The following is a 57,671-nucleotide window of genomic DNA, read 5'->3' as shown; positions in this document are numbered from 1 at the left end:
AGCTGGAGAGCTTATGGGCGTCAGAGACTTGGCTCCCGATGTAGCAGACCGCGTCCTTCCTCGGTTCATCGTCCCGCCACAAGCCGAACGGGAAAACGAGCTGCAGCCCCGTTTTCTTGCGGGGGAACGTTTCCCAGACATCAGCGCCGCCCTGGCAGCGCACTGGATTCAACGCGACGCGCTAATCGAATCCACCTATCTGATCGACGAGTTCGGCCGGGATCGTATGGGCCTTTGGCTGCCCCGGATGTTTGAAAGCGCCCGCAAAGCCCGCGCCTGCCCGGTTCCGCTGGTCACTGTTGATGAGCTTCTGAGCAGCGCCGGGACCGCTTACAAATCCTGTATCGATACCAGGGCGTCTCTAAAGTTTGGCATCGTCTTCTCATCCGGAGATTTCGCTGACAGCGAGCTATTGAAAAAGGCAGTGGGCGCGCTTGAGAAGTTGAACCTCACGCCTCAAGACTGTTTGGTGATCGCGGACTTCCATGACGCCGACTTCGCCAACGCGGATGTGGTGGCACCCGTTATTGCTGGTGTTCTCGAGATGGTGCAAACATCCGCGCTGTGGCGGCAGATTGTGTTCCAAGGCACCAATTTTCCGGAGACGAATCCCGCCGATCCTGGCAGTCACGCGATTGTTCCACGAAATGAGTGGATTGCTTGGCGGAAGGCGGTCCGCTTCGAGCCATCGACTGCTGACCACATGATCTTTGGTGATTACGCTGCCGACTGCGCCAAGATTATTTTCAAGAACGGCGGCGGTGCAGCCGCTATCAGGCACTATCGCTATGCGACACCGGATGCGTGGCTTGTTCAGCGTGGGGCCGACACCGGTACTCACGCCGAAATCATGCGGAAGGTTTGCCAAGAAATCGTGGCGAGTGGGTGCTTTGCAGGCCGCACCTTCTCATCGGCGGATGAATACATTTTCCGTACGGCCCATAACGCGGGACGGCCGGGCAGCGCAAAGGAATGGCGCGCCGTCAACACCACACACCACATCACTCGGGTGATCGCGGATGTTGGCAGCGTGAGGGGCTTTGAGCCTAAGCGTGCCATAGAGCCTGCAGACGATCAGATGGCTTTATTCATCGGTCAATAGAACAGACCGTCGCTCGTGCATTCTAGTCGACAGTGGTCAGATTCGCAAATGGCGGTTTCCAATGTTCATCACGGCCGAGGCGAGCTCACTTTGCTCACACTCCGCCCTACGCGATGGCCAGCCCCTGCCGGTCCGTCGCGGCTGGGTCAAGGCCGTAGCCGCATCAAGGCTAGCGCTTCGCGCCACCGCTCACGCGGCTACGGCGGACCGGCCTACTGGTTCTTCGCGGAAGTTCTTTTCTTGTGAATGGCTTTGGTCGACGAGCCGAGATGTCATCGATTGGCGATAGGGTGCGGTCCTCCCGTTGACGTCGCTCGCATATCCGCATGATCGCCCATGTCACCCGCCGCGAGATGTACGATCTCGTATGGACAGAGCCGCTTGAGACCGTCGCCGGCAAGCTCGGGCTTTCGCATTGGCGGCTGCGTGATTTATGCGTCCAGCATCGCGTGCCGCTGCCGACAGCGGCCTATTGGCGTGACAGAGCGGCCGGCAAGAACCCGAGGCAGACGATCTTTGCCTCCTCCGCTGATCCCGCCGTCGAGCTCATCAGCCTCGATCCGACGAGCCCGTCAGATCCCGTCATTGAGGAGCGCCTCGAAAGGGCGCGCAAGGCAGCGATCGCTCCGCGCCGACTGATGAAGCCGCGAGAGCCGAACACACGGACGATCGAGTGGGGCCGGGTGGACAAACCCCACACTGCCGTATCGCTGACCGCCTATACGCTGCGCCGCGCCAAGCCGGATCACGACGGCATCATCGCGATTAGCGGGGAAGGCCTGCTCTCTATGCGACTGGAAGCCGGTTCGGTCGAGAGGGCGATCTTCATTCTCGACAGCATCGCGCGCGGGATAGAGGCGCGGGAGATTTCCTGCACCCTCGCGGGCAAGCACGTCGAAGTCCGCCGGGGCGTCGACAAGGTTCCCTTCATCCTGGCGGAGACGATAAAGCGCCGAAAGCACGATCCGACGGTCGATGAGTTAAAGGCGGAGGAACGCTATCGGCGCTCGGCTCGCTACCGTGATTGGGATTTCACCTACGAACGCCAATATCCCGAGTTCGATTATATCCCGACCGGTGAGCTGACGATCTCCATTGAAGCCTGGAGCATGGACCAGCGCCGTCGCAACTGGCGGGACAACACCCGTGCGACCCTGGAGGCCCAACTCGACTCCATCATTGAGGAGCTCCACGGCTGGATCGACTATCGGCGCGATCAACGCCTCAAAGACGAGCGCAACGCACGTCTCCGCCGCCGCGCGGAAGAAAACCGGAAGCGGACGGAGGCGCGCACCAAGCGCGAGGAGGAACGCGACGAACTGCTCGACGAGATCGTCGAGATGGGTCGCAAGGCCGAACAGCTGCGCTCCTGGATCGCCTGGGCGGAGGGTATCGAGGATGCCGAGACGCAGCGCATGCTGAGCTGGGGGCGCCTGCGTCTTTGCGAACTGGAGCGTGCGCTCGATCCCGCCTCGTTTGGCGATTGGCTGCGCGAGCGCACGCTGTTCCCGGAAGTCGATCCCTTCGAGCCGCTGCCGCGCGATCCCGATCTTGAGACACCGCCACTGCCGGACAGCTCGACCTAAAGCCCCAGCCCCCGGCTTCGGCCGAGGCTCCACTCGACGCCGCCATCGCGAGATACACCTGAGATATGCCGGCCGATCTGTTTCTCCAGCACCGGCTGCCACGGTACGAGCTGGAAGCCGAGACCATCGTCGATCATGGCGAAGCGTCCGCTGACGAGATTGACCGAGCCAGCGAGCCGGCCGGAGACATACTCGCCGGGCTGGCTGGGGTTGTAGGCAAGGCCGCGCTCCGCCGCCATGACACGCCCGACGCGCTCCACCTCGACGGCCTCAAGCCGGGCGAGGATGTCGCGTGGCGCCCGGACATTGCCGTTCTCCAGTCGAACGGCATGGCCCTGATCGACAAGGCTCTGGCGGCGGCGCTCCAGCGCTGCTCTGACTTCACCGCCAAAGCCCGCGTCGGAAAGCTCGGTGCGCTGGCGCGAGGCCAGTTCCCGGTCGAGCCAGGTCGCGCCGTCGCTGGCGACCTGCTGGTCGAGATCGAAGGCGGAGAGCGTGCGGACCGCGAAGTCGTTCCTTTGGGTGCGTGCGTCATGGGCCATGCCTCGCTCGGGCAGGTCGTCCGGAATCTTCCAATGGTTGGCGTCGATGCGCTCGACATGGCCGGCCCGGCGCAGGGCTTCGAGGCGCCGCACATGGGCACGGATGAAGGCATCCGGATCGCCGCGCTGCTGCTCGATCGCCGGGCGCGCTACTTCCAGATGCTCGCTCGGCCGGTAGATGCCTCCGCTTCGCTCAGCCATGGTGGCGATGTTGAGATCCGCCGGGCGGGGATCGGATCTTGTCGGCAGCGGGTCCAGCGCGACGATGTGGCCGCGCTTGATGTCCTCCAGCCGGGAGGCATCGCTGGTCTCGACATGATGGGTGCGTCCGTCCACGCCATCGATGACCAGATAGAAGCGCTCGCCCATCTCATCGCCAGCCAATCCCTTGTCGAGCACACGTCCGACGAGGGCGTGAGAGATGCGGTTGCCATGGGTGACGTACTGCGCGGCGCCGCGCTCCTCCGCCAGCCCGTGATCGGCCAGAGCGCGGTGCATGGTGCGCAGGATGTCTTCGCGCTCGCCCATCGCCCGGAGCGTGCTCTCCGCTCGCTCGGCAAGTCTCCAACGTCCTGGCTCGATCTCCTCGGCGATGCCGAAGTTCTCCAGCCGCTTCACCCGGTCGATGAGAACATGCCGGTTGGTCCGCACGAGGTAGCTCTCGCCAGCGTCTGGCCGCAGATCGAGGATGCCGTGCTCACGCTGCTCGGCGATCATCATCCGGTCGAGCCGAGTGAGGCGATCGCCGTCCACCTCATGGCGCAGCTTGTTCTGCAACTCGACCTCGGTCTGCGGGCCAAGTTCCAGCGTCATCAGCTCACTCGCCCGATGGCGGATGCCATGGGCGATGTAATCACCGGCGATGTTGAGGATACGGCCATCATCCAGCACGCCTCGAACGAGGATATGGCTGTGCGGGTGGCCGGTGTTGTGATGATCGACGGCGATCCAGTCGAGCTTGGTCCCGAGGTCACTCTCCATCTGCCGCATCAGGTCACGGGTGAATCGCTTCAGGTCGCCGAGCTCAGTGGCATCCTCCGGCGCGACGATGAAGCGGAACTGGTGGCGATCCTCACCGCTCCGCTCCACAAAGGTCTTGGCGTCGACCTCGTCACCAAGCGCCGAGTAAGCCCGCCCTTTCTCGCCGTCGCGGGTGACCCCGTCACGTTCGAGGTAGCGCAGATGAGCCCCTACCGCGCCGACCGAGACGGCGCCGCGCATCTTCGGGCCGCGCGCGCTCTTCCCCTTCCCGGCGAGCCTCACCACCCGCGCCTTGACCACGACCCGGCGAGAACGGAACCGGCCCGACGGACCGCTCTGCCAGCCGCCGCTGTCGCGCGGCAGCGACGCCATCACCTTGGCGCCACGACCTCGCGCATTGAACCGGCCGCTGCTGTCGCCCGCTCCAGCGAGCTCGCCACCTATCCCGGCGCCACCGCCGGCATTGCGAGCGGCGATCAGGGCCTGTCTAACGAAGGGCAGTTCGTGCGTCTTCAGCCGCGTGCCCCGGCTTCGCGGACGGCCTGGCTTGATGCGGAAATCGTTCTCTTCGCGACGTGTCATGACCGCAGGTTTGGCCGTGCCAATGGCTCCCACAAGTCGAAAATCACACGATCAAAGTATAGCGTGGAAACGTCGGCTTTGGCGCACAGCCGGCGGAACGCACGTTGCGCATGCACACGAAAACCAGAGACCTATCAATGGCTTGAATGATGGTCGCGCAGATGCTCACCTTCCGCGAGGTCGCTTAGAGCCGTTTTTCGGAACGGAAAACAACGTGCAGACAACACCTTAAGGGCACCGCCCTCGCGGATTGACAATCCGCTTTATCTTGCCGTCAATCCATTCTTATTTTCCTCGTTCGCACCTAAGCTAAACAAGCATGCCAAATATCCTACGAAGGAGCAACCGAGCAACCTTAGCGGCGGCCCGTGTCAACGTATGACGCGCTAGCGCCGCCGCAGCCACTACACCCGACCTAGGAGGAGTAATCGTTGATGCCGTGAGTTCGCAGTCACAAGCGTACGCCTCCGCCGAAGGCCGCCTTGCGGGCTGCTGCGCTGGGATGAAGGTATGACCTTAAGTTCAGACTTAAGGTGATCAGGTCGATGAAGATCGAGGTGCTCGGGACCGAACGGCGACGGCGTTGGCGGGACGAAGAGAAGGCGCGTATTGTTGCGGAGACGCTGGACAACACCGCGACGGTCAGTGAGGTCGCGCAGCGAAACGATGTCTGCCCGAGCCTCGTTTTCACATGGCGCCGCCAAGCGCGCCAAGGGCGGCTCGTGGGCATCGCTGAGGTCTCGCCGCTACTGCCGGTGATGATCCAGGCCGAGACGCCACCCGCGGTGAGTGAGACGGAGAGCGGGCCGACGCGATCTCGGCGCGCGACCGGGTTAATCGAGATCGATCTCGGCCGTGGCCGTCGGGTTCGGGTCGATCGTGACGTTGATGCCGCTGCCCTGCGTCTCGTCCTTGACCTGCTGAGCGCTCGATGATCCCGGTTCCGAGTGGCGTGAAGGTCTGGCTCGCAACGGGCCACACGGACATGCGCAAGGGCTTCAACGGCTTGGCCCTGATTGCCCAGGAGACGTTGAAGCGCGATCCGCATTCGGGTCATCTGATCGTGTTCCGGGGCCGCCGTGGCGACCTGGTCAAGATTCTCTGACACGACGGACAGGGCATGTGCCTGTTCGCCAAGCGGCTGGAGCGGGGGCGGTTCCTGTGGCCATCGACGGTCGACGGCACGGTGACGATCACGGCCGCGCAGCTCGGTTATCTGCTCGAAGGGATCGACTGGCGGATACCGCAGAAGACGTGGCGCCCGACCGCGGCGGGATGACATAAACCATTGCTTCGGCACTGCTTTGTGGCAGAATCATCGGCGTGATCGAAGCTCCCGATTTGCCCCAGGATTTGGCCGCAGCCCACGCGATGATCCTCGCGGAGCGGGAGGCGCGGCTGGCCGTGGAGCGGGTGCAGGCGGGCGAGCGCCTGCTCATCGAGAAGCTCCGCCTGGAGATCGCTCGGCTCCGTCGACAGGCCTTCGGCACCTCCTCCGAACGGGGTCGCAAGCTCGAGTAACTGGAGCTGATGCTTGAGGACGCCGAGGAGACCCTGACGGCGGCGGAGATCGCAGCACAGGTGGCGGTGGCCGCCGTAGAACCCTCCGGAAAGGAGGCCCGCGAGCGCCGCCGGCCGATACGCGGTCCGCTGCCGGAGCATCTGCCGCGCGAGCGTGTGGTCGTCCCAGGACCGGCTGTCTGCCCGTGCTGCGGCGGGGATCGGCTGTCAAAGCTCGGAGAGGACGTCACCGAAACGCTCGAGCGGATCCCAGCGCGTTGGTTCGTTGTCCAGCACGTACGCGAGAGGGTCTCCTGCCGCGCCTGCGAGGCGATTGCCCAGGCGCCGGCCCCGTTCCATCCGATCGCCCGTGGTCGCGCCGGGCCGAACCTGCTGGCTGAGATCATCACAGCGAAGTACGCCATGCACCTGCCGCTCCACCGGCAGGGCGAACGGTACGCCCGCGAGGGTGTAGCTCTGACCGACAGCACGCTGGCCGACTGGGTCGGCGCCGTCACCGTCTCGCTCGCTCCCTTGGTGGAGCGGATCGAGGCGCATGTGCGTGCTGCCGAACGTATCCACGTCGACGACACGCCGGTCCCGGTCCTGGCGAAGGGCAAGACCCGCACCGGACATCTGTGGGCCGTGGTGCGCGACGACCGCCCCTTCGCCGGTGCCGCGGCTCCCGCCGCCGCATACTTCTACTCGGCCACGCGCGCGGGCGAGCACGTCGAGGCCTGGCTCAACCGCTATGCCGGCCCGATGCAGTGCGATGCCTTCGCCGGCTACAACCGGCTCTACGCCCCCAGCCGCAAGCCCGGCCCGATCCTCGAAGTGGGGTGTTGGGCTCATGCGAGGCGCAAGTTCTTCGAACTCGCCGATCTCAAGCGAGCCCCCATGGCGGCGGCGATCGTGAAGGCGATCGACGCCATCTTCGAGATCGAGCGCGAGATCAACGGTTGGCCTCCCGACGAGCGGCTCCGCGTCCGGCAGGATCGCAGTCGCCCTCTGGTCGCCGACCTGGAGGCCCGGCTTCGCGCCGACCGCGCCAGGCTGTCCTCCAAAAACGATACCGCCAGGGCGATCGACTACATGCTGAAGCGCTGGCAGGCCTTCGCCCGGTTCCTGGACGACGGACGCCTCTGCCTCTCGAACAATGCGGCCGAGCGCGCCGTGCGCGGCATCGCCCTCGGTCGCAAAAACTGGACCTTCGCCGGATCCGACGCCGGCGGGCGCCGTGCTGCTGCCATGTACACCTTGATCGAGACCGCGAAGCTCAACGACGTCGACCCGAGGGCCTGGCTCGCCGATGTCCTCGCCCGCCTTCCCGGCCATCCCGCCCGGGCCATCGACCAACTGCTCCCCTGGAACTGGAAAGCCGCAGATCACCTGCAGAATGCCGCCTGAGCCACGCCCGCGCCAGACCTCATCCCGCGGCCCTCGCCGGATGCATACTCACAAGCCACTCGCGGCGCAGTCGCGCTGCAGTCGAACATCAATCAAAGATGCGAACGAGTGTCCGCTCCCGTGCTGAAACATTGCAACAAAACTGCCGTCGAGCCGCGCCAAGCGCGCAGCTTCTTCACGCGTCAGCTGCATCCTTATTCGGACGCTGATGGTTTTCCCGCTACACTGAGGCCAGTCTTACCAAGCTCGGCTTCGACGCCGCCGCCGAGAAGAACATCGCATGGTAAGGTTCGAGGGCCTTGAGGCGGTCCGTCGTTCGCTGCTGGTCTGCTGTCGGACCCGTGTTGCGCGCGAGCGTTCGGGCGTCGACTTCCGTGACGCGTAGGACCAGATAGTTCGCGATGGCCTCGAACAGGCCGCCGTCAAAGTCGCGCACGCCTTGCGACGCCAACGCCAGTGCTAGACCGTACTTGCGACACTCCTTGGCGAAGCGCGGGATCAGCTTCAGTTTCGCCGCCCTATGGGCCTCATCGAAGATGATCGCATGGGTAATGCCCTGCTGCACGCCGCGCCGGAACATGTCCTTGTAGAGGCTGTACAAAACGAAGGCGGCGAACGCTCTCTGAATCAGATCGTTGGTGCTGAGATGCACCCGTATCAGCGTCGGCTCCCGATTCGAAAGGACGCCCGAAGCGCCGTCGCCTCCATCGAAGAAGCCGTAGTCATCGAGCTCTTGAAGGCGGGCCAGGAGGTTCTGGTTAGGTTTGGGCCGAGACTTCAGAACGTCCAAGAACGTGCGGAACTTCGGCGGCTCCGGTTTCGGCTCGCGGCGCTCACTCCAGCCTAGGTCATCATAGCTTTGCTTTATCGCTCCGCGCAGCTCCTCGAGCTGGATCTCGCCCAAATCAGGGAAAATCGAGGCGAAGATGTCCCGCAGCGTCCCAGCGACATCAATGTAAGCCATAGGTCCGGGGGCGTCGACCCGGAGCGGGTTGAAACCTAGGCCGTCGAAATCAATCGTCCGCATCGGGCCGATGGCCTCGGCGAGTTTATCGTCGATGTCGTCGTGATACGAAAAGATGACAGGCGCGATCCCAGCGGCGGTCAGCTGTTTAGCGATATTGATCAACGCCGTGGTCTTCCCCATTCCGGGCAGTCCCACCATCATCAGATGCGGATTGCTCCTGATCGACACCGACCAGTCGACGGGCATGTGCGTTAGCGATTCACCCAGACGGACATCGACCGGGCCGGCGACGTCAGTTGACCCCATTGGCGGCACCGCAACGGTCGTGACGGGCTCGGGCCTTGGGGCCAGGTCGTGCGGGGTTGAAGTGCCGCCCGTATCTTCGCGCTCGCCCTTGTCATTCCCACCGGGAGACGTGTCCGTGTCGTTCCCGGACGAAAGCTCAAGGGTCGCTTCTCTGACCCTGGGATCGGGCTCCGTCGGCACGGCAGCGGAGCCCGCGGTCACCGGGGCACCCAACGGCGCCTCGGTCGGGGGTTCAGCGGTGCCCTCCCACGGAACGGACGGCATCATGATGGCGACGTCGGCACCGCCGGTTTCATCGGGAAGCATGGTCGGCCCAAACAGCCACAACCGAGTTTCGCTGCGGTCCGAATGAACCAGCTCGACCTGACCGGAGCGATGCTCCGGGCAGAAGATATAGCCGATATCCGGATCGACGACCGTACCGGGCTGATAGGCCTCTTTGAGCACCACCTGGTCGATTTCAGCGTTCAGTCTGGCGCAGGCCTGGGGCGTCAGTCGATGACGCCCCGCGCGGTCGACATAAAAGCGCATGAGCTTAGCTAGCTGCGCGCGGCGAACCACCCGGTCAAGCGGTTCGAGACCGTCCTCGAAGAACCAGTTCATCCATCGTTCGCGGAGCTCGCCAGTCTGCGCGACCATATGGGCCAGCATGTCTGGCTGGCGAGCGGTCCGCAGGTGCTGTCGATGTTTGACTTCAACAAAACGGAACTCAAGAGGACCGCGGGCGGGCGCGCTCACGTGGATGAAGTCGGCGCGGCGTGCGGTCTCACCGTCCGCAGCCGGGGTGTTCACGATCGGCGCATGATCGGCGATTTCATCGACAGGAATGAGGACACCCTGGGCGACGTTCAACCAGGGGCCCTTCTGCTCCCCCCCAGCAACGCAATGGGCGTACATCAGGGCCAAAGCGACCAACTCGCCCGTGCGCGTTCCTCCATCCGCCAGCCGGATCGCTAGCCGACCGCTGAGGGCCTTCAGCTGACTGACGAGGAACCGGCTGTTCCGCTCGCTGCTGCTCAAGCCCATATCGCCGAGGGCTTCGTCGACGAGATCACGCACCGCATCGAGGTTCGTCGTCGAGGTGACCAGCTGGATGGCCGTCAGATCCGAGCGTTCAGGGACGGTGTCGATGACGAACCGCTCGTAGGCGTCCGGCGATTGCTGAGGCGAGTCGAAATAATCAAGAGCCGCGTTGCGATCGAGGGTGACGACCCAGTCGCTCTGTTCGTGCATCTTCTCAACCCGCCGCCGGTCTTCGACCGAAAGCCTCGTCTTCAACACCGGCCAGTCGTCGTTCGACCCGCCCAGAGCGCGGGCGGTCGCACGAGCCGTAGCGCGATCGATACGACGCAACCGATCACTTGCGGTTCGGTTGTCCGGGCTGGCCTCGCCGCCCAACTCGGGCGCGGCGTAAGTCATCCATTCCATTTCTGCTTCAGGGACTGAGCGCCGTTCAAGCGTACGCAGCAGGCCCCAGGCGTGCAAGGGCCGTTGATCCGCCACCGTCGATATCGGGACCGTCGCCAGATGGGTTTCGAAGAGATCGAACGCCAGACTGACGTGAGCGGAACCCACGCCGCTCCAGGCGGCGTCGTCGTCGATTTGAGGTTCTTCATGTTTCGCCCACCGCAGTCGAGGCAGAAGGACATCTCCGGGTCGGGCGGCCGTGTCGGCTAACCAGCGATCTCGTGGGTCGAGCACCTGTCCTCCGGCTCGGCGACGCTGGCCCACGCTCGACAAAAACTGGCCCGCGCCCTTGGCGTTAGGACCATGAAAAAGATCCAGGGTGAAGCAGAGCGGCGAGGAGGCCTCTTCGTCCTCGTTCAAACCGCGAGCCACAAGCGTCTGGCCCAGGGCGCGGGCAACGGTGAGCCCATCGCCCGCACGCCAGGCCTGGATCGCCAGCAGGTCGGGGCGTTCCCCGCTCGCGCCGCCGTAACAGTCCAGATAATGGCCCAGTTCACGCGCGATGGCCGTAGCGCTCGCCTGGCCGATCGAAGGAACCGCCGTGATCCCCGCGCTGAGGCAGGCCGCGAGAAGTGCCGTCGCCGCCTTTGGCTCGCGTTCTCCATCGACGATCATGGCGAGGGCGTGAAAGCCAATGACATCAGCAAAGACGAAACAGCTCGCTCCACCGCTTCCTGGGAGCGCGAAGGGGAAGAACGCCGAGTCGATCGGCTGTACCGTCTTTTGGATCTGGCTCGGAGAAAGAGCCTGTTCGTAGCGAGCGTGGACAACCACCTGATCGTAGTGGGCGTGCCAAGCGAACCGGAGGGGATGTAATGGAGTGACCAGCAGTCCGATCACAGCCCCCGACTGGGCGCGCACTTCGACTGTCCCATGCAGAGCGAGCGCGGGGGCGCCGGCGTCGAGCGCCTTTTCCCACGCGTTGATGTAGTTGTCCGCCGCCGACCAGCCGTGGGCGATCACACGGCCGAGCAGACCCGCGCTCCCCAGTTCGGCGGCCAGTTTGCGGCTGGCGTCCCGTGCGCGCTCGGTCGCGGCGCTCTGGTCGGCGGGCTCAAGCTCGACGAACTGGGGCGGACCGACGGGCGAGCCATCGGCCCTCACGACCTGGATCCAGTAGCCGATCGCGCCGCCACGTTGGATCCAGTCTCTCTCCATGTCGCGCAGCAAGGCCGGGCGGAACACGCGCGCGCCTCTCGTAGCGGCATCGCCCCTCCAAGTCAGGAAGCCCTTCTTGTCTTCGACCGCCCGATCCCGAGCCTCAACGCCTCCGATCAGTCGATCGAAGTCCGCGCGATCGGCTACGCCGATCGCTCCCTCCACCAACGTCCGAACTTCCTGGCCCGAGGCGCTGGTCAATTGCGTGGCGGCGACACCGAACTCGAGCGTGAAGGCTTCGCTTTGTACCGGCCCGACCGTTCCCTGACCGACGGCCTCGACCACCACCACGGCGTCGAATTTTTCATTCCCTTCGAGATCCTCGAAATCATCGACCGTGATGACAACCTGTTGCGTGCGGTGGTCGCGATGTTGAATTCCATTGAGATCTGACCCGTCTGCCGGGGATTTTTCCATCGAGAAGTGACCCATGTTTTCACCACGTCTCACGCGGGCTACGCGGGGGACAGCGGAGTGATCGACATGGAGTTATTGAGCGTCATCAGACGCTGGCATCATCGGGATCGTCGCTCGATCCGAGAGATATCCCGCAGCACCGGCCTCTCGAGGAACACCGTGCGCAAGTATCTGCGGGCGGACAGCGTCGAGCCGCAGTTTCAGGCTCCTGACCGGCCGAGCAAACTCGATCCCTATGCCGACAAGCTTGCGGCGATGCTGCAGGTCGAGGCTGGCGAGTCGCGTAAGCACAAGCGCACGGTGAAGCAGCTGCACGCCGATCTTGTGACGCTGGGCTATGAGGGATCGTACAATCGGGTGGCGGCCTTCGCCCGGGACTGGAAGGCAGCCCGGCTGCGCGAGCAGCAGACCAGCGGCCGCGGCACCTTCGTGCCGCTGGCTTTTGTGCCCGGAGAGGCCTTCCAGTTCGACTGGTCTGAGGACTGGGCGATCATCGCCGGCGAGCGCACCAAGCTGCAGGTCGCTCATGTGAAGCTGTCCTACAGCCGCGCCTTCATGCTGCGCGCCTACCCACTCCAGACCCATGAGATGCTGTTCGATGCCCATAACCACGCCTTCCGGGTTTTCGGCGGCGTGCCGCGGCGGGGCATTTACGACAACATGAAAACGGCCGTCGACAAGGTCGGCCGTGGCAAGCAGCGCCAGGTCAACATCCGCTTCTCGGCCATGGTGAGCCACCTCCTGTTCGAGGCCGAGTTTTGCAATCCGGCCTCGGGCTGGGAGAAGGGGCAGATCGAGAAGAACGTACAGGATGCCCGCCATCGGCTCTGGCAGCCCCTGCCCAACGTCCCGTCCCTGGCAGCCTTGAATGACTGGCTGGAGAAGCGATGCCGGGAGTTGTGGTCACAGATCGAGCATGGCTCGCAACCCGGTACGATCGCCGATGTGTGGGCCGAAGAGGTCCGGCACCTTATGGCGATGCCCCGCCCCTTCGACGGCTTCGTCGAGCACACCAAACGGGTGACGCCAACCTGCTTGGTTCATCTGGAGCGCAATCGATACAGCGTGCCGGCGTCCTTCGCCAATCGACCCGTCAGCTTGCGCGTCTATCCCGACCGGATCGTCATCGTCGCCGAGGGGCACGCGATCTGCGAGCATCGCCGAGCCTTTGTCCGATCTCATGATCGCCAGAGCCAGACGATCTACGACTGGCGGCACTATCTGGCGGTCGTCCAGCGCAAACCCGGAGCCCTGCGGAACGGGGCTCCCTTCGCCGAGATGCCAACTGCCTTCCGTTCCCTCCAGCAACATCTGCTCAAAACACCGGGTGGCGACCGCGAGATGGTCGAGATCCTGTCCCTGGTCTTGCAGCATGACGAACAGGTCGTGCTCACGGCCGTCGAGTTGGCATGCAAGGCCGGCGTGCCGACCAAGACCCACATCCTCAACCTTCTGCACCGACTGATCGATGGTACGCCGCTGACCACACCAACGATCGACGCCCCTCAGGCCCTCACGCTGACCACCGAACCGCAGGCCAACGTCGAACGCTATGACGCCCTGCGGCGGGCCAGGGAGGTGCGCCATGCGTCATAATCCGGCCAGCGGGGCTATCGTCATCATGTTGCGCAGCCTCAAGATGCACGGCATGGCCCAAGCCGTTAGCGAACTGACGGAACAAGGCTCTCCGGCCTTCGAGACCGCCATGCCGATCCTATCGCAGTTGCTGAAGGCCGAGACCGCCGAGCGGGAGGTCCGATCAACGGCCTATCAGCTCAAGACCGCACGCTTCCCGGCCTACCGCGACCTCAATGGCTTCGACTTCGCCAGCAGCGAGGTCAATGAAGCACTCGTTCGCCAGCTCCACCGCTGTGAGTTCCTCGACGAGGCCCATAACGTCGTCCTCGTCGGCGGTCCCGGCACCGGCAAGACGCACATCGCAACGGCGCTGGGCGTTCAGGCCGTCGAGCACCATCACAAGCGGATCCGCTTCTTCTCCACCGTCGAACTCGTCAATGCCCTCGAACAGGAAAAGGCCCAGGGAAAAGCCGGACAGATCGCCACCAGGCTCGCGCACTCCGATCTCGTCATCCTCGATGAGCTCGGCTATCTGCCCTTCAGCGCATCAGGCGGCGCCTTGCTCTTCCACCTGCTGAGCAAGCTTTATGAGCGCACCAGCGTCGTCATCACCACCAATCTCAGCTTCTCGGAATGGGCCACCGTCTTCGGCGACGCCAAGATGACCACGGCCCTGCTCGACCGCCTTACCCATCACTGCCACATCCTGGAGACCGGGAACGACAGTTTCCGTTTCCGGAATAGCTCGGCAAAACCCGCCAAAACAACCAAGGAGAAATCCAGGAACTTGACCGCCACCTGACCACAGACCACCATCCGGCCGGGTCACTTCTCAGTGGAAATCCAGGGTCAAATCTCCGCGGAAATCAACAGTCGCGATGATGAACGATGCGATCGGCGAGAACATCTTCGCCGGCGATCACGGAAACACGATAATCGATGTCGCCTGCGACCAGATCCTCCGGATCCGTAGTCCAACGGATCGTAAGCTTTGCGCGATTCTTCGTCGGCGCCGATCGATCCAATATCAGCCGGGGCGTCAATCCATCGCCCTCCGGCTTGTTCAAGCCAGACCATTTGAGGATTCCACCTCTCGCGTCGCGCCAAGGCGCCAGTTGGATCCTGCGAAGCTCCTCGCTCGCGAACCCGGGTTGGATCGGGCCGAGCCAAAGCTCAGGCTGATGCTCAATATGGCGAGCCGCTTCTTCCGGGCTCATTCCAGACACGAGGCGAAGCGCCTGCTCCAACTGAGCCGCCTTTTCCGCGGACCCTTCCAGGCGCAGCCCGTGCACCCGTTCAGCGATCGCGCGCGTGTCGCTTACATAGAGGAGCCGGTCGGCCAGTTCGGCCGAAAGGTCGAGCTCGCTTGTCGAGGGGTCGTCATCGCTGGCGATGGGCCACAGGCCCAACCGAGCCAGAGCTCGTCCCGCGTTTTGCTTGGCGTTGACGTAGAAATCGAATTTGGACCAGGGGGTAAGCCGCCGCCGCCGGCCGAGGCGCTCGGCCCGCGTGATGGCGGCGTCGAGAACAGGCATTCGGCCGAAGAAGGGTCTGCGGGCGAGCCTCAGGGCTTCGCCAAACAACTCGGTCTCGCTGATTTCGCGCCCGGCGCTGTAAATCCCGTCAAGACCGGCGCCCGCGCGCAGAGGATCGATCAGCAGAAGGGCTGCTTCCGCCTTATCTTCGCGTTGCTCCACCGCTTGGTCGGCGGAGATGCGGCGCTGGCCAGGCGCATCGACCACCGCGTTTACGGTCCAGCCGGGAACGACAAAGGCGTCGCTCTCAACCATGGCGTCAATCTGATCAGACGGCAGACACCGTAGAAACGCCACCGCGCCGGGGGTCGGCACGCCCAGGCGATTTGTAAGCGCCTGAGCCAAGAGCTGGACATGTTGAGGTCCCATCAGGCGGCATCCCCTCGCCCGGTGGCGTCTTGTTGGGCAAGATATCGCCCTTTGATCTTCTTCATCCGCTCAGCGTCGTTGACGCCGGTCAGGAGCCCGAGATCACGAAGCCGTCGCTCGAGCATACGGCGGTTGCGCTGCAGGACGTCGCTCGGAACGGACATGTTTGGCGGCGCCCGATCAACGAAGAAGCCGTAACGTTCGCGTAGGATGTGAAGAAAGGCCGGATAAGATAGGATCTGCTCCTTGCGACCCTTTCCGGTCTTTCGAATGTGCCGGTGCACCAGATATTCGATGACGGGATTGGTCAGGACGAGCGACAGGGCGTCGCCGCGGCGTCCCTGCCCCTTTCTCCGTGTTTGATGGATCATCACCTTCCGTCGCTTCGCCAGGCCATTGACGTCATCGATCATCAGGGCCGACGATAGGAAGTTGTTTAGGCGCTCGGTGCCGCTTCCGGAAGCGCCGGCGAAGGCCGCCGCGAGGGCCTCTGCGAGAGCTCGCCCGGGATCGCCTCCGTTTACTTCCTCGCCGAGCAATGTGCGCAGTTCGAGATCCTCGGCGGCGGCGGCGGCGTCGCGCAGTTTACGCGCAGTTCAGGCGAAATATCGTCGCGCGTCTTTTGCCTCCTCGTGGTCGCCGTTTAGAACGCTACCGGTGAGATTAAGCCAATCCGTGGCGTCCGGCGACGTGGACGGAAGAGTTTTGCGGTCGATCTCGGATTCGCTTCGCACGTAATGGTCGAGCAGCCGGGCGTACATGAGGACGGATGGGAGACGGTTCAGGGCCTGTCGAACCAGGAAGCCGGATTCCTCCGAGGCCGCGCGAAGCACGGGGTCCGACCCGCTCGAACAGTCGAAAAAGAGCGGGAATTTGGGCGCTTCAGCGACATCCGGAATGACGCCGGTCACGCTCCAACGGTTCATAACTTCGACGGCGCCCGTCACGATGGTCGTCAGCCCGACGGCGATCGCGGACTCCAGCATCTGAAGCAGAGCAGGTCGCGGCATCGAGGCCGCTGACGCGTAGCAGTCCAGAAAAACGAGGAGATCTTCGCGAAAACTGTCGGCGGCGCATTTGGCGATCGGTCGTTGGTTCGGTATCGGGCCAGGATTGTTCCGACCGATCGCCTTGGCCGGCGCCTCGCCGCAGCCTTGGGCCAGGCGAACGGTCAACAGCTGATCGAGGGGAAGAGGATAGGTTTCGTCCAGAGCATCGGACCGAAGGTTGCTCTTGTGCTCTCCGGTCGTCGCGGTTCCGGGCGCTAGGGCGCGCAAGAGGTCGTTGTCCTGAATGCGAGCGCCGACGACGTATCGGCCCCGCTCGGCGAACGGCTCGACGGTTTCTCCACTGCTCTGATCGCTGAGCAGCGCCGTCACCATCTCGGGAACGCCGCGCAGATTCGCCGCGCTGGTTGGAAGGTCGATCCAGGACGCGAAGTAGTGGTTGGCGAAGCAGCGTTGAACCTGCTCCTCGTGGGACTCTGAATGCCGTCGATTTTCCAGGATGGACGTCAGGAGAAAGTCGCCGAGGATCGCGCGGCCCGAGGGGCTGTCGAACCCATGGATGGACGGGTCGGAGACCAGTCGATCCACCGTAGAGGCGATCGTCGGGGCGCCCCCGCTCCCATAGGTCTCGGCGAACTGACCCTTCCCACGGCGGTTCCCCCACCGGAACAGATAAAGCATCATCGGCAAGACGGCGCCGACCGAAAAATCCTGCGGGACGAACGGAAAGGCCGGATAGTAGGTGCTGGTCCAAATCTGAGCTGTCATCTGACTACCCAGAACAGACTCGACCACTTGACGCGCTTCGTTCGCCATCAAGCATTCCTCGCCGTGAGAGCGATCGTCTGTCGTCCCGATCGGTCGATGACACCAAGGCGATGGACGGTATCGCCTTCGACGGGATTCCAGGCGTTCAGCCCCCTCTCGTCTTCCTGGGCGAGCCGGCTCGTGAACACGCCGAGATTGGCGAAGACATCGTCGGAGAAGGCGTCCAAGATTTGGACGCCGTCGGCGAGATCCATGAGCAGACTGTAGAGCTCAAGAGGGATGATCAGCTCCTCGCGCCCGCCGTGGGCCGGCTCATAGGCCAAAACTAGGAATCGATGAAGTGTCTCGAGTCCGACCGTGGGAAGGAAGCGCTCGGCGATTAGTGAAAAGCGCGACGCCGCCTTCTCGATCCAGAACGCGGTCTCGGTCGGGGTGCGGGGCACGACACGGATCGGGACGCGACTCGGATCTGCGTAGGCGAGATCCGGCAGGGCTTCCAATCGGGACAATCCGTTGCAGAGCCTCTGTTTGATCGATGCCTGCTCTTCCGCCGACAACAGGGGGAAACGGCGGAACTCGGCCGCCCTTCGCCCGTCGCGCAGGGTGAGGGCGTGGCTGTCTCCTCCTACCGCCTCGACCTGATCGGCCGACCACGTCAGATAGGCGCGGCGGCGAGCCTCGCGCAGAGGCAACGATCGGCCGATCACATCCCGGAAGCGACGCGCCCCATGCTTGGGATGAGGCGCTCCCTTGCCGACGAGGTAGCGATCGACCCGGGCGTGGCCTTCGAGTGCGGGGTCGAGGCGCGCCAGCTCGCGCAGGAGCTCGCCCTGGCGCGATGCCGATTGTGGGTTGAACGCATGGTCGGCTGGATCGTGCGGCTCGAGTTCAGGGTTGGCATGCAGGTCTTCACAGGCGTTCAGGCCGAACAGGATGTAGCTGATCGCCGCCTTGAGTTCACGCGCCGTGATGTGGATCTCATTGCGTTGGTGGACCGTCTGCAGCGCTTCCGTCAGGCGGTCGCGAAACCGGGCGCCGTCTGCCAGGATCGCTGCATCCGCACTGGCGCCCATCATGTCCGCGGACCGCTTCAGCGAACAGCGCGCCTGGGCCGTGCAGGTCCTGCAGGGCGACCAGACATCGGCCGCCGCCTCGCCTCCGATGAGACGATGGATGAGGTCGTCCACGAACTGGGTGGAGATCGCCCCGGCCCCCACGTCCAGACCGCCCACCAGTGAGCGGTTGTTCAACTCGACGAGCAGGACGTGGGACGCAAGGCCGTCGGATTGATGGCTGAGCGCGGCGGTCAAAGCGTCGGTCAGAGGGCGCGAGTCATTCTGGATCTCGGAATGTTCTATCCACTCCATCAGACGGCCGTCGTTGACCGCGACGAGATGCACACGACCGTCCTTCGGCGCGCCGTCGAGGAACGGCCCGAACAATTCATCCAGCAGGGCGTCGGCCGATCGCCCTTTCCAACTGGCGGCGCCATCGAGGTTGATCATCGCCTTGCGGCCGGCGAGTTCTCCGGACCAGACCCGTTCGCTCGAGGGCGGTGGATCGCCGCCAAGCGTTTGGACGAGGCGTTGCAGGAAGGCGGTTTTTCCGTCGCCAGCGTTGCCGCACAGGATGACCAGTGAAACGTCGCCCGCCCGGATCGATGCGGGTAGTGTTTGATCAAGCGCCGTCGAAACATAGGTGTTGAATGCGAACGGCGTGTCCAATCCCCGCGTCTCCGCATTGCCGAACTTCGAGCCGGGATAGGTGCTTAAGATGTCCTTGACCCGCGGGACCACGTTCGGCCTCAGCGGCGGTTGGCTGATCTGGGCCTGTGCTGAAGCCAAGGCCAGGGCGGGCTGGACGCAGGAGCCGCTTGCCGTTCTGATCGCCGACAACGCGGCACCCGCGGACTCGAATCGACGATGCGCGGGGCCGACCGCCCGATCCAGAAGCGGGATCAATCTGGGGAACTCGGTCCGCTCGACCTCCGTCCAGTCCAGTCCCTGACCGTCGGCGACGAAGGCCGGCGGACGATTGGTTAGAGCGTGATAAAGCGTGGCAGCGAGGCTGTACACGTCGTCGCGCGCGAGGATCTCGCCGCCCTCCCGACGCTCAGGCGAAGCGTAGAGCACCGTTCCGGGGCTGCGTGCGGTGCGATTGACGGGGCCGGCGAGATCGTAGTCGATCAGCACGACCTTGGTCTCGTCGACGAGGATGTTCGAAAGGCTGACGTCGCCATGCGCCCAGCCTTGACTGTGCAGCGCGTTCAATGCGTCGCAGAGCTTTTCGAACCAGCCAATCACCAGCTGTTCGGTTGTCTCGGCTCCATCCTCTTCGGCGATGAAGCTCAAGTCGCCGCACCAGGCGTTGAGCGGCGAGCCCTGGCTCCACCGCAGCAGCGTCATGAGATCGTCGGCGCTCCAAGCGCTGGCGCATTCCAGAACATTCGACAGCCCCTCGTGAAGGGAGAGGGGACGAAGCCGCTGATAGGCTTCGAGGGACGCGGGTCCAAGCTCTGGGTTGAACAGCGCCTTGCCGACGAAGGTGCCCATGGGCTCGTCCTGGGCGTCGAGCTGTTCGAGCTTGAACGTCCGGCCGACGGCGCCTTGGCCGAGGACCGATACAACCCGAAACCGGCTCTCCTTCCATCGAAAGCAATGCCCCTCGTCCCAGCGCGACGGCGGGATGGATCGTGTGCGATCGATCGCCTCGACGGCGGCGGCCTCAGTCGGAGTTTCATCCTCAAGCAGATCCAGAATATCGCCGATCGCCGGCCGGCGCGTTGGATCGCTGTCACAGCCCAGCAGGAGGATGGAACGCAGATCTTCATCGGTCTCGTCGAATAGCTCGGCGAGGATGGCGCACAGACTGTAGAGATCGGACTTCGGCGTCGCCGCAGCCAAGCCTCCGATCTTGATCTCCGGCGCGGCATAGGCGCCGAGTTGGTCGTCGGATTGGCCCGCGGCGACCGTCTGGGCGGGCGTCAGACGCGCCCACCGCCAACCCGCGAAAAGGGGGCTGTTGTCGGCGCGAACCCGCAGGCTTTCGGCGTCCAACGCCCGATGCAGAAGGGGGCCGTCCGTCCCTTGCGCGAACTCGCCGAGGGCCGAAAGAGCGCGGATCGCGAAGACCCGCCGCTGGGTACGGGTCCACTCGGACTTATGTCGCAGCGTGGCGACGGGCGTCGCCGCGCTGTCTCCGATGCTGAAGAAATACATCTCTCCGGCATAGTTCGGGATGGCCTGCCAGCTGTCCACCAGGCTCGGGAGATGCGGCGATTTCTGGAAACGCTGAATGACCTCGAACTCGCGGCGCGCTTTGCGGTCCGTGAAGGTGTGCGCCTCGCCGGCGGGGGCCGCCGACAAGTCGTAGGTGTGGAGCAGCACATGGTCGCCCGTCCAGGGGTCACGCGCCGTGAATATTCGTTGGAAATGATCCTGCTCGTCGCTCAGCAAGCGCAGTTCATCGAACCGACCCAGACGTTTCAGCCGGGCTGCGTCGGAGACGTTGTAGCGGCCCGCCAGCGCGTTGGTCAGCCTTTTGGCGTCGAGCGATCCGGCCCCCGTCGGCCCCGCGACCAGATCGGCGACGTCCCTGATTCCATAGGCGAGGATACCCATCGGGTGGCGCGGAACCTGACCGCCTTTTTTCAACGTCCCCGTCTCGCGGGTCAGAAGGAAGGCGGGGGCGACGAAGCCCAGGAAGGGCTCCACGTTGCGAAGCGTCCCGGCGATGCGCTTCGACTTGGCCACAATCAGTTCGGCTGCAGGATCTCCCAGGTCAGATCGACGCAGAGCCGATCCCTCCCAGTGCTTCACTTCCACGACCACCGCCCCACCGGGGCCGATGACGACCATGTCGATCTCGTCGGCCTGCCCTCGCAGATTAGGATGTGTCAGATTGGTCAGGACATAGGCCGAAGCATCACCGGCGCGTTTTCGGATTTCCTGATCGACCGCGTTGAACGCCTTGAGTTCGCTGCTGTTCGCGAATGGGCCGCAGGGCACATGGATTACCCGCAAGTCGTCATCCCCCGTTCCAGCGAACCGTCGAATCGCAAGCGAATTGCGCCCTCGATGTCAATAAGCCCATTTTTGTCATTCCGCGCGGTGCACTGGATCGCGCAAGTTATGATGAGCGTAGGCTGCGTCGGGCGTTGGCACAACTCAGTACGGATGACCTCAAACGGCGTTCGGGCGTTTTCTCCAGCCCACTGCGGCGCCGATGGCGTATGTCCCGATGGGCCGGAATGGTGTGACCTATATTCGTTCAAGTCGCGATCAACCCCGAAATCGAAGGCGGTCTGGCCCTCCGGAACTGACCGTGCCCGTCGACGTCGTACGGGCTGTACGACGGTATCTTCACCGTTCGAGTGGATCGGCGGGTCCTAACTGCGAAGCGATGCGAACTCGCCTTCCGAAGGGTCGGTCAAGCCTGTCGGTGGGGGACATCAGCACGCTCTCGGGACAGACGGCGGTGGCAAGCCTCGGCTCATCCTCATTGTGTCAGGTAGCCGCCGCAGCAGCTAGCTAAGCCCGGCGGAAGAGCAGGCGTTCCAAACGTCGTAAATTTGCCGACACACGTCATAGGGCTATAGCGTACACGTAGTTCTCTTTTTGGTCGCTCGTGGCCCGCCAATTCAGCCCCTGAGTGGGCCCGCCGATTTCCCGCGAGAGACCGAAGTGAGGGCACGCGGTAGCTCGCCCTTCGATCCCATGATGCGAACATGGCCTTCTCCGGCCTCGCCGGCGCGGGTGGCGGCGAAGGGAGAGCGACTGCCGACAAAGCCCGGCCGCTGACGCCGCGGCGCGTCCTCATCGACATGCAAATTTCGGGAGAGGGCTGCGTCTTCAACTCGCGGCATGATGTTCGGAAAGTGGACTGACCGCGCCCGGGGCGATGACTTCCCCACGGGCCGGGCAAATGCTGTAACGTAGGCGCCGACACAGCCAACCCGCACCTCGCTGGCCGATCCGGAACCTCTCCCGAGGCTCCGGCTTATCTGACATGGCCCGTTCCGCCCCCTCATCCCTGGCGTGATGCCGGGCTGAAAGGCTGACATGCTGGCTAAACTCCGCGCGGCTTTCGATAGTCGTTCGTCCGCGCCCTGGAGCGACACGTCCCCTGTCCGGGAGGAGCTGTTCGGCGTCGAGCGGCTTGAGCAGCATGCCGAAAGCCTCGCGGCGGCGCAGACGGTGTCGCCGCATCCCCCGCTGGTTGTCCCCTTGCAGAGCCGCCTGAACGACAATGCCCGGGCGCTGCTGGCGGCCTATCGGGCCAGTGCCGCCGAGTTGGAGGAGGGAAACGGTGTCGTGCCGGCGGCCGAGTGGCTGCTGGACAATTATCACCTCGTCGAGGAGCAGATCCGCGAGATCCGCGACGACCTGCCGCCGGGCTATTACCGCCAGCTGCCCAAGCTCGCCGCGGGCCCTTTCGCCGGCTACCCCCGTGTCTTCGGCCTCGCCTGGGCGTTCGTCGCCCATACCGACAGCCATGTCGACCCCAACAGCCTGAGGCGCTTCGTTTCGTCGTATCAATCCGTCGAGCCGCTCACCATCGGCGAGCTCTGGGCCGTGGCGATCACGCTACGGATCGTGCTGATCGAGAATCTGCGCCGGTTGACCGACCAAATCATGGTCGGCCGGCAGGCGCGGGCGCAAGCCGACGCATTGGCCAACCGGGTGCTGGAGACCGGCTTTGCCGGCTTCGCGCTCGACAGCGATATTGTGGCGCGCTCCTCCGAGCCATTGTCGGAACTGTTCGCGGCGCAACTGGCCAAGCGCCTGCGCGACCAGGATCCGCGCACCACCCCGGCGCTCGGATGGCTCGATGAGCGCCTGAAGTTGCAGGGTTCCTCGATCGACGAGGTGGTTCAGCACGCCCAGCAAAGGCAGGGGGCGTCGAATGTCACGGTGCGCAATGTCATCACCAGCATGCGCTCGATCTCCGACATTGACTGGGCGGAATGGTTCGAGAGCGTCAGCCTGGTCGACCAGACGCTGAGAGCTGCCAGCGGCTTTGACGAGATGGACTTCGCGAGCCGCAATCTCTACCGCAGCGCCATCGAGCAGCTGGCGCGCGGCTCGTCGGTCAGCGAAGTGGAGGTCGCGCGCCGCGCCCTGAGCGCCAGCGCTGATCTCGGAGAGCAGAGGTCGCGCGATCCCGGCTATCATCTGATCGCCGAAGGCCGGCTGGCGCTGGAGACGAGTATCGGCTTCCGGCCGCCGGCGCGGCTGTGGATCTCGCGGCTCAACACGCCGCTGGGCGTCCACGGTTATGCGGTGGCGGTGCTGGTCTCCACGCTTGCGCTGCTTATGCTCGCCTATGCGTGGCTCGACGTCCCCGGGGGCTTTGCCGGCTGGCTGTTGCTGCTGGCGCCGCTCGCCTTCCTGCCGGCGTCGGATGCGGCGAGCGCGCTGGTCAACCGGGGCGTGACGTATTCGTTCGGCGCCTCGCCCTTGCCGGGGCTGGAGCTTGCGGCCGGGATTCCCGCCTCCTTGCGCACGCTCGTCGTCGTGCCGACGCTCCTGACCAGCGAGGCCGATCTGCTGGAGCAGATCGAGCGACTGGAAGTTCATTATCTCACTGGCTCCAGCGGCGATCTCGCCTTCGCGCTGCTGTCGGACGGGATGGATGCCGACCAGGAAACGGTCCCGGGCGACGAGGCCCTGCTTGCCACCGCCACGGCGGCGATCGCGCAGCTCAACCGCCGCTACGGGCCGGCACCGTCGGGGCCCCGCTTCCTGCTGCTGCACCGCCACCGCGTCTGGAACGAAGGCGAAGGCAAATGGATGGGCTGGGAGCGCAAGCGCGGCAAGCTGCATGAGCTGAACCGGCTGCTGCGCGGCGCCACCGATACGAGCTTCATCGCGTTCCACGGCCAGCCGCCGCAGGTGCCCGTCGACGTGCGGTACGTCATCACGCTCGACGCCGATACCCGCCTGCCGCGCGATGCGGCGGTGCGGCTGGTCGGCAAGATGGCGCACCCGCTCAACCGGCCGCAATTCAGCGTTGCCGAGCAGCGCGTCGTGGGCGGCTACGCGATTCTGCAGCCGCGCGTGACCGCCTCGCTGCCGATCGGGCGCGACGGCTCGCTCTACCAGCGGGTCTATTCCGGCCCGGGCGGCATGGACCCCTATGCGGCGGCCGTGTCGGATGTTTATCAGGACATGTTCGGCGAGGGCTCCTACACCGGCAAGGGAATCTATGATGTCGATGCGTTCGAGGCTTCGCTCGCCGGGCGCATCAAGGAAAACGCGCTGCTGAGCCACGATCTGTTCGAGGGCATCTATGCCCGCGCCGGTCTGGCGTCCGACGTCGAGGTGGTCGAGGATTTTCCCTCGCGCTACGACGTGATCGCCAAGCGCAAGCACCGCTGGACCCGCGGCGACTGGCAGTTGCTGCCCTGGGTGTTCGGCCTGCGGTCCGGCGCGCATGCGGTGCCGACGCTCGGCCGCTGGAAGATGCTGGACAATCTGCGCCGTTCGCTGGTGATGCCCTTCACCTTCGCCGCGCTGGGTGTGAGCTGGCTGGTGCCGGCACCCTGGAATCTCCATGCCGTGCTGGCACTGATGGCAGCGATCGCGATCCCCGCCTTTCTGCCGGCGCTGTTCTCCATCGTGCCGCGCGGGGTCGGCATCCGCCTGCTCAGCCATGTGACGGCGCTGGCGGACGATCTGCGCATTGCGCTGCTGCAGACCGTGTTCACCGTCGCCTTTCTGCCCGATCAAAGCTGGCGCCTCGCCGATGCGGTGGTCCGCACGCTGTTCCGGCTGTTCGTCAGCCATAAGCACCTGCTGGAATGGACCACGGCAGCGGTGGCCAGCGCGCAGCCCCGGCTCGATCTCATCGGCTTTTACCGAGGCATGCAGGGCGGCACCGCGCTGGGGTTGGCGATGACGCTCGGCACCTTCGCCTGGGCGCCGGAATCGTGGCCGGTGATCCTGCCCTTCGCCGTGCTGTGGCTGGCCGCGCCGGCACTGGCGTTCTGGGCGAGCCGTTCGCCGCCCATCGCCAAGACGCTGGCGGTCTCACCCAATGATGCCCACGCCCTTCGGCTGATCGCCCGCCGCACCTGGCGCTTCTTCGAGACCTTCGTCACCCCGGCCGAGAACATGCTGCCGCCGGACAATTTCCAGGAGGACCCGAAGCCGGTGATCGCTCACCGCACGTCGCCGACCAATATCGGGCTCTACCTCATGTCCTCGGTGGCGGCGCGCGACTTCGGCTGGGCCGCGACGATGGAGACGGTGGAGCGACTGGAGGCGACGCTGTCGACCATGCAGCGTCTGGCGCGCTTCAAGGGGCACTTCTTCAACTGGTACGGCACGCGCGACCTGCGCGTGCTGGAGCCGGCCTATGTCTCCTCGGTCGACAGCGGCAATCTCGCCGGCCATCTTCTCGTCGTCGCCGTCGCCTGCGAGGAGTGGATCGCCGCACCTCTCACGCCTGAGGCGGAAGCCGGCATGGCGGATGCCATCGCGCTGGCACGCGAGGCGCTCGGCGTGACACAGGTGATGGCGGCCGACGAGCGCGCCGGCCAGCTTGAAGGCCTGTTCGTCGAGATCACCGCGCTGCTGCGCGGCGGACAGGGGCTGGAAGCCTCGACGCCGACATTGATACGCCTCACCGAAAAGGCGTCGCGTCTGGCCGCCGACTTGGCGCCGCCGGCGGATGAGAGCGGCGCGCCGGATCTGGTGTTCTGGACCGAACGCCTGCGCCTTGCGGTGGCCGAACACGAGCGCGATCGGCTCTACCTCGCCGATGCGCCCCGGACGCTGCGCAACCGCCTGCGCACCATCGCCCAGACCGCGCGCGACATGGCTCTGGCGATGGATTTCGCCTTCCTGCTCGATCCTGAGCGCAAGCTGCTTTCCATCGGCTACAGCGTTCCCGATAACTGCCTCGACCCGAGCTGCTACGATCTGCTGGCCTCCGAAGCGCGGCTCGCCAGCCTGTTCGCCATCGCCAAGGGCGACGCGCAGACCCGGCACTGGTTCCGGCTCGGGCGCACGGCGACGCCGCTCGGCAGCGGTTCGGCGCTGGTGTCCTGGTCCGGCTCGATGTTCGAGTATCTGATGCCCTCGCTGGTGATGCGCGCGCCGACCGGCAGTCTGCTGGAACAGACCAACCGACTGGTGGTGGGGCGCCAGCAGAGCTATGCGCGCGGGCTCGGCGTGCCCTGGGGCATCTCGGAATCCGCCTATAATGCGCGCGACCTCGAATTCACCTACCAGTACTCGAATTTCGGCGTGCCGGGCCTCGGGCTGAAGCGGGGCCTGTCGGACAATCTGGTGATCGCTCCTTACGCGACGGGGCTGGCGACCATGGTCGACCCCTCGGGGGCGCGGGAGAATTTCGCCCGGCTCGCCGACATGGGAGCCGGCGGGCGCTACGGCTTCTACGAGGCGCTGGACTTCACCCCGGCCCGCCTGCCCGACGATGCCAGCGTCGCCATCGTGCGCAACTTCATGGCCCATCACCAGGGCATGACGATCGTCGCCATCGCCAATGTGCTGGGCGGCGGGAAGATGCGGGCGCGCTTCCATCGCGAACCGATCATCCAGGCCAGCGAATTGCTGCTGCAGGAGCGCATGCCGCGCAACGTCATCGTCGCCTATCCCCGCGCCGAGGAGGTGAAGGCCTCCGCCCGGGGCGCGGCCAATGAGGCGCCGAATGTGCGTTGCCTCAAGCCACCTTCCGGCGGGGCGCCGGTGACGCATCTGCTCTCGAATGGCCGCTATGTTGTGATGGTGACGACCGCCGGCACCGGCTTCAGCCGCTGGCGCGACATTGCCGTGACCCGCTGGCGCGAGGATGCGACGCGCGACGTGCAGGGCTCGCACATCTTCCTGCGCGACAGCCAGAGCGGCGATCTCTGGTCGGCCGGTGCCCAGCCCTTCGGCGTCGCCACCGAGCATGATGACGTGGTGTTCTCCGAGGACCGCGCCGAATTCATCCACCGCAGCCCCTCGCTCATCACCACCATGGATCTGCTGGTGTCCGGCGAGGATGATGGCGAGGTGCGGCGCGTCTCGCTGACCAATAGCGGGCGACGGGCGCGCGAGATCGAGCTCACCTCCTATGCCGAGCTGGTGCTGGCAACGCCCGCGACCGACAACGCGCATCCGGCCTTTGCCAAGATGTTCGTCGAGACCGAGCACCGCCCGGAATTCGGCGCGCTCATCGCCACCCGCCGGCGGCGCTCGCCATACGAGGCCGAAATCTGGGCCGCGCATTTCGCCGTCATCGAGGGCGAGATGCTGGATCCGCCGCAATATGAGACCGATCGCGCCCGTTTTCTCGGCCGCAACCGCGAGCCGGGCGAGGCGGCGGTCATCCGCGAGGGGGCGCCGCTGTCCAACACGGTCGGCACGGTGCTCGACCCGGTGTTTGCGCTGCGCCACCGCGTGAAGGTGCCCGCCGGCCGCACCGTGCGCGTGGCCTTCTGGACGCTGGTCGCCTCCTCGCGCGAGGAACTGCTCAATCTTGTCGACAAGCATCATGACCGCAACGCCTTCGAGCGGGCGAAGACGCTGGCGTGGACGCAGGCGCAGGTGCAGCTGCGCCATCTCAACGTGAAGGCCGAGGAGGCCGCCGATTTCCAGCGCCTTGCCGCGCCGATCATCTATGCCGATGCCCGCTTCCGCGTGCCCTCGGACGTCATCGAGCGTGGCGCCGGGCCGCAATCCTCGCTCTGGCAATATTCGATCTCCGGCGATCTGCCGATCGTGCTGCTGCGCATCGACGATCTCGAGGACATGGCGCAGGTGCGCCAGCTTCTGCGCGCCCATGAATATTGGGGCATGAAGCGGCTGGCGGTCGATCTGGTCATCCTCAATGAGCACGCCTCGTCCTATGTGCAGGATCTGCAGATCGCCATCGAGACAGCCGTGCGCTCAAGCCAGTCGCGTCCGCGTTTCGGTGACGAACAGGGGCAGGGCGCGGTTCATGTGCTGCGAACCGATATGATGAGCCTGGAAGGGCGCGGCCTGTTGCAATCGGTCGCCCGTGTCGTGCTCTCGGCGCGTCGTGGCTCGATCGCCAACCAGCTGACCTATCTTCCGGCCTTCCTGCCGCGCCCGGTGGCCGATCGGCGCCGACGGGCGACGGCGCCGATGGTGACACCGGCCGAGCTGTCGCTGGAGTTCTTCAACGGGCTGGGCGGCTTCGACAAGAACGGCCGCGAATATGTCGTCCAAATGAGCGGTGAGGAAACCACCCCGGCGCCGTGGATCAACGTGATCGCCGGCAACGCTTTCGGCTTCCAGGTCTCGGCGGACGGCAGCGGCTACACATGGGCGCAGAACAGCCGCGAAAACCAGCTGACCCAGTGGTCGAATGACCCGGTCGCCGACCCGATCGGCGAGGCGCTCTATGTCCGGGACGAGGCGACCGGTGATGTCTGGAGCCCGACCGCGCTGCCCATTCGCGACGGCGGCAGCTACATCGCCCGCCACGGTTTCGGCTATTCCAGCTTTTCGCACGAGGCCAACGGCGTCGCGCTCGACCTGTTGCAGTATGTGCCGCTGGCCGACCCGATCAAGATCTCGCGCCTGACGCTGACCAACCGTTCCGACAGGGTGCGTCGCCTCACGGTGACGGCCTATGTCGAATGGGTGCTCGGCACGGTGCGCGGGGCATCGGCGCCGTTCATCGCCACCGAGATGGATCTCGCCACCGGCGCGATGTTTGCCCGCAATTCCTGGAGCGCGATCGGCAATGGGCGGGTCGCTTTCGCCGATCTCGGCGGCACGCAGACCGGCTGGACCGCCGACCGCACCGAGTTCCTCGGCCGCAAGGGCGAGGTCTCGGCACCGGCGGCGCTGATGGGCAAGGTGCCGCTCTCCGGCAAGACCGGCGCCGGGCTCGACCCCTGCGCGGCGCTGCAGAGGCTTGTCGTGCTGCAGCCCGGGCAAAGCGTCGAGATCGTCGCAACGCTCGGCCAATGCCGCACGGCGGACGAGGCGCGGGTGCTGATCGCCCGCTACCGCGCGACCAATCTCGATGCGGTGCTGAAGAGCGTCACCGATCATTGGGACCGGCTGCTCGGCGCGGTCGAGGTGAAGACGCCGGACCGCGCCACCGAAATCATGCTGAATGGCTGGCTGCTGTACCAGACCATCGCCTGCCGCATCCGGGCGCGCTCGGCCTTCTACCAGGCAAGCGGGGCCTATGGCTTCCGCGACCAGCTGCAGGACGGCATGGCGCTGAGTTTCGCGCAGCCGGAGGAGACCCGCCGCCATCTGCTGCGCGCCGCCGCCCGGCAGTTCGTCGAGGGCGACGTGCAGCATTGGTGGCTGCCGCATTCCGGCCAGGGCGTACGCACCCGCATTTCCGACGATCGGGTCTGGCTCGCCTATGCCGCCGCCACCTATGTCGCGTCCGCCGGCGACGCGGGCGTGCTGGACGAGCCGGTGGCGTTCCTGGAGGGGCCGCCGCTGCGGGCCGGCGAGCACGATGCGTTCTTCCAGCCGATGCCCTCGCCGGAGAGCGCCTCGCTGTTCGAGCACTGCGCGCGCGGGCTCGACCAATGCGTCGAACTCACCGGCGCTCACGGCCTGCCGCTGATGGGCACCGGCGACTGGAACGACGGCATGAACCGGGTCGGAGAGGGCGGCAAGGGCGAGAGCGTGTGGCTCGGCTGGCTGTTCATCCGCACGGTCGAGATGTTCGCCCCGCTCGCCGAGGCGCGCGATCCGCTGCGCACCGCGCGCTGGCGCACCCATGCGGCGTCCGTGCGCGCGGCGATCGAGCGCCACGCCTGGGACGGCGCGTGGTACCGCCGCGCCACCTATGATGACGGCTCCTGGCTCGGCTCCAGCGCCAATGACGAGTGCCGCATCGATTCCATCGCCCAATCCTGGGCGGTGCTGTCGGGTGCGGCCGAGGCGAGCCGCGCGGCGCAGGCCATGGGCTCGCTGGAGCAGCATCTGGTGCGCCGCGAGGAGGGCATCGCGCTGCTGTTCACGCCGCCCTTCAAGAACACGCTGCGCGATCCCGGCTATATCAAGGGCTACCCGCCGGGCCTGCGCGAGAATGGCGGGCAATACAGCCATGCCGCCATGTGGGCGATCCTCGCCTTCGCCAAGCTCGGCGACGGCGCGAAGGCGCACGAGCTGTTCGCGCTGCTCAACCCCATCAACCATGGCCGCTCGCCCGGCCAGGTCGCGACCTACAAGGTCGAGCCCTATGTGCTGGCGGCGGACGTCTACTCGGTCGCGCCCCATGCCGGGCGCGGCGGCTGGAGCTGGTACACCGGCTCGGCCGCCTGGATGTACCGCGCCGGCATCGAGGGCATTCTCGGCATCAGGAAGCAGGGCGCGCATCTCGCCGTATCGCCCTGTATTCCCGAGGACTGGCCGGGATTCGAGGCGCGGGTGACGATTGCCGGCACGTGCTACGAGATCGTCGTCGGGCCGGCGCGGGAAGACCCGGCGAATGTCATGGCGCAGCTGGACGGCGTCGCGGTGGCGCGCGTCGATGGCGCGTTTCGCGTGCCGCTGGACGGCACCGCGCATCGGCTGGTCATCGGCGGGTTTGGCACCTGATGTTTGCAATAGAACCGCGCATCGGAAAACCCATCTGGCTATGTTTCTTCCGGGCTCGGGCGGTGATGGATCGGGCGGCGTCGGTGAGGTTGAGCCAGGGCCCGACGCCATCGGCGGCGGGTCTGAACACCGGGATGCGATAGGTGGGCCGCACGGAGGTGACAGGCTCACGCATCCAGCGATTGCCATTGCCGGTCTTCGGGCATTTGCGATTGAGAAGACCGTCGCCAACCTGAACCCGCTGCGCGAGCGCGCGGAGATGGTCGCGGCGGTCGCCGCCTTCCAGGCGGATGCAATGACGCACGGATCGCTCCTGCCATGGTCGAACGCCGTGGCGAGGAGGTGCGGCGGCGGAATGCGGTGGAGCTGCCCGATCCCCGCGCGCCCACCGTCCCAATCATCCTTGGGGACACTACGGATGTCATTATAATACCGTATAGGGGAGTTGAGTCGTGGGCGTTTGGCCGGCATCCGCCGGCGCGCGCGGCTGCGGAAGGAAGGGCTGGGATGGAACAGGGATGCGCCTCTTCGTGCCGGTGGGTCCGCTTGCTTGGCGGCGTCGCCATCGCCTTCCTGCTCGCCGGCTGCAACGAGCCGAACAGCTTCGCCGCGCCCCCGCCCGCCAAGGTCACGGTCGCCACGCCGACCCAGGCGCCGGTGACGCTCTATGCCGAGTTCACCGGCAAGACCGCCCCCTCGCAGGAGGTGAATCTGGACGCCCGCGTGCAGGGCTATCTCACCGCCATCGGCTATGGCGACGGCGAGGCGGTTCGCAAAGACCGGGTGCTGTTCGAGATCGAGCCAGACCAGTACCGCGACCAGGTGGCCCTGCAGGAGGCGAACCTCACCATCGCCCAGGCCAAGGCCGCCAATGCGCAGACCGAATATGACCGGCAGGCCGATCTCGGTCAGAAGCAGGTGTCGAGCCAGCGCAGCGTCGACGATGCGCGCGCCACGCTCGACGCCGTCAGGGGACAGGTGGCGGCCGACGAGGCCAGCCTCGCCCTCGCCCGGCTGACGCTGAGCTACACCACGATCCGCGCGCCGTTTGACGGGGTGGTGACGCGCCATCTCGTCGATGCCGGATCGCTGGTCGGCTCCTCCGCCCCAACCAAGCTTGCCACCCTCCTTCGGGTCGATCCGCTTCATGTCTATTTCAACATGAGCGAGCAGCAGCAGATCGCCATGCGCGATGCGCTGGCGGCGCAGGGCAAGAGCCTCCGCGACGTGCGCGAGAGCAAGCTCCAGCCGCCGGTCGAGATCGCGCTGGCCGGGGCCGCCAGCTACGCCTATGCCGGCGTCATCGACTACATCGCCCCGCAGCTCGACGGCGCCACCGGCACGCTGCAAATGCGCGCGGCACTGCCCAACAAGGATGTGGAGCTTATCCCCGGCCAGTTCGTGCGGGTGCGGGTGGCGATCGGCACGCTCGACAACGCCCTGCTGGTGGACGACACGGCGGTGCAGGCCAACCAGGCCGGCAGCTATGTGATGGTGGTCGGCGCCGACAATCTGGTGGAGCAGCGCGCTGTCACCACCGGCCCGGTCGAGGGGCAGCTGCGCGTCATCGCCAAGGGCCTGAGCACCGACGACAAGGTGGTGATCGGTTCACTCCAGCGCGCCGTCGCGGGCAAGAGCGTCACACCCGTTGCCGGCGCCATGGCCGCTCTCCCGCAGGCCTCTCCCGCTTCGACGACCGCGAGCGCCACGAAGGCTCCCTGACACCCGGCAGTTCCGAGGCGGACCCATGCTTTCGCGCTTCTTCATCGAACGGCCGGTGCTCTCCAACACGCTGGCCCTGCTCATCGTGCTGCTGGGCGCCTTGTCGCTCACCAGCCTGCCCGTGTCGCAATATCCCGATGTGGTGCCGCCCACCGTCTCCGTGACCGCGACCTATCCCGGCGCCAGCGCCCGCACGGTGATGGACACGGTGGCGCTGCCGATCGAGCAGCAGGTCAACGGCGTCGAGGGCATGATCTACATGCAGTCGACCAGCGGCAATGACGGCTCCTATTCGCTGGTCATCACCTTCGCCATCGGCACCGACCCGGACATGGCGCAGGTGCTGGTGCAGAACCGCGTCTCGCTCGCCACCGCGCAGCTGCCGAGCGCGGTGTCGACGCAGGGACTGAACGTCCAGAAGAAGTCGACCTCGATCCTGCAATTCGTGAATCTGTATGCGCCGGACGGACGCTACGACAATCTGTTCCTCGCCAATTACGCCGCCATCAGCCTGGAGAACGAGCTGGCGCGCCTGCCGGGCGTGGGCTCCGTCACCGTGCTCGGCTCCGGCAGCTACGCGATGCGGATCTGGCTCGATCCCGAGCGGCTTCAGACCTATGGCCTGACGCCCGCGGATGTTTCCGCCGCCATCCAGCAGCAGAGCACGCAGGTCACGGCCGGCCTGGTCGGCGCGCCGCCGACACCGGCCGCGGTGAACTTTCAGTATGTCATCAACGTCACCGGCCGCTTCAGCGAGGCGGTGGATTTCGAGCGCATCGTCGTCAAGGCGGCGGATGAGGGCGGCGGACGGCTGGCGCGGGTGGGCGACATCGGCCGCGTCGAGCTCGGCGCCGCCACCTATGGCCATACCGCGACGCTGGACGGCAAGCCCTCCGCCGCCATCGCCATCTCCCAGCTGACCGGCGCCAATGCCCTCACTGTGGCGGAAGAGGTCAACGCCAAGATGGCCGAGCTCGCCGCTGCCTTCCCGGCGGGGCTGGCGTACAAGGTCTCGTTCGACAGCACCAACTTCGTCACCGCCTCGGTGGACGAGGTCTATGAGACGCTGGTCATCGCGGCGCTGCTGGTGCTCGCGGTCATCCTCCTCTTCCTGCAGGACTGGCGGGCCATGCTGGTGCCGGCGACCACGGTGCCCGTGACCATCGTCGGCGCCTTCGCCGCCATGTACCTGCTCGGCTACACCATCAACACCACCAGCCTGTTCGCGCTGGTGCTGGCGATCGGCATCGTGGTGGACGACGCCATCGTCATCGTCGAGGGCGTGTCGCGCCACATGGAAGCGGGCCTGTCGAGCCGCGAGGCCGCGATCAAGGCGATGTCGGAGCTCACCGGCCCGATCATTGGCATCACGCTGGTGCTGATGGCAGTGTTCCTGCCGGCGGCGATGATGTCCGGCCTCACCGGCAAGATGTACCAGCAGTTCGCGCTGGTCATCGCCGCAACCGCGATCCTCTCCGCTGTCAACGCGATGACGCTGAAGCCGACCCAGTGCGCGCTCTGGCTGCGGCCGGCGACGCCGCCCGCCCAGCGCAACATCCTCTACCGCGCCTTCAACGCCGGCTATGGAGGCGTCGAGGCGCTCTATGTCGCGCTGGTGCGCCGTCTCGTGCGCTTCGCCCTGCTCACCAGCCTCGCCGGGCTCGGCCTCATCGGCCTTGCCTTCTATGGCCTGTCGCAGGTGCCGACCGCCTTCCTGCCGAGCGAGGACCAGGGCTATTTCATCGTCAGCCTGACCCTGCCGGACTCGGCCTCCGCCGCGCGCACCGAGGCGGTGGTGGCCAGCGCGGTCGAGAAGATCCGCTCGCTCGACGGCATCGACAGCGTGATCGGCGTCTCCGGCATTTCCCCGCTCGACAACAACGCCACGCTCTACAACACCGGCATGCTCTATGTGGTGTTGACCGACTGGAGCGCGCGCGAGACGACCGCGCTCAGCGCCGCCAGCATCGGCGGCACGGTGCGCAGCGCCCTCGACGATCTCGGCACCGCCGAGGCGCTGGTGATGATGCCCCCGCCGATACAGGGCATCGGCAACTCCTCCGGCTTCGCGCTGATGGTGGAGATGAAGGACGGAACCTCGGACTTCTCCGCCTTGCAGAACGCGGCCAGCGAAATGGTCGATGCCGCCGCCACACAGACCAGCCTTTCCCATGTCGCGACCAATTTCCGTGGCACGGTCAAGCAGCTGCGGCTGGAGGTGGACCGGGTGAAGGCGGAAACCTACGGGCTGACGGTGGGCCAGGTGTTCTCGGCGCTGGAGGCCTATGTCGGCTCGTCCTATGTCAACCAGTTCACCCGCTTCAACATGGTGTTCCAAGTCTATCTGCAGGCGGACGCGCCGTTCCGCCTGCAGCCGAACGACATTCTGAACCTGAAGGTAAAGGGTGCGGGCGGCGAGATGGTGCCGCTCGGGCAGGTCGCGCATTTCGTCGACGATGCCGGCCCGCCGCTGATCACCCTGTACAATCTCTACCCGGCGGCGCAGGTGACGGGCAGCCCGGCCACCGGCTTCTCCTCCGGCGAGGCGATGAGCCTGATGGACCAGGTCGCCGCCTATTCCCTGCCCGCCTCCATGGGCGCGGCGTGGACCGGCATGTCCTATCAGGAGCAGCTCGTCGGCAACCAGATCTACCTCGTCTTCGCCATCGCGCTGGTGCTGGTCTATTTCGTGTTGTCCGGCCAGTATGAAAGCTGGCTGCAGCCGCTGGCGGTCATCCTCGCCGTCCCGCTCACGCTGCTCGGCACGGTGGCGGCGCTGGAGATCACCGGCCTGCCGAACGACCTCTACACCCAGATCGGCATTGTGCTGCTCATCGCGCTGGCGGCCAAGAACGCCATTCTCATCGTGGAATATGCCCGCGAGAAGCGCATGGCGGGAATGGATATCGGCGAGGCCGCCATCGAGGCGGCCCGCCTGCGCTTCCGGCCGATCCTGATGACCTCCTTCGCCTTCATCTTCGGCATGCTGCCGCTGGTGTTCGCCTCCGGGGCGGGCGCCGGCGCCCGCGTCTCGCTCGGCATCGCCGTGGTGAGCGGCATGCTGGCCTCCACCGGGCTCGCGGTGCTGTTCGTCCCAGCCTTCTTCACGGTGCTGGAACGGCTGCGGGGCACGCCCGCCACCCTCGGTGCCGGAGAGACGCCCAGGGCGATTGGGAACACCTAGAGCGTTTTCGAGCGAAGTGGATACCGGTTCGCGTGAAGAAAACGTGATAAAACAAATAATTAGATCATTTCACTGTTTCCATGAAACAGTGAAATGATCTAGGCTGGCACGCGCCCTCGCAGCCGCCCGGTGCGGCCCTAGTGGCTGCCCCGGCCGTTCAGCGTCACGAACAGCGCGAAGGCGCCGCAGGTGGCGGCGGCGAAGAAGGCGAGGCCATGCAGGGTGGTGTCCATCGCGAGGCCCGCCAGCAGCGGCCCGAGCAGCGCGCCGAGGCCCCACATCAGCCCCATGGCGGCATAGATGCCGATCAGTTCCGCCCCCTTGAAGCGGCTGCCGACCAGCGTGAGCATGATGGTGTAGATGCCGACAAAGGCGCCGCCCCAGAAGAACAGCAGCGTATAGGTGGCGATCTCGCTCTGCAGCGCCAGCGGCCACGCCAGCGCCCCCAGCATCGAGGCCACCGCCAGCGCGACCACCAGCTTGACCCGGTCCACCTTATCGCCGAGCCAGCCGATCGGCAGCTGCAGGAGGATGGCGCCGATCATCATGCAGGACATCAGCCGGGTGGCGCCGCTCTCCTCCCAGCCGAGATTGACGGCATAGATGGCGAGGAAGGACAGGCCCGCTGTCTCGATCGCCGCGTTCAGCACGACGGCCGAGATCGCGACGGGCGCGAGGCGGATGAAGCGGAGCGGGCTGCCGGTGGCCGGCTCGTCGAACACCGGCGCCTGCACCCTAGGGGAGGCGACAAAGCCGGCCGCGAACAGCGCGATGCCGGCCCCGACGAGATAGGGGGTGGAGCCGCTGGAGCCCACCACGGACAGGATCAGCGGGCCGAGGGCAAAACCAACCGAGAGCGCGGCGGTATAGGCGGCCATGGCGCGGGCACGGGTCGCCTCCGTGCTCAGGCTGTTGGTCCAGGCCTCGGAGAGCACGAACAGGATCTCCGACGCCATGCCGAGCACCAGGCGAAGCGGAAACCAGAGCCAGATAAGCGGCATGGCCGGAAACGCGCTCAGCACCAGCGCCGCGAGCACCAGGGCGATGATGACCAGCCGGCGGATGCCGAAATAGGCGATGATCCGGGGCAGCAGCATGGCGGTGATGAGCACGCCGACCGCGTGCATGGCCGCATTGGCCCCGATCAGGGTCTCGCTGAGGCCGCGCGAAGTCAGGTCGAGCGCAATCAGCGCCGCGCTCAGGCTGTAGGTGAGGCCGAACATCATCGCGGTCGCGATGACGGCGCCGCGCGAGAACAGGCCGGCGGGTTGCTCGGCGGAAGGCGTCGACGTCATACGGAACTGGCCTTTCTGCCATCGACCGGGGCCGACCGGCCCCACTTCAGAAAACCAAGCAGGCGGGTGCCCCAGGCCACTTCACCTTTTTCGACGATCCGGGCCAGCGTGCGGGCATAGTCGAGCACCAGCCCCGGGGTCCATGTTGCCGAATGCGCGCGGCTGCGGATCATCGAGGCCACCCAGATGTCGGGATTGGTCAGCAGGCCGAGGAGGCGCAGCCAGGGGTAAGGGCTCGCCATCGACCCTTCGAGCGCGGCGTCGAGCGCCTGTGCCACCACCACCGAGCAGTTCCGGTTGGTGAGATTATACGTGTCGTCCTGCTTGTATCCGGCCCACAGCGCGCGCAGGCGGCGCGGGTTGTAGTTGCGGAACGCGACATTGGCGTCCGCCGGGCACCACCATTCGGACTCGTACTGGTAGGAGGGCTGGAAGCGCCCCTTCAGGTCGTTCTCGCCGCTGGCGCGCAACGAGGCGATGAAGTCACCGCTGGAGCGCTCCACCTCAAGGGCGGGGTAATGGCTGATATAAAGATCCGGTGGCATCTCCAGCGCGGCGTGGCCGGTCGAGATCACGCCATGGCCGTCCAGCGCCGCGATATAGCGATCGACCAGCAGCCGCCGCTCGGGGGCATAGGCCGAGCCGACCGGCGTCCACACATGGACGATCATCGGCTGGGCTGGCGTCGTGCTCTCCCCGGTCTCGATCAGGATCGGGGCATTGTCGTACCAGCCGCGCCCGGCGAAGATCGGCAAAGCGAGGATGCCCGCCTCGCTTTCCAGCGTGCGGAACATCAGGCCTATCCGCAGCATCAGCCACCCCGACACAGCCAGCAGAAGGCTTATACAGAAGGGGATGTTGCGGGCATGGGGCATCGGCCATTCGGTGATGATGAGGAGCGCGATACCAAGTTCGATGGCGCCGAACACCGCCATCATCCGCCATCCGTGGAAGCGCACCACCAGCGCGGTCGCCATGCGGCAGAGCCCGTCGAGGACGAAGGCGAGGGAGAACAGGGCCGCGAGCGCCCATTCGGTCGGGATCGGCGGCTGGATGATGAGCAGCCCGACCAGCAGAAGCGCCGCGGCCTTGAGGAACAGCAGCGAGCGCATCGCGCCCCGCGCCCGCTCCATGAAAACGAACAGCGCAATCAGCCCGTTCAGCACGAAGATCAGGCCGAGCACCTCCTGCATGGCGAGCGTCACGCCGTCGGAGGCATCGATCGCCAGCAGAGCCGACAAGGTGAGAAACGCGCCGCCGAGGAGGGCAATTATGTACCATCGCGCCCGGAACGATTCCGCGCCGATCAGAAGGAAGGAGAGTTTAAGCATCGATGAGTGTTGACCGAACCGCGGAGGCCCAAACTGCCATTTTGCGGGCGCGATGGAAAGCGGACGTTTCGGCACGGCCGGGCGGCACGGCCTGCCGGCCCTGCGGCGACCGCGGGAGGCGCTGTCCGCACGGGGCCGGCCCGAGGCCAGTCGTCAGAAGGTCTGTCGTCAGAAGACCTGTCGTCAGAAGGCGAGGAGATTGTCGCGCAGATGGGCGTGCTCATAGGCCCGGCGCATCAGCCCGCGCTGTTGCAGCGCCGGCACCAGCCCGTCGGCAATGGTGGCGATGGAGCGGCGGCTGACATCGGGCAGCACGATGAGAAACCCGTCGCCGCCGATCTCCTCCATGATCTCGCCCATCTGCGCCGCCGCGCTGTCGGGCGTGCCCACCACGTCGACGCAATAGCCGGAGCCGTAATGGGCGACGATGGCCTCGCGCAGGGTCCGCTTGCCGGCGCGGACCAGAAAGGCCTGCAGGGTGGACTGGGTGCCGTTGGTGGTGAGTTCGCCCACCGGCGCGTCGAGGTCGAACTGCGAGAAATCGATATTGGTCGCCCAGCCGAGGCGGGCAAGGCGGGCGGGAATGCTCTCCGCCGTCTGGATCTTGCGCTGTTCGGCGAACCAGCGGGCCTGGTCCTCGGTCTCGGCGATGATCGGCGAGAGCAGGAACAGCAATTTGCAGCTGTCGGGATCGCGCCCCATCGCCGCCATCTGCGCGCGCACCTCCTCGCGGTAGCGCTTCATGTTCTCGACCCCCGAAGGCGCCGCGACGATGGTGTCGGCATGGGCGGCGGCGAAGGCCCGCCCGGTGGAGGAGCCGCCCGCCTGCGCGATCACCGGCCGGCCCTGCGGGCAGGGTCCCGAGTTCAGCGGCCCGCGCGAGGCGTAGTATTTGCCGGCATAGTCGATGGTGTGGACCTTGGCGGGATCGACCAGCACGCCGTTCGCGCGGTCGTCGAGAATGGCGCCCGGCTCCCAGGAATCCCACAGGCGCTTGACGATGGTGGCGTATTCCTCGGCCATGGCGTAGCGCTCGTCATGGTCGGCCATGCCGTCCAGCCCGAAATTCTGCGCGGCGAGATCGTTGAAGCCCGTCACCAGGTTCCACCCGGCGCGCCCGCCGGAGATCTGGTCGAGCGAGCCGATGATTCGGGCGGTCAGATAGGGGTGGTAGGCGAAGGTCGAGAGCGTCGGCACGATGCCGAGCCGCTTTGTCGACGCCGCCAGCAGCGTGGCGACGACGGAAGGCTCTTGGCGCGGCACGCAGATGCCGTTCTGCAGGAAGATGTCGCGCGAATTCTGCCAGTTCTCGCCGATGAAGATCGAATCCTCGATCAGCAGATAGTCGAAGCAGGCGCGCTCGATGGCCCGGGCGAGATCCGTGAACAGATCCGCGCTCATCCATTCGCGGCCGATATTTCCCGTCCAGGGCTCGCCCCAGGCCTGGGCGCTGGAGCCCTGGAGAAACCAGGCCATGTGGAATGGAGATGCCATGATGCCCCCCTCTGGCGTCGGAACCGGGTCGCGAGCGCGCCGGTAGGGACCGGAGGCCGCCAGACGCGCGAGCTCGGATTCTTCTAGGATAACAGCGGCTTGAAATATCTACCCACAAAGGGTTACGCCGCCGCCCGGTTCAGGCGCGGCGCGCGCCCACGCCCTCGATCTCGATCTCCAGCCCGGTCAGTCCGAGGCGCGACAGCGGCACGAGGGTCAGCGCCGGCAGACCATCGCTGAAGAAGGGAATGAGGGCGTCGAGCACGACGGCGATCTCCGCGTCGCCGCCCTCGGTGGCGATGAACACCGTCACCTTGACGAGGTCGTCAATGCCGGCGCCGAAGCCGGCGAGGATGCGGCCGATGCACTCCATCGTGTTGCGCGCCTGCGCGGCGAGATCGCCCGGAAAGACCGCCTCGCCTTGCGGATTGGCGGAAATCTGGCCGCCGAGGATCAGCAGGTCGTTGATCTTCAGCCCCTGTTCGAACGAGACCGGGATCGGCCAGTCCCAGGTGCCTTCCGGCCAGCTGGTGGCGCGCGGCGCCGCCGTGCCGTCCGGCGCAACGAGGCCGATCGCTTCCTGGCGGATGAGAATGTCGGCGGGATAGGGGCCCGGCACCGGCACGCCGGTGGCGCCGGGGCCCGGCTTGCGGAACGCATCCGAGCGCACGCGGGCGGCCATCGCCCAATCCTCCGTGGTGCCGTGGCCGACATAATAGGTGTTGAGCTTGGCGACGCAGGAAAGATCGGCGCCCAGTTCTTCCAGCGCCTCGCCGATATGGCCGATGGTGGCTTTTGCCTGCCCGACAATGTCGCCGTGATGCAGCGTCTGCCCCTGCCCGTCCCGCGACATCTGCGCGCCGACGAAGACAAGATCGCCGCAGCGCAGCGCAGGGCTGAAGCCGGCGGCATCGGCGGGCGCGGCCGCCACGCGCTGGCTATGCCGGTCCCCGCCGGGATGCAGCGCGATGGCCTCAACCTGCACCAGCACGCCGCCGACAAGGGCATGCAGCGGGATGGCCGTGACCACCGGCGGCGGCTCGGCGGGGAATGCCGCCCGGAGCCGGGAGAGGATCAGGCTCTCGCTGGCAATGAGCGAGCGGTGGTAGAACAGGCCCAGCTTCACCACGTCGCCCGGCCCGGCACCGGCCTGCGCCAGCGCCGCGATCACCCCCGCCACCGCCTGGTCGATCTGCACCTCCAGCCCGTCCGCGGGATCGCCGAACTGCGCCGAGACAAAGACGATGTCCTGTGCCCGCCGCTGGGCGCGCGCGCCGAAAGCGTCGGTCGATCGGTAGCGGGAAGGAGGAGCGGTCATGAGGAGCCTCGGCGCCGGGCGGGGTGACAGGCGCAGCAAGCCGCGTGCCAGAGCCTCCGCCTCGTCGCGGTTGCCGCCGCCCCCGGCACGGCACGCGGCCATAGCCGGCGGCAGGGCCGGCACACGCCGCCGGGACTACCCACCTTTGGTTATTGTTCGGCTCCCCGCGCGCGATTGAACTGTCGGCAGATCCCGCACGCTGGCGCTGTCCGCCGGAGGGTGCGGCCCCACTCAGGCAGGGAAGCGCATCATGAAAATGGCGATGAAACTGACGGCGCTGGCAACCTTGGCGATGCTCTCGGCGGTGGCCGGGGCGCGCGCCGACTGTCTCGCCGACATCAAGAAGGCCGGCGTCATCACCGCCGGCAATGGCCTGCTGGGGACCAAGCCCTTCGTCTGGAAGAACGAGGACGGCACCTATGGCGGCATGGAATGGGAGATCTTCCAGGAAGTGGGCAAGCGTATCGGCGTGCCCAAGCAGGACTATGTCATCACCGAATGGACCTCGCTCATTCCCGGCCTGAAGGTCGGGCGCTGGGACATCATCCTCTCGGGCATGGCGGCGACGCAGGAGCGCATCCAGGGCGCCGGCATTTCGTTCTCCAACCCCTATTTCCTGCTCTACGACTATGTCATCGTGACCAAGGATTCGCCGATCAAGACCTTTGACGACCTGAAGGGCAAGACGCTGGCCTCGACGCTCGGCACCATGGATTCGCTCAACGCCCATGTGCTCGTCGACGCCGGCAAGGCCGGCAAGGTGCTGGACTTCAACGATTTCGGCGCCCCTTTCTCCGCCCTGCGCAACGGCCAGGCCGATGCGGTGGTGATGGACCAGGCGACGCTGATGGCGCAGATGGAATCGATGGGCGACCTGCGTTCGCTGGGCGAGCCGATGTACTACACCTCCAAGCCGGAATGGGCCGAGGCCGAAGCCAAGGCGCCCTATATCCTCGGCGGCACCTCCGTCGGCGTGCGCAAGGAATGCCCGGAACTGCTCGCCGCCATCAACGAGGCCCTCGCCGCCATGGACGCCGACGGCACCCGCAAGGCCATTCTGAGCAAATACGGCGTGTGGGCCAGCTATCAGGAGAAGACGCTGAAATAGCCGGCCCGGAGACGGCCCGATGTACGAGTTCTTCTTCGTCCTGATCCCCCGGCACTTCCCGTTTCTGCTCGAAGGCGCCCTCGTCACCCTCGAACTCTCCTTCCTCAGCATGGCCTTCGGGCTTGTGCTGGGGCTGGCGACGGCGCTGGGGCGGCTGAGCGGGAAGCGCTGGCTCGACTGGCCGTTGATCACCTATGTCGAGATCTGGCGGGACGTGCCGCTGATCGTCCAGCTCATGGTGATCTACTTCACCCTGCCGACGATCGGCATCACCCTGTCGGGGTTCTGGGCGGGCGTGCTGGGACTCAGCCTCAATCTCGGGGCCTATCTGTCCGAAGTGTTTCGCGCCGCGATCCTGTCCATCGACCCCGGCCAGCGGGCGGCGGGCATGTCGATCGGCATGTCGAAGCCGATGATCTACCGGCGGATCATCTTCCCCCAGGCCTTCCGCATCGCGATCCCGACCATTGGCGGCTATTTCATCGCTCTGCTGAAGGATTCTTCCCTCGTCTCGTTCATCTCGGTCAATGAACTTCTCCGAAACGGCAACATCATCATCTCGAACACCTTCCGCAATATGGAGGTGTATATGATGGTGGCGATCATCTATTTCATCCTCAGCTTCGCGGCGTCGCGGCTCATCCGCCATCTGGAGCATTCGCTCACTCCGAAATATCTGCGCCGGCAGGGCCGCAAGGCCAAGGTGCTGGCGCCTGACATCGCGGTGATGCCATGAGCCAGGCACCACTGCTCAGCGTGCGCGGGCTGCACAAATCCTTCGGCGCCCTCAACGTGCTCAAGGGCGTCGACCTCACCGTGCGCTCGGGCGAAGTGGCGTTCCTGATCGGCCCCAGCGGCGGCGGCAAGTCGACGCTGATCCGCTGCATCAACTTTCTGGAGACGCCGAGCTCGGGCGAGATCACCTTCGACGGCCGCCCGCTCTGCCATGAGGACGGGCGCATTTTTCATGTCGCGCCCGAGCGCGTGCTGCGGGCCGCGCGCAGCGAAATGCCGATGGTGTTCCAGCATTTCAACCTGTTCACCCATCGCACCGTGCTGGAAAACGTCATCGAAGGCCCGATCATGGTGAAGCGGCGCCCCCGCGCCGAGGCTATCGCCGACGCCGAGCGGTTGCTGCGCGAGGTGGGGCTGCACGACAAGTCCGACTTCTACCCGGACCAGCTCTCAGGCGGGCAGAAGCAGCGGGTGGCGATCGCCCGCGCGCTCGCCATGCAGCCCAAGCTCATCCTGTTCGACGAGCCGACTTCCGCGCTCGACCCCGAACTGGTCGCCGGCATCCTCGACACCATTCGCGGCCTCGCCGATCGCGGCATGACGCTGGTGGTGGTGAGCCACGAAATGTCCTTCGCCCGCAAGCTGGCCGATGTCGTCCACTTCATCGCCGAGGGCACGATCATCGAATCCGGCCCGCCGGACCGCATTTTCGACAATCCGCAGAGCCCGCGCCTGAGCGGGTTCATCCGCTCCATCCTGCACTGAGGGCGCCCCCCGCGCGCAGGACGCCGCGACCGCTTCCTTTCCAGGGACACGACGATGCCAGACCCGTTCCATCTCGGCCTCTTTCTCCAGGGCTCCAGCGTGCAGGCCTGGGGCCAGCCCTGGACCGGGCGCATCGCCGAGACCTGGATGAAGCCGGAGCTGTTCCTCGACGCGGCGCGCGCACTGGAGCGGGCCTGCTTCGACTACATCCTGCTGGAAGACAGCTCCTATATCGGCGAAAGCTTTGCCGGCTCGCGCGCCATCTATCTCCAGAACGGCATTTCCGTGCCCCGGCAGGACCCTTCCGTGGTGGCCAGCCTCATGGCAGGGGCGACCCGCCATATCGGCATCGTGCCGACGCTGGCGACCTTCGCCTACCCGCCCTTCCTGCTCGCCCGGCTGGTGGCGACGCTGGACCAGGTGTCGGGCGGGCGCGCCGGCTGGAACATGGTGACCGGCAGCTCGGATTTCGCCGCGCGCAATTTCGGTCTGGAGAAGCTGACCGAGCATGATCTGCGCTACGACATGGCCGACGAGTATATCGATCTGGTCGACCGGCTGTGGAAGTCCTGGGACCCCGGCGCGCTGGTCGCCGATGCAGAGACCGGCATGCTGGTGGACCCTGAGCGGGTGCATCAGATCGACTTCACCGGCAAATATTACGCCTCGCGCGGGCCGCTGAACTGTGGTCCCGCGCCCCAGGGCCGTCCCGTCATCGCCCAGGCCGGCGGCTCGCCGCGCGGGCGGGAATTCGCCTCCCGCCACGCCGACACGATTGTGGCCAGCGTGGTCGGCGCCACCGCGATGCGCGACTATCGCGACGATGTGCGCGCCCGCATGGCGCGCCATGGCCGCGACCCGGACAGCTGCAAGGTGATGTTCCTGGTCACGCCGATCCTCGCCGCCAACATGGCCGACGCCCGCGCCATCCAGGCCGAGCGCCGCGCCGCCGAGGCCCGGCAGACCGACCTGAAGATGGCCTTCCTCGGCAAGATCACCAATATCGACTTCACCAAGCTGGATCTCGACGCGCCGATCGGCGACCTCACCACCAATGGCCACCAGCAGCTGCTCGACGATTTCAAGAAGGCGGCCGGCAACAAAACGCTGCGGCAGGCCATCGTCTCCTTCAACCATGACGGCGACGGCGTCGAGCTGCTCGGCTCGCCCGACGATGTCGCCGCGCAGATGGGCGAGGTGATGCAGGAGGTGGGCGGCGACGGCTTCCTGTTCTCGCTGCCCAATCTCCACCGCCGCACCCTCGCCGAGATCGAGGATGGGCTGGCCCCCGCCCTGCAGAAGCGCGGCCTGATGCGCAAGGCCTATGCGCATGAGCATTTCCGGGACAATCTGCTCGAATTCTGAACGCGACCCAGCCCTTTTCGGCAGCACCGCCAGCAGGCTTTTCCGCCGCGCGCCGGCGGCAGCACGGCGGCGCGCATCGCGCTACCGCAAAGGGGGATAGCGGGCGCCCGCCGCCGGGCTGGCCCTGTTCTTGCGTCGATATCCCGCCACAGCCGGGAGGAATTCGATGCTCACCGATGCCGGACAGCCAAGCGTTGCAAGCGCGATCGAGCGCGCTCAAAGCGCCAATCTGGCGCTGTCGTCCCGCTCGTTCAGCAGCATTGTCGACCAACTCGGGACGGACGACTTCCACCGCACCCTGCGCACCGCGCTCTATGAGCTCACCGGGTTCAACAGTTGCCTCATCCTGTCCTTCTCCGCCGCCGAGGCGCCCGTCGTGCTGGAGCATTGCTCGCCGATAAAGCGCGACCGGTTTCGTCACTGCTACATGAAGGAGGCCTACCGGCTCGACCCGTTCTACATGGCGGCGGTGGAGGGCATGAGCATCGGGGTGAGCCGGTGCAAGGAAATCTACGCGCAGGATTTCACCAGCAGCGCCTATAACAACCTTTATTACAAGGACGTGCCGCTGGTCGACGAGATCGGCATTCTCTGCCCGGTGACGCCGGAGCAGACCATCCACATCTCGCTCGGCCGCTGCACCGGGGCGCCGCGCTTCGACCCGTCCGTGCTGGACAATCTCAACGCCGCCGAGCCGCTGGTGGCCTCGCTGGTGCGCAAGCACGCGCTGCTACGGCCCGACCTCTGCCGGCGCGCCGCGCCCCTGCCTGACGATAAAAGCGAGCCTATCGACACCTCCTGGCTGCGGCGCTTCAACGCCACCCGCCGCGAGGTCGAAGTGGCGGTGCTGGTGCTGCGCGGCCATACCAATGCGTCCATCGCCTGCGTGCTCGGCATTTCCGAGGACACGGTGAAGGTCCATCGCAAGCGGCTCTATGTGAAGCTCAACATCTCCTCGCAGGCCGAGCTGTTCATGAAATATATGAGCAACCGGCCGTCCGACGCGCCCTGCGCGCCCCTCGCCTTCTCGCAGCGGAATGGCCGTGGGCATTAGGCCCCGGCGTCCGCGTTCCGTCTCTCTCTCCCAAGCCCGGCGAAAAGCAGATGTCGTTGCGTCGCAAAATGGTCCTCGGCGGCTTGTTCGAGGCCAATGGCTATCACTCCTCGGCCTGGCTGCTGCCGAGCGCGCAGGACCGGGCGCCGACCGATGTCGATTACTTCAGGCGCATCATCGCGATCGCCGAAGCCGGCCTGCTTGATTTCTTCTTCCTCGCCGACACGCCGGCGGCGCGCACCGAGAATCTCGACGCCTGGACCCGTGGCCCGCTCTACATGAACATGCTGGAGCCGATCACTCTGCTCTCGGCCATTGCGGGGGCGACCTCCCATATCGGGCTCGGGGCCACCGCCTCCACCAGCTTCTACGAGCCCTACAATGTCGCCCGCCTGTTCGCCTCGCTCGACCATATCAGCCATGGCCGGGCGGCGTGGAATGTCGTGACCTCGGCCAACGACTTCGCCGCGCGCAATTTCGGCCTCGACAAGCTGCCTCCGCACGAGAGCCGCTACGCAAGGGCACGGGAATTCCTGCATGTGGTGCAGGGGCTGTGGGACACGTGGGAGGACGACGCCTTCATCTATGACAAGGCGAATGCCCGCATGTTCGAGCCCTCGAAGCTCCACGTGCTCGATCACCAAGGCGCGTTCTTCAAGGTCCATGGCGCTCTCAACATGGCGCGCCCGCCGCAGGGCCACCCGGTGATCTTCCAGGCCGGCGCCTCCGAGACCGGCAAGGCCTTCGCCGCCGAGACGGCGGAAGTGGTGTTCGGCACCGGCGCCACGCTGGAGGAAGCCCTCGTTTTCTACCGCGACCTCAAGGGTCGTATGCCGGCTTATAATCGGCACCCGGACGAGCTCAAGATCCTCTCCGGTGTGTCGATCGTCGTCGGCGACAGCGAGACGCACGCCCGCGAGAAATGGGCGTCTTGGCAGGACAAGGTTCATATCGACATCGGCCTGCTCTATTTGAAGACCGACCTTGAGACCGATCTGTCGGACCTGCCGCTGGACGAGCCGGTGCCGCCGCACCGGGTGCCCGCCTCGTCGAACCACCACCAGGCCTATTTCCAGGAGATCGTCGGCCTCATCAAACAGGGCCTGACGCTGCGCGAGGTGTGCAAACGCTACAATCGCAGCAAGGCGATCTTCTTCGGCGATGCGGTCGCCATCGCCGACCGGATGCAGGAATGGGTCGAGGCCGGCGCCTGCGACGGCTTCATGATGGCCTTTCCGGTGCTGCCGGATAGCCTGGTCGAATTCACCACGCAGGTGGTGCCGGAGCTGCAGCGGCGCGGCCTGTTCCGCACCGCCTATGAGGGCACGACGCTGCGCGACAATCTGGGCCTCGCGCGCCCCGCCAATCGGCATGCGGGGGTGAGGCCGAAGCCCCGATAGGTCCTTCTCGGCGAAAGCCCCGCACACCGGAGCGTGAAGTCGTTCCAAGGAACGATCACCCCGCTCCGCCATTGCCCCCGTACAGTCGGAAGGGGGCTCATGCGGATCCGGTCTCTCGCGTTGATTGCCGTTGTGCTGGCCGGAGCGGCCGGGGCGTTCTTTGTCATCTGGCGGCCGGAAATTCCGGCGCAGGCGCAGGCACCGAGCTTCGATCCGGCGCTCATCGCCAAGGGGCGCGAACTGGCGGCCGTGGGCAATTGCATCGCCTGCCATACCGTGCCGGGCGGCGAGGCCTTCGCCGGCGGCCTTGCCATCCCCACGCCCTTCGGCACCATCCACTCGACCAACATCACCCCCGACCGCGAGACCGGCATCGGCGGCTGGTCGCTCGCGGCGTTTTCGCGCTCGATGCGCGAGGGGGTGGATCGCGCGGGCAACCACCTCTATCCCGCCTTCCCTTATGACCATTATCGCCTGGTCAGCGACGCCGACAACGAGGCGCTCTACACCTATCTGATGACGCGCGCGCCGGTGCGTCAGGACGCTCCTCCCAATGAGCTTGTGTTCCCGCTGGGGTTCCGCCCGCTCATCGCCGGCTGGAAGCTGCTGTTCCTGCAGCCCGCCGGCTTCACGCCCGATCCCGCGAAAAGCGAAGAGTGGAATCGAGGCGCCTATCTCGCCGAAGGGCTGGGCCATTGCGGCGGCTGCCACACCCCGCGCAACGGCCTTGGCGCGCAGATCGCCGACCAGCCTTTCGATGGCGGCGAGGCGGAAGGCTGGCACGCCTACGCCATCAACGCGAACTCGCCGGCGCCGATCCCGTGGGAAAGCGAGTCACTGGCCTTCTATCTCCGCCATGGCTGGCATGAATTGCACGGCGTCTCCCGTGGCCCTATGGCCGAGGTGACGGGCAATCTCGCTGGCCTGCCGGATTCCGATATCGAGGCAATCGCCGTCTATGTCGCCGATGTGATGGGTGAGCCCTCGCCAGAGCGCCGTCAGCATGCCGAGCGGCTGCTTGAAACCGTGGACGCGCCGGAACGCACCGGCGGCGATGCCGATACTCTCGCTGTGCCGCCCGATGTGGCGGGAATGCCCGGCGCGGCCCTCTATGCCGCCGCCTGCGCCACCTGCCATGAGAGCGGCCGGCCCCTGCCCTATGGCGGGCTCGATTTCCGCCTGAGCACGGCGGTCAATGCCGATAACCCGCAGAATATCGTCACCGTGACGCTGTTCGGCCTGCCGCCGGCCGATGGCGAGGCCAGTTCTGTCATGCCGGGCTTTGCCGGCGCGCTCGACGACCGACAGGTCGCCGACATCCTTGCCTATATGCGCGCCCGCTTCTCCTCCGGCACGGCATGGCCGGACGTGGCGGAGATGACGCGGCGCACCCGCAGCGGCGAGCACAAGGTCGTCGTCCGCCCCTCGGACGGTATCGAGCGGGCCCCCCTCAATGTCGGCGTGGAGGTCGGACCATGACGGTGAAGCTGAAGGTGAACGGGACCGTGCATGAGGTCGATGCCGATCCCGCCACGCCCCTGCTCTATGTGCTGCGCGAGGATCTGGAACTCAACGCGGCGAAATATGGCTGCGGCCTCGGCCAATGTGGTTCCTGCATGGTGCTGGTGGATGGCGAGGCGACGCTGTCCTGCGTCGTGCCGATCCTCGCGCTTGGAGGGCGGGAGATCACCACGCTGGAGGGGCTCGGCACGGTCGAGGATCCCGCGCCGATCCAGAGCGCGTTCATCGAGCTGCAGGCGGCCCAGTGCGGCTACTGCATTCCCGGCATGATGATGAGCGCGCAGGCCCTGCTCCAGCGCAACGCGGCGCCGAGCGATCAGGAGATACGTGATGCGCTGCGCACCAATCTCTGCCGCTGCGGCACGCATATGAGGATCCTCGCCGCCATCCGGCGGGCGGGCGAGATGATGAGCGCGCAGGCGCCGTCGAACCGGAGGGCCGGCTGATGAACATCGCCACCAGCCGCCGCGCGTTCCTGCTCGGCTCGGGCGCGCTCATGGTCTCCTTCTCGCTGGGCGCAGAGGCGCAGGAGGGCGAGGTGCAGGCCGGCACGAACGCGCCGCAGCCCACCGTCACCGCGATCGACAGCGAGCGGCTCGATTCCTGGATCCGCGTCGACGCCAACAGCCACATCACCGTCTTCACCGGCAAGGCGGAGCTCGGCCAGGGCATCCGCACCGCCCTGACCCAGGTCGCGGCCGAGGAGTTGGAGGTGGAGCCGGACGAGATCGAGCTGATCACGGCGGACACCGGGCGCACGCCCAATGAGGGCTTCACCGCCGGCAGCATGTCGATGCCCAATAGCGGCACCTCGATCCGCAACGCGGCGGCGCAGATGCGGCGCCTGCTGGTCGAGGCGGTCGCGCAGACGCTTAGCGTTCCGCCTGATAGCCTCACCCTGCAAGGCAAGCAGATCCGCTCCGGCGACCACTCCCTCTCCTATGGCGAGGTGGCGGCGGCGCTGAACCTTGAGGTTCCCCTCGCTGGCGATGCCGTGCTCAAGGCACCGGAGGCGCTGAAGGTAATCGGCCGGGATGTCCCGAGGGTCGACATTCCCGGCAAGGTCACGGGTGCTCCCGCCTATATCCAGGACATGCGGCTGCCCGGCATGCTGCATGCGCGCGTGGTGCGACCGCCCGGCTATGGCGCGACGCTCACCGAGGTCGACACCTCAGCCATCGAGGCTATGCCCGGCGTGGTGGGCGTCGTGCGCGACGGCAATTTCCTCGCCGTGATTGCCGAGCGTGAATTCCAGGCGGTGACGGCGATGCGAGAGTTGGCGCGGCTCGCGCGCTGGAGCACGGGCACCGAGCTGCCGGAACAGGCGGAGATCCACAACGTGCTGCGCGGCCTGGAGAGCGAGGTCGGCACGGTCGCCGAACAAGGCGACGCGAACCCCTCCGGCGACAAGGTGTTCGCGGCGCGCTTCACCCGCCCCTACCAGATGCACGGCTCGATCGGCCCCTCTTGCGGCATCGCCCGCCTGGAGCCGGACGGAACGCTCACCGTCTGGTCGCACACGCAGGGTGTCTACCCCGACCGCGCCGCAATCGCACAGATGCTCGACCTGGAGCCGGGGCGCGTGCGGGTCATCCATGTCGAGGGCTCGGGCTGCTACGGCCATAATGGCGCCGACGACGCCGCCGCCGACGCCGCCCTCATCGCCTCCCGCCTGCCGCCGGGCCGGCCGGTGCGGGTGCAGTGGATGCGGGAACAGGAGAATGCGTGGGAGCCGTTCGGGCCGGCCATGTCGATCACGGTGCGCGGCGCGGTGACGAACGGTCGGATCAGCGACTTCGCCTTCGATCTCTGGAGCAACATCCACACCACGCGCCCCGGCGGCGCGGCCGCGCTGCTCGCCGCCCGGCAGAAGTCGGCTCCGGCGACGCCGAATGTGCCGCAAATGCAGATCAGCCCGTCCGGCAATGGGGACCGCAACGCTAACCCGCTCTACACGATCCCCAACAAGCGCATCCTCTGGCACTTCATACCCGACATGCCGCTGCGGGTCTCGGCGATGCGGGCGCTCGGGGCCTATGCCAATGTGTTCGCGCTGGAAAGCGCCATGGACGAGCTGGCCCGGCTGGCGCAGGCCGACCCTGTCGCATTCCGGCTCGCGCATCTGGAGGATGAGCGCGCCCGCGCTGTGGTGCAGATGGCGGCGGAGCGCTTCGACTGGGAGACGGCAACGCTCGGGCCGGGCCGCGGCAAGGGCTTCGCCTTCGCCCGCTACAAGAACCTCGCCGCCTATCTCGCGGTCGCGGTCGAGATGGAGGTCGAGCGTGAGACCGGCCGCACCCGCCTGGTGCGCGCGGTCGCGGCGATCGACAGCGGGCAGGCGGTCAGCCCGAACGGCATCCGCAACCAGACCGAGGGCGGCATCCTGCAGGCGGCGAGTTGGACGCTTTACGAGGCCGTAACCTTCGATCGCCGGCAGATCACCAGCGTCGACTGGTCGAGCTACCCGATCCTGCGCTTCGCCAGCGTGCCGGAGAAGGTGGAGGTCCATGTCATCGACCGGCCGGGCGAGCCCTTCCTCGGCACCGGGGAGGCGGCGCAGGGGCCTGTCGCGGGCGCGATCGGCAATGCCGTCCGCGATGCCATCGGGTTGCGGCTGACGGATCTGCCCTTCACCCGGCAACGGGTTCTGGCCGCGCTCGCAGCAGGATAAGGGGCGGAGAATGCGACAAAGGCCGCCCGTGCGGGCGGCCTTTGCTGTTTCGTGCGTCAGGACTCGGCGCGGAGGGAGCCGGCGCGGTTCGATCAGAGGATGGAGAAATCATCTGCGTCGAGACGCGCCTTGGTCATGCCTTCCAGCAGCACCGTATGGTCTCCGCTGTCGTCGAGCTGGATCACCACGCCGTCCTCGCTGTCGAGCATCGCCGCCAGAATGTCGTCGAAGGTCTCGAAGTCGAGGCCGGAGAACGCGATCGTGTCCTGGCCGGCGCGGAAGTCGACGATCACGTCGTTGCCGGAATTCGACGCGAACACGAAGGTGTCACGGCCGAGGCCGCCGCGCAGCATGTCGTCACCAGCGCCGCCGATGAGCCGGTCATTTCCCGCCCCGCCTTCGATCTGGTCATCGCCGGCACCGCCGTCGAGAACATCCTTGCCACTGCCGCCAGCGAGCATGTCGTCGCCCTCGCCGCCGTCCAGCTGGTCGTCGCCGAAGCCACCATTCAGCGTGTCCTCGCCGGCACCGCCCTTGAGAACGTCCTTGCCGAAGCCGCCATGCAGCGTGTCGTCGCCCTCGCCGCCATCCAGCTGGTCATCGCCGAAGCCACCATGCAGCGTGTCGTCGCCGGCATCGCCCTTGAGAACGTCCTTGCCGAAGCCGCCCTGCAGCGTGTCGTCGCCCTCGCCGCCATCGAGCTGGTCGGCGCGCATGCCGCCCCGGATAGCGTCGTCGCCGGCGCCACCGAAGATCTTGTTGGCCTGTAACTGGCTGCCGCGCAGCGTGTCGTCCCCGGCGGTGCCGAGCGTCCAGCCCGCATGCGGATCGGAGGACCCGCCCGCCGGCCCGACCGTCACCTTCACGGTGGCGGTGGAGGTGCCGCCCTCGCCGTCGGAGACGGTGTAGCTGAACGAGGCATCGCCGGTGAAGCCTTGCGCCGGGGTGAACACCACCTTGCCGTCGACCAGCGCCACCGTGCCGCCGGTGCCCGAGGTCACCGACTGGATGACGAGCGTGTCGGCATCGGCGTCGGTGTCGTTGGCGAGCAGCAGAGCCGCCGCCAGCGTCGCGGCGATGCCTGCCTTGGTGGAGAAGCCGCTGTCATTGGCCGCGACCGGCGCCCGGTTCGGCTGGGCGCGCACCGCGACCGTCACCGTCGCCTTGTCCTGCCCGCCCTTGCCGTCGGAGACGGTGTAGCTGAAGGAGGCGGCGCCGGTGAAGCCGCTCGCCGGGGTGAACACCACCTTGCCGTCGACCAGCGCCACCGTGCCATGCGTCGCCTCCTGCACCGAGACGATGGACAGCGTGTCGTTGTCCGTGTCGCGGTCATTGGCCAGCAGGCTGGCGATCGAGGCGGTCACGGCCTTGTCCTGCAGCGCATAGAGCCGGTCATTCTCCGCCGAGGGAAGGTGGTTGGGCGCGCCCGCGACCGTGATGCCGACCGTCGCGGTGTCGGTGCCGCCCTTGCCGTCGGAGACGGTGTAGGTGAAGGAGGCGGCGCCGGTGAAGCCGGCCGTCGGCACGAACAGCACATTGCCCGCATCGTCGAGCTTCACCGTGCCGCCCACCGCATTGCCGACCGAGAGAATGGCGAGGGTGTCACCATTGGCATCGGTGTCATTGGCCAGCAGCAGCGCCGCGCCGAGGATCAGCGCCTCGCCGCCGGTGGCGGTGAAGCCGCTGTCGGCCACCGCGTCCGGGGCGGCATTGTCGCCCGGCTCGCCCGGCCCGTCTTCCGCCAGTGAGACCACCGTCACCTTGTCGAACGACACGCCCGCGCTGTCCCAGGAGAACAGGCCGACCGTGCCCTTGCTCTGGGCATGGTCCTCGATGGCGTAGGCGAACAGCGCCTGGCCGTCGACCGTGGCCTGGATCTGCCCGTCCTTCACCTCGACCCGAAGGTCGAAGGCCTCGCCCGGGGTGTATTTGGCCGGGAACTGGTTGAGGTACTTCTCGACGCCGTCCTTGACCTGGATCAGCTGGAACAGGCTGCCCGCGCCGTTGCTCGGGTTGCGGTCATAGTCACCATTGGCGTCGAGTTCGAGCTTGTAATAATTGTTCGCGTCTTCGTAGTAGAACAGCAGGCCGAGCGCGCCATTGTCCGGGGTCTCGATGGTGGCCTCGACGGCGTAGTCGGTCCACTCCTTGGCCGCCGGGTCGTTATAGAGCGCATAGGTGCCCTTGCGCAGCACGTTGACGCCGTCGCCCAGCGGGCTCCAGCCGGTCTTCCACGGATCGGAGTTGGACGCGCCGTTCCAGGTGAGCTGGCGGCTCTTGATGTCGGTCAGCTGGACGAATTTTCCGTCCTGCAATTCCCATTGCGAGGCGGTACCATTCGGTCCGATGCCGCCGGATTCACCCTCGTCGACGATGGTCCATTTGCCGAGCGAGGCATTGGAGGCGAAGTCTTCCGCCAGCAGCACCCGGCCGGAAGCGACCGCATCGACCCGCACCGTGTCGGTGGCGGTCTTGCCGGCGGAGTCGGTCACGGTCAGCTTCAGGGCCTGCTCGCCCGTGCCAAGCGTAGCCTGGGCCGACTTGCCCTGCGCGACGACATGGCCCTGCGCATCGGTCCAGACGTAGCTGACAATGTCGGCGAGGCCGTAGCTGCCTTCCGCGTCGAGCGCCACCGTCACATGGCCGTCGGCATCGAGGTCGAGCACGCGGATGTCGTCGCCGGCATGGGCGGTGAGCCCCACCTTGTTGACGGCGACATTGTCGAACTGCGAGCTGCGCTGGTTGTTCGAATAGAGGCCGACCGTGCCGCCAGCGAGCGGGGCGGCATCCACCACCGCGCCGAACACATTGTGCCCGTCGAGGAAGACGTTGATCTCGCCATCGACCACCGCCACCTTCAGGTGGAAGTCGCGGCTCCACGGCGTGCCGGCATGCTCGGTGGCCAGCACCGTCTCGGTGCCGCCGGAAACCTTGACGAGCGAGCGGGTGTTGGTCTCGGCGTTGAGCACGACCTTATAGTGGTTCTGCTCGTCCTGATAATAGAACACGACGCCGATGCCGTCATTGTCCGTGGTCTTGAGCGTCGCCTCGAATTCGTAATTCGACCAGGACTTGGCGGCTGGCTCGCCCCAGAGGAGAAGGTTGTCGGCGGTGTCGGACTGCTCGAAGACGCGGCCTTCCAGCGCGTCCTGGCCGTCCGCGACCGTGTCGCGCGAATTCACCGTGCCCTTGACGATGAAGCCGCCGACGCCGGCGCCGATGGTGGTGGCCGCCACCTGGGCATTGCCGAAATCATCGGTCATGGCCGGGGTGCTGAAATCGATCTGCACCGAAAAGTCGCTCGGCGCCTCGCTGACGATGCCGTCCGCCTTCACCCCGCCGAGCGCGGCGATCTCCTGGTCGGTGTAGAGCTTGTCGGTGAACAGGAAGTGCGAGACGTAGAGGTTCGAGGTCTCGCCATCCTCGTCGGTGAACAGCAGTACACCCTTGCTGAGGTCGATCGTGTAGCGGTCGTCATCCATCGACTGGGTGCCGACTTTCACGCCGTCGATATATTTCGAGATGATGACCTCGTCGCCCGTGTCCTCGATCTTGAACACCACGCGCTGCCATTCATCGTATTTGAACGCGCCGGTATAGACGCCGCCAATGCCGAGGCCGCCGGTGCCGTCGTCGCTGCCGCGCACGAACAGGTCGCCGTCATTGGTATTGGTCACGTCGGTCTGCAGGAACGAGGTGAAGCCGCTCACGCCGTCCGAGGGGATCAGCACGTCATAGACCAGCGTGTAGCTCGACACGAGGGTGCCGGCCGGAACCGGCGAGGTCGGGGTCAGCAGCAGGCCCTGGCTGCTGGCGAGCTTGGGGATATAGGTGACATCGGGCGCCGCGCCGCCGGTGGTCGGCACTGCGGGAACCTCGAAATCCTCGATCGAGTCGTAGCTGACGGCAAGGTCGCCCTGCGGCGCCAGCGTGCCGGTGCCAAAGGTGGGGGCGGCGCTGCCGGCGTTGACGTCGAACTGCACCGAATTGGCGCTCGGCGCGGTGGCGACAATGCCGCCGGCCTTGGTGCCGCCGAGTTCCAGCACCTGCGCGGCCGTGAGCACCTTGTCGGTGACAAGCACGCTGGAGACGTAGACCTCGCTGGTCTCGCCATCATCGTCGGCGAACAGGACAAGGCCCTTTTCCGGGTCGAGCTTGTAGCGGTCGCCGCTCACCGTCTGGGTGCCGGCCAGCACGCCGTCGATATATTTCGACAGCGAGAGCGAGCCGTCCTCATTCTCGGTGTAGGTCACCGCCACGCGGTGCCAGGCATCATAGGTGAAGCTGCCCTTATAGTCGCTGTTGGTGCCGAGGCCGGCGGCGTTGCCGCTCTTCTTCAGGAACAGCTCGGCATCTTCATTGGTGCCGCCGCCGTCGATCTGCAGCAGGGCGGTGTAGGTGCCCGCGCCCTCGGCCGGCACATAGATGTCCATCACCACCGAATAGGAGCCGAGCAGCGTGCCGCTGGCGGTGTCGAAATCGGCGGTCAGCTTCAGGCCCTGGGTCGAGGAGGCCTTGGGAACACGGGCGAAATCCTCCGCCACCACGGCCGCGCCCGGCAGGTCGGCGATACCGAATTCGGCGGTCGTGCCGTTGGAGAAGCCCTCCGGCGTGCCGGGGCGGGTCCAGCCTTCGGCATTGCCGTCGTTGAAATTGTCGACCAGCAGCGTGTTCGGGTTGGAAACGACGATCAGCACGTCGTCCTTGGAGACATGGCCGGCGCTGTCGGTCACGGTCAGGGTCAGCGCATGGTGGCCGGCGCCCAGCGCCAGCGTGGGCGTGGCCTCGGTGGCGACGACAGTGCCGTCCCGGTCGGTCCAGACATAACTCAGCCCCTGGTCGTTATTGGGGTTGAGGGTCCAGTCGCCGTCGAGCGTGACCTGCGCCTTGTCCTGGCCATTGCCGGCGGTTACGAACTGGTCGTTGCCGGCCTTGGCGATGGCGGGCACGTCGGGCGTGCCGAGCTCGACGCCGGTGATGGTTTCCTCATGGCCGCGATAGGGGCCGGTGAGGCCGTCGCGGTCGAGCTCGCCATCGCCGCGCACGCTGTCCATATAGTCGTCCAGCGCGGCGAAATAGGTCGAGGTGTAGACCGAGTTATTGTCGGGATCGATGGTGACAAGCCGGATGGCGCCATTGCCGCCGGCGCTGCCGGAACCCTGCCCGGCATCGCCGGTGATCTCGCCCGACACGCCGTTCTGGTAGTTCACCATCATCTGGTAGACGGGATTGCCGAACTGGTCGTAGCTCACCAGCGTCTCGGCGGCGTCGCCGAAGATATGGCCGGAGAAGGTGAAGGTGATGTTGGGGTATTTCTGCACCAGCTCGCGGTACATCGTCTCGCCGTCAGTAGCGCTTTCCGGCGAGTTGCCCAGGCCGTAATCATAGCCCGTGCCCTCGTCATAGAGTGGGGCGCCGGTGGCGTCGTGGCGGCCGGCCCAGGTCATGTAGGAGTGGGTGGTGAGGATGACGCGGTGGTCGAGATTGTCCTCGATCACCTCGCCCGCCCAGCGCAGCACGTCCTCGCGCGCGCCGAATTCGAGGTTCAGCACCAGCCATTTGGTGCCATCGGCACCGGTGAAGGTGGAATAGGTGTTGTTGGCCAGCGCGGCTTCCTGGTCATAGGTGCCGCCGAAATTCTCGCCATTGGCGTTCTTCAGGTCGTCGACCGAGAAATAGTCGTTGATCCGGCTCGCCTCGAAGCTTCCGGAAACGCCGTCATGATTGCCGAGCGTCAGTCCATAGGGAATCTTGCCGTCGAGGATGCTCAGCGCTTCCTTGGCATATTCCCAATGGGTCGGGCTGTTCTCGGTGGTGATGTCGCCGACATGGGTGACGAAGGAGATGTTCAGGCTGTCCTTGTTGTCCACCAGCCACTGGGTCATG

30 protein-coding genes and 2 pseudogenes (2 of these 32 cut by a window edge) are annotated in these 57,671 nt (G+C 66.1%); 20 read left to right on the top strand and 12 right to left on the bottom strand.

All coding sequences use genetic code 11. The annotated features are described in order from the left end of the window. Both A3M1_RS0110610 and A3M1_RS0110605 read left to right on the top strand, forming a co-directional pair. Window positions 1–1,102, top strand: partial view of a beta family protein gene (locus A3M1_RS0110610; protein ID WP_018388949.1) — the 3' portion only. 47 nt of this gene lie to the left of the window's left edge; only the last 1,102 of its 1,149 coding nucleotides appear in the window; the start codon falls outside the window, past its left edge; its stop codon occupies window positions 1,100–1,102. Between the two features lie 326 nt (window positions 1,103–1,428). Continuing rightward, window positions 1,429–2,688, top strand: coding sequence for a hypothetical protein (locus tag A3M1_RS0110605; protein ID WP_018388948.1), 1,260 nt, complete (start codon window positions 1,429–1,431; stop codon window positions 2,686–2,688). Here A3M1_RS0110605 and A3M1_RS0110600 read toward each other — a convergent pair. Continuing rightward, on the bottom strand, window positions 2,685–4,793 hold the full coding sequence (locus A3M1_RS0110600) for a DUF3363 domain-containing protein (RefSeq protein ID WP_018388947.1): 2,109 nt from the start codon (window positions 4,791–4,793) through the stop codon (window positions 2,685–2,687). The two genes, A3M1_RS0110605 and A3M1_RS0110600, sit on opposite strands and share 4 nt — an antisense overlap. Window positions 4,794–5,338: 545 nt before the next feature. Between A3M1_RS0110600 and A3M1_RS0110595 the strand changes: the two genes are divergently transcribed. The 3 genes and pseudogenes from A3M1_RS0110595 to A3M1_RS0110580 all read left to right on the top strand — a co-directional run bounded on the left by A3M1_RS0110595 (window position 5,339) and on the right by A3M1_RS0110580 (window position 7,700). Beyond that, window positions 5,339–5,728, top strand: coding sequence for a transposase (locus tag A3M1_RS0110595; protein WP_018388946.1), 390 nt, complete (start codon window positions 5,339–5,341; stop codon window positions 5,726–5,728). Continuing rightward, a pseudogene (gene tnpB / locus A3M1_RS25025) lies at window positions 5,725–6,072 on the top strand (IS66 family insertion sequence element accessory protein TnpB). Before A3M1_RS0110595 ends, tnpB begins: the two are co-directional and overlap by 4 nt. A 92-nt stretch (window positions 6,073–6,164) precedes the next feature. Beyond that, window positions 6,165–7,700: pseudogene (locus tag A3M1_RS0110580) on the top strand (IS66 family transposase). Window positions 7,701–7,920: 220 nt separating this feature from the next. Here A3M1_RS0110580 and A3M1_RS0110575 read toward each other — a convergent pair. After that, complete coding sequence (locus A3M1_RS0110575; RefSeq protein WP_198291127.1) at window positions 7,921–12,030, bottom strand: ATP-binding protein; 4,110 nt, start codon at window positions 12,028–12,030, stop codon at window positions 7,921–7,923. A gap of 51 nt (window positions 12,031–12,081) precedes the next feature. Here A3M1_RS0110575 and istA point away from each other — a divergent pair, with 51 nt between their 5' ends. Further along, window positions 12,082–13,611 (top strand): IS21 family transposase, encoded by a 1,530-nt coding sequence (istA, locus tag A3M1_RS0110565; protein ID WP_026221262.1) that lies wholly within the window; start codon window positions 12,082–12,084, stop codon window positions 13,609–13,611. After that, entirely contained in the window at window positions 13,601–14,395 is a 795-nt protein-coding gene (istB, locus tag A3M1_RS0110560; RefSeq protein ID WP_018388938.1) for an IS21-like element helper ATPase IstB, read from the top strand. Before istA ends, istB begins: the two co-directional genes overlap by 11 nt. Before the next feature lie 64 nt (window positions 14,396–14,459). Here istB and A3M1_RS0110555 read toward each other — a convergent pair whose 3' ends face one another. From A3M1_RS0110555 to A3M1_RS0110540, 4 genes are all read right to left on the bottom strand, one after another. Continuing rightward, complete coding sequence (locus tag A3M1_RS0110555; protein ID WP_245261635.1) at window positions 14,460–15,383, bottom strand: hypothetical protein; 924 nt, start codon at window positions 15,381–15,383, stop codon at window positions 14,460–14,462. Window positions 15,384–15,496: 113 nt separating this feature from the next. Further along, window positions 15,497–16,036, bottom strand: a complete 540-nt coding sequence (locus A3M1_RS0110550; RefSeq protein ID WP_018388936.1) for a hypothetical protein — start codon at window positions 16,034–16,036, stop codon at window positions 15,497–15,499. A 57-nt stretch (window positions 16,037–16,093) separates the two neighbouring features. Then, complete coding sequence (locus A3M1_RS0110545) at window positions 16,094–17,320, bottom strand: hypothetical protein (RefSeq protein WP_018388935.1); 1,227 nt, start codon at window positions 17,318–17,320, stop codon at window positions 16,094–16,096. After that, window positions 17,320–21,294: an NERD domain-containing protein kinase family protein gene (locus A3M1_RS0110540; RefSeq protein ID WP_018388934.1), complete on the bottom strand. Its 3,975-nt coding sequence runs from the start codon at window positions 21,292–21,294 to the stop codon at window positions 17,320–17,322. The genes A3M1_RS0110545 and A3M1_RS0110540 overlap by 1 nt, the downstream gene beginning before the upstream one ends. 704 nt (window positions 21,295–21,998) lie before the next feature. On the opposite strand from A3M1_RS0110540, the gene A3M1_RS26690 reads away from it, so the two are divergent. Together A3M1_RS26690 and A3M1_RS0110530 are read left to right on the top strand one after the other, a co-directional pair. Beyond that, window positions 21,999–22,157: a hypothetical protein gene (locus tag A3M1_RS26690; RefSeq protein WP_018388933.1), complete on the top strand. Its 159-nt coding sequence runs from the start codon at window positions 21,999–22,001 to the stop codon at window positions 22,155–22,157. Between the two features lie 175 nt (window positions 22,158–22,332). Next, window positions 22,333–30,822 carry a GH36-type glycosyl hydrolase domain-containing protein gene (locus A3M1_RS0110530; protein ID WP_018388932.1) on the top strand — a complete coding sequence of 2,830 codons (8,490 nt, stop codon included), beginning with the start codon at window positions 22,333–22,335 and terminating at the stop codon, window positions 30,820–30,822. On the opposite strand, the gene A3M1_RS0110525 is transcribed toward A3M1_RS0110530, so the two are convergent. Next, window positions 30,800–31,126 (bottom strand): hypothetical protein, encoded by a 327-nt coding sequence (locus tag A3M1_RS0110525; RefSeq protein ID WP_026221261.1) that lies wholly within the window; start codon window positions 31,124–31,126, stop codon window positions 30,800–30,802. The two genes, A3M1_RS0110530 and A3M1_RS0110525, sit on opposite strands and share 23 nt — an antisense overlap. A 242-nt stretch (window positions 31,127–31,368) precedes the next feature. Here A3M1_RS0110525 and A3M1_RS0110520 point away from each other — a divergent pair, with 242 nt between their 5' ends. Both A3M1_RS0110520 and A3M1_RS0110515 read left to right on the top strand, forming a co-directional pair. Continuing rightward, window positions 31,369–32,544: an efflux RND transporter periplasmic adaptor subunit gene (locus A3M1_RS0110520; RefSeq protein ID WP_018388930.1), complete on the top strand. Its 1,176-nt coding sequence runs from the start codon at window positions 31,369–31,371 to the stop codon at window positions 32,542–32,544. Window positions 32,545–32,569: 25 nt separating this feature from the next. Beyond that, window positions 32,570–35,728: an efflux RND transporter permease subunit gene (locus A3M1_RS0110515; protein ID WP_018388929.1), complete on the top strand. Its 3,159-nt coding sequence runs from the start codon at window positions 32,570–32,572 to the stop codon at window positions 35,726–35,728. A gap of 137 nt (window positions 35,729–35,865) precedes the next feature. Here A3M1_RS0110515 and A3M1_RS0110510 read toward each other — a convergent pair whose 3' ends face one another. From A3M1_RS0110510 to A3M1_RS0110495, 4 genes are all read right to left on the bottom strand, one after another. Beyond that, the gene (locus tag A3M1_RS0110510; protein WP_018388928.1) at window positions 35,866–37,023 is read right to left on the bottom strand and encodes an MFS transporter; all 1,158 of its coding nucleotides are present in this window, start codon (window positions 37,021–37,023) and stop codon (window positions 35,866–35,868) included. Continuing rightward, a complete protein-coding gene (locus A3M1_RS0110505) occupies window positions 37,020–38,354 on the bottom strand; it encodes an HdeD family acid-resistance protein (RefSeq protein WP_018388927.1) in 1,335 nt (444 codons plus the stop codon). Before A3M1_RS0110505 ends, A3M1_RS0110510 begins: the two co-directional genes overlap by 4 nt. Window positions 38,355–38,537: 183 nt before the next feature. Further along, on the bottom strand, window positions 38,538–39,848 hold the full coding sequence (locus A3M1_RS0110500) for an NtaA/DmoA family FMN-dependent monooxygenase (RefSeq protein WP_245261634.1): 1,311 nt from the start codon (window positions 39,846–39,848) through the stop codon (window positions 38,538–38,540). Between the two features lie 139 nt (window positions 39,849–39,987). Then, window positions 39,988–41,166, bottom strand: coding sequence for a RidA family protein (locus A3M1_RS0110495; RefSeq protein WP_018388925.1), 1,179 nt, complete (start codon window positions 41,164–41,166; stop codon window positions 39,988–39,990). Window positions 41,167–41,416: 250 nt separating this feature from the next. Here A3M1_RS0110495 and A3M1_RS0110490 point away from each other — a divergent pair, with 250 nt between their 5' ends. The 9 genes from A3M1_RS0110490 (at window position 41,417) to A3M1_RS0110450 (ending at window position 51,785) form a co-directional block, all read left to right on the top strand. After that, window positions 41,417–42,274 carry an ABC transporter substrate-binding protein gene (locus A3M1_RS0110490; protein WP_018964130.1) on the top strand — a complete coding sequence of 286 codons (858 nt, stop codon included), beginning with the start codon at window positions 41,417–41,419 and terminating at the stop codon, window positions 42,272–42,274. A 19-nt stretch (window positions 42,275–42,293) separates the two neighbouring features. Beyond that, window positions 42,294–43,010, top strand: coding sequence for an amino acid ABC transporter permease (locus A3M1_RS0110485; protein WP_018388923.1), 717 nt, complete (start codon window positions 42,294–42,296; stop codon window positions 43,008–43,010). Further along, window positions 43,007–43,774, top strand: coding sequence for an amino acid ABC transporter ATP-binding protein (locus A3M1_RS0110480; RefSeq protein WP_018388922.1), 768 nt, complete (start codon window positions 43,007–43,009; stop codon window positions 43,772–43,774). Before A3M1_RS0110485 ends, A3M1_RS0110480 begins: the two co-directional genes overlap by 4 nt. A 54-nt stretch (window positions 43,775–43,828) precedes the next feature. Further along, window positions 43,829–45,139: an NtaA/DmoA family FMN-dependent monooxygenase gene (locus A3M1_RS0110475; RefSeq protein WP_018388921.1), complete on the top strand. Its 1,311-nt coding sequence runs from the start codon at window positions 43,829–43,831 to the stop codon at window positions 45,137–45,139. A gap of 166 nt (window positions 45,140–45,305) precedes the next feature. Continuing rightward, entirely contained in the window at window positions 45,306–46,193 is an 888-nt protein-coding gene (locus tag A3M1_RS0110470) for a helix-turn-helix transcriptional regulator (RefSeq protein WP_018388920.1), read from the top strand. 50 nt (window positions 46,194–46,243) lie between these two features. Continuing rightward, on the top strand, window positions 46,244–47,593 hold the full coding sequence (locus A3M1_RS0110465; RefSeq protein ID WP_245261633.1) for an LLM class flavin-dependent oxidoreductase: 1,350 nt from the start codon (window positions 46,244–46,246) through the stop codon (window positions 47,591–47,593). A gap of 99 nt (window positions 47,594–47,692) precedes the next feature. Continuing rightward, window positions 47,693–49,072 carry a cytochrome c gene (locus A3M1_RS0110460; protein ID WP_018388918.1) on the top strand — a complete coding sequence of 460 codons (1,380 nt, stop codon included), beginning with the start codon at window positions 47,693–47,695 and terminating at the stop codon, window positions 49,070–49,072. Next, entirely contained in the window at window positions 49,069–49,560 is a 492-nt protein-coding gene (locus A3M1_RS0110455; RefSeq protein ID WP_018388917.1) for a (2Fe-2S)-binding protein, read from the top strand. The genes A3M1_RS0110460 and A3M1_RS0110455 overlap by 4 nt, the downstream gene beginning before the upstream one ends. Then, window positions 49,560–51,785, top strand: a complete 2,226-nt coding sequence (locus tag A3M1_RS0110450) for a molybdopterin cofactor-binding domain-containing protein (RefSeq protein WP_018388916.1) — start codon at window positions 49,560–49,562, stop codon at window positions 51,783–51,785. Before A3M1_RS0110455 ends, A3M1_RS0110450 begins: the two co-directional genes overlap by 1 nt. A 92-nt stretch (window positions 51,786–51,877) precedes the next feature. Here the strand turns inward: A3M1_RS0110450 and A3M1_RS0110445 are convergent, their stop codons facing one another. After that, window positions 51,878–57,671 carry the 3' portion of a cadherin-like domain-containing protein gene (locus A3M1_RS0110445; RefSeq protein WP_018388915.1) on the bottom strand. Its footprint extends 344 nt past the window's final position, so the window shows 5,794 of its 6,138 coding nt (coding positions 345–6,138); its start codon lies beyond the right edge, outside the window; its stop codon occupies window positions 51,878–51,880.

The sequence above is a fragment of the Ancylobacter sp. FA202 genome (assembly GCF_000380205.1).
Classification (GTDB): domain Bacteria; phylum Pseudomonadota; class Alphaproteobacteria; order Rhizobiales; family Xanthobacteraceae; genus Ancylobacter.
This window is presented reverse-complemented; position numbering and strand designations above follow the sequence as displayed.

What these genes read in the sequence shown, in the direction of transcription:
- A3M1_RS0110555 (WP_245261635.1), bottom strand. Translation starts at nt 15,383, where the DNA reads ATGGTTGAGAGCGACGCCTTTGTCGTTCCCGGCTGGACCGTAAACGCG.
- A3M1_RS26690 (WP_018388933.1), top strand. Translation starts at nt 21,999, where the DNA reads ATGGCCTTCTCCGGCCTCGCCGGCGCGGGTGGCGGCGAAGGGAGAGCG.
- A3M1_RS0110450 (WP_018388916.1), top strand. Translation starts at nt 49,560, where the DNA reads ATGAACATCGCCACCAGCCGCCGCGCGTTCCTGCTCGGCTCGGGCGCG.
- A3M1_RS0110605 (WP_018388948.1), top strand. Translation starts at nt 1,429, where the DNA reads ATGATCGCCCATGTCACCCGCCGCGAGATGTACGATCTCGTATGGACA.
- A3M1_RS0110545 (WP_018388935.1), bottom strand. Translation starts at nt 17,320, where the DNA reads ATGGCGAACGAAGCGCGTCAAGTGGTCGAGTCTGTTCTGGGTAGTCAG.
- A3M1_RS0110470 (WP_018388920.1), top strand. Translation starts at nt 45,306, where the DNA reads ATGCTCACCGATGCCGGACAGCCAAGCGTTGCAAGCGCGATCGAGCGC.
- A3M1_RS0110475 (WP_018388921.1), top strand. Translation starts at nt 43,829, where the DNA reads ATGCCAGACCCGTTCCATCTCGGCCTCTTTCTCCAGGGCTCCAGCGTG.
- A3M1_RS0110505 (WP_018388927.1), bottom strand. Translation starts at nt 38,354, where the DNA reads ATGCTTAAACTCTCCTTCCTTCTGATCGGCGCGGAATCGTTCCGGGCG.
- A3M1_RS0110500 (WP_245261634.1), bottom strand. Translation starts at nt 39,848, where the DNA reads ATGGCATCTCCATTCCACATGGCCTGGTTTCTCCAGGGCTCCAGCGCC.
- A3M1_RS0110455 (WP_018388917.1), top strand. Translation starts at nt 49,069, where the DNA reads ATGACGGTGAAGCTGAAGGTGAACGGGACCGTGCATGAGGTCGATGCC.
- istB (WP_018388938.1), top strand. Translation starts at nt 13,601, where the DNA reads ATGCGTCATAATCCGGCCAGCGGGGCTATCGTCATCATGTTGCGCAGC.
- A3M1_RS0110595 (WP_018388946.1), top strand. Translation starts at nt 5,339, where the DNA reads ATGAAGATCGAGGTGCTCGGGACCGAACGGCGACGGCGTTGGCGGGAC.
- A3M1_RS0110530 (WP_018388932.1), top strand. Translation starts at nt 22,333, where the DNA reads ATGCTGGCTAAACTCCGCGCGGCTTTCGATAGTCGTTCGTCCGCGCCC.
- A3M1_RS0110515 (WP_018388929.1), top strand. Translation starts at nt 32,570, where the DNA reads ATGCTTTCGCGCTTCTTCATCGAACGGCCGGTGCTCTCCAACACGCTG.
- A3M1_RS0110485 (WP_018388923.1), top strand. Translation starts at nt 42,294, where the DNA reads ATGTACGAGTTCTTCTTCGTCCTGATCCCCCGGCACTTCCCGTTTCTG.
- istA (WP_026221262.1), top strand. Translation starts at nt 12,082, where the DNA reads ATGGAGTTATTGAGCGTCATCAGACGCTGGCATCATCGGGATCGTCGC.
- A3M1_RS0110465 (WP_245261633.1), top strand. Translation starts at nt 46,244, where the DNA reads ATGTCGTTGCGTCGCAAAATGGTCCTCGGCGGCTTGTTCGAGGCCAAT.
- A3M1_RS0110460 (WP_018388918.1), top strand. Translation starts at nt 47,693, where the DNA reads ATGCGGATCCGGTCTCTCGCGTTGATTGCCGTTGTGCTGGCCGGAGCG.
- A3M1_RS0110600 (WP_018388947.1), bottom strand. Translation starts at nt 4,793, where the DNA reads ATGACACGTCGCGAAGAGAACGATTTCCGCATCAAGCCAGGCCGTCCG.
- A3M1_RS0110480 (WP_018388922.1), top strand. Translation starts at nt 43,007, where the DNA reads ATGAGCCAGGCACCACTGCTCAGCGTGCGCGGGCTGCACAAATCCTTC.
- A3M1_RS0110510 (WP_018388928.1), bottom strand. Translation starts at nt 37,023, where the DNA reads ATGACGTCGACGCCTTCCGCCGAGCAACCCGCCGGCCTGTTCTCGCGC.
- A3M1_RS0110575 (WP_198291127.1), bottom strand. Translation starts at nt 12,030, where the DNA reads ATGGGTCACTTCTCGATGGAAAAATCCCCGGCAGACGGGTCAGATCTC.
- A3M1_RS0110495 (WP_018388925.1), bottom strand. Translation starts at nt 41,166, where the DNA reads ATGACCGCTCCTCCTTCCCGCTACCGATCGACCGACGCTTTCGGCGCG.
- A3M1_RS0110490 (WP_018964130.1), top strand. Translation starts at nt 41,417, where the DNA reads ATGAAAATGGCGATGAAACTGACGGCGCTGGCAACCTTGGCGATGCTC.